General features: G+C 66.9%; 50 protein-coding genes (1 of these 50 running past the window's edge). 28 read left to right on the top strand and 22 right to left on the bottom strand.

Going from position 1 to position 57,671, the window contains the following annotated elements:
- The 3 genes in view from epmA to ligA are tightly spaced (at most 48 nt apart) and all read right to left on the bottom strand, a layout consistent with a single transcriptional unit that may run on beyond the window.
- Positions 1-695 carry the 5' portion of an EF-P lysine aminoacylase EpmA gene (gene epmA / locus VG566_RS07370; protein ID WP_014647654.1) on the bottom strand. It extends 262 nt beyond the left edge of the window, so 695 of the gene's 957 nt are visible here — the first part of the coding sequence; its start codon is at positions 693-695; its stop codon lies beyond the left edge, outside the window.
- Positions 692-1,177: a GNAT family N-acetyltransferase gene (locus tag VG566_RS07365; RefSeq protein ID WP_134966787.1), complete on the bottom strand. Its 486-nt coding sequence runs from the start codon at positions 1,175-1,177 to the stop codon at positions 692-694. Before VG566_RS07365 ends, epmA begins: the two co-directional genes overlap by 4 nt.
- Positions 1,178-1,225: 48 nt before the next feature.
- Positions 1,226-3,697, bottom strand: coding sequence for an NAD-dependent DNA ligase LigA (ligA, locus tag VG566_RS07360; protein ID WP_172412079.1), 2,472 nt, complete (start codon positions 3,695-3,697; stop codon positions 1,226-1,228).
- A 240-nt stretch (positions 3,698-3,937) separates the two neighbouring features.
- On the opposite strand from ligA, the gene VG566_RS07355 reads away from it, so the two are divergent.
- The gene (locus VG566_RS07355) at positions 3,938-5,062 is read left to right on the top strand and encodes a pyridoxal phosphate-dependent aminotransferase (protein WP_049420860.1); all 1,125 of its coding nucleotides are present in this window, start codon (positions 3,938-3,940) and stop codon (positions 5,060-5,062) included.
- A gap of 90 nt (positions 5,063-5,152) precedes the next feature.
- On the opposite strand, the gene zipA is transcribed toward VG566_RS07355, so the two are convergent.
- From zipA to VG566_RS07320, 7 genes are all read right to left on the bottom strand, one after another.
- A complete protein-coding gene (zipA, locus tag VG566_RS07350) occupies positions 5,153-5,890 on the bottom strand; it encodes a cell division protein ZipA (RefSeq protein ID WP_014647658.1) in 738 nt (245 codons plus the stop codon).
- 46 nt (positions 5,891-5,936) lie between these two features.
- A complete protein-coding gene (gene smc, locus VG566_RS07345) occupies positions 5,937-9,440 on the bottom strand; it encodes a chromosome segregation protein SMC (RefSeq protein WP_241884563.1) in 3,504 nt (1,167 codons plus the stop codon).
- Positions 9,441-9,699: 259 nt separating this feature from the next.
- Positions 9,700-10,149, bottom strand: coding sequence for a 50S ribosomal protein L9 (rplI, locus tag VG566_RS07340; protein ID WP_014647660.1), 450 nt, complete (start codon positions 10,147-10,149; stop codon positions 9,700-9,702).
- Between the two features lie 104 nt (positions 10,150-10,253).
- On the bottom strand, positions 10,254-10,484 hold the full coding sequence (gene rpsR, locus VG566_RS07335; RefSeq protein WP_002804494.1) for a 30S ribosomal protein S18: 231 nt from the start codon (positions 10,482-10,484) through the stop codon (positions 10,254-10,256).
- Positions 10,485-10,495: 11 nt separating this feature from the next.
- A complete protein-coding gene (gene rpsF, locus VG566_RS07330; protein WP_006452997.1) occupies positions 10,496-10,933 on the bottom strand; it encodes a 30S ribosomal protein S6 in 438 nt (145 codons plus the stop codon).
- Between the two features lie 185 nt (positions 10,934-11,118).
- On the bottom strand, positions 11,119-11,661 hold the full coding sequence (locus VG566_RS07325; protein ID WP_032962041.1) for a CbrC family protein: 543 nt from the start codon (positions 11,659-11,661) through the stop codon (positions 11,119-11,121).
- 94 nt (positions 11,662-11,755) lie between these two features.
- Positions 11,756-12,094: a HesB/IscA family protein gene (locus tag VG566_RS07320; protein WP_241884564.1), complete on the bottom strand. Its 339-nt coding sequence runs from the start codon at positions 12,092-12,094 to the stop codon at positions 11,756-11,758.
- A gap of 128 nt (positions 12,095-12,222) precedes the next feature.
- On the opposite strand from VG566_RS07320, the gene asnS reads away from it, so the two are divergent.
- The 12 genes from asnS to VG566_RS07260 all read left to right on the top strand — a co-directional run bounded on the left by asnS (position 12,223) and on the right by VG566_RS07260 (position 22,766).
- Complete coding sequence (gene asnS / locus VG566_RS07315) at positions 12,223-13,617, top strand: asparagine--tRNA ligase (protein WP_241884565.1); 1,395 nt, start codon at positions 12,223-12,225, stop codon at positions 13,615-13,617.
- A gap of 30 nt (positions 13,618-13,647) precedes the next feature.
- On the top strand, positions 13,648-13,947 hold the full coding sequence (locus tag VG566_RS07310; RefSeq protein WP_241884566.1) for a hypothetical protein: 300 nt from the start codon (positions 13,648-13,650) through the stop codon (positions 13,945-13,947).
- A gap of 7 nt (positions 13,948-13,954) precedes the next feature.
- Positions 13,955-14,269, top strand: coding sequence for a hypothetical protein (locus VG566_RS07305; RefSeq protein ID WP_006453002.1), 315 nt, complete (start codon positions 13,955-13,957; stop codon positions 14,267-14,269).
- Positions 14,270-14,276: 7 nt separating this feature from the next.
- Positions 14,277-14,915, top strand: a complete 639-nt coding sequence (locus VG566_RS07300; RefSeq protein ID WP_241884567.1) for an FMN-binding negative transcriptional regulator — start codon at positions 14,277-14,279, stop codon at positions 14,913-14,915.
- 72 nt (positions 14,916-14,987) lie between these two features.
- Positions 14,988-15,650 carry a carbonate dehydratase gene (gene can / locus VG566_RS07295; RefSeq protein ID WP_010480460.1) on the top strand — a complete coding sequence of 221 codons (663 nt, stop codon included), beginning with the start codon at positions 14,988-14,990 and terminating at the stop codon, positions 15,648-15,650.
- A gap of 19 nt (positions 15,651-15,669) precedes the next feature.
- Positions 15,670-16,191 carry a 3-hydroxyanthranilate 3,4-dioxygenase gene (locus VG566_RS07290; protein WP_041864228.1) on the top strand — a complete coding sequence of 174 codons (522 nt, stop codon included), beginning with the start codon at positions 15,670-15,672 and terminating at the stop codon, positions 16,189-16,191.
- Between the two features lie 205 nt (positions 16,192-16,396).
- On the top strand, positions 16,397-17,671 hold the full coding sequence (gene kynU, locus VG566_RS07285) for a kynureninase (protein WP_100450312.1): 1,275 nt from the start codon (positions 16,397-16,399) through the stop codon (positions 17,669-17,671).
- A 31-nt stretch (positions 17,672-17,702) separates the two neighbouring features.
- A complete protein-coding gene (locus VG566_RS07280) occupies positions 17,703-19,070 on the top strand; it encodes an FAD-dependent oxidoreductase (RefSeq protein WP_241884568.1) in 1,368 nt (455 codons plus the stop codon).
- Entirely contained in the window at positions 19,070-20,509 is a 1,440-nt protein-coding gene (sbcB, locus tag VG566_RS07275; protein WP_241884569.1) for an exodeoxyribonuclease I, read from the top strand. The genes VG566_RS07280 and sbcB overlap by 1 nt, the downstream gene beginning before the upstream one ends.
- On the top strand, positions 20,506-21,192 hold the full coding sequence (locus tag VG566_RS07270) for a DUF2461 domain-containing protein (RefSeq protein WP_032962055.1): 687 nt from the start codon (positions 20,506-20,508) through the stop codon (positions 21,190-21,192). The genes sbcB and VG566_RS07270 overlap by 4 nt, the downstream gene beginning before the upstream one ends.
- The gene (locus VG566_RS07265; RefSeq protein ID WP_241884570.1) at positions 21,192-22,172 is read left to right on the top strand and encodes an aldo/keto reductase; all 981 of its coding nucleotides are present in this window, start codon (positions 21,192-21,194) and stop codon (positions 22,170-22,172) included. The genes VG566_RS07270 and VG566_RS07265 overlap by 1 nt, the downstream gene beginning before the upstream one ends.
- A 42-nt stretch (positions 22,173-22,214) precedes the next feature.
- Complete coding sequence (locus VG566_RS07260) at positions 22,215-22,766, top strand: DUF2939 domain-containing protein (protein WP_014647672.1); 552 nt, start codon at positions 22,215-22,217, stop codon at positions 22,764-22,766.
- Between the two features lie 204 nt (positions 22,767-22,970).
- Here VG566_RS07260 and VG566_RS07255 read toward each other — a convergent pair whose 3' ends face one another.
- The 3 genes from VG566_RS07255 to VG566_RS07245 form a co-directional block, all read right to left on the bottom strand.
- Entirely contained in the window at positions 22,971-23,915 is a 945-nt protein-coding gene (locus tag VG566_RS07255) for a 5'-nucleotidase (RefSeq protein WP_005410242.1), read from the bottom strand.
- Positions 23,916-23,962: 47 nt separating this feature from the next.
- Positions 23,963-24,736 carry an NAD kinase gene (locus VG566_RS07250; protein WP_032962058.1) on the bottom strand — a complete coding sequence of 258 codons (774 nt, stop codon included), beginning with the start codon at positions 24,734-24,736 and terminating at the stop codon, positions 23,963-23,965.
- A gap of 281 nt (positions 24,737-25,017) precedes the next feature.
- A complete protein-coding gene (locus VG566_RS07245; RefSeq protein WP_241884884.1) occupies positions 25,018-29,994 on the bottom strand; it encodes an NAD-glutamate dehydrogenase domain-containing protein in 4,977 nt (1,658 codons plus the stop codon).
- A 250-nt stretch (positions 29,995-30,244) separates the two neighbouring features.
- Here VG566_RS07245 and VG566_RS07240 point away from each other — a divergent pair, with 250 nt between their 5' ends.
- The 3 genes from VG566_RS07240 to VG566_RS07230 are packed head-to-tail and all read left to right on the top strand — an operon-like array spanning position 30,245 to position 35,358.
- Positions 30,245-30,901, top strand: coding sequence for a TetR/AcrR family transcriptional regulator (locus tag VG566_RS07240; RefSeq protein WP_032962062.1), 657 nt, complete (start codon positions 30,245-30,247; stop codon positions 30,899-30,901).
- A complete protein-coding gene (locus VG566_RS07235) occupies positions 30,901-32,169 on the top strand; it encodes an efflux RND transporter periplasmic adaptor subunit (RefSeq protein WP_032962064.1) in 1,269 nt (422 codons plus the stop codon). The genes VG566_RS07240 and VG566_RS07235 overlap by 1 nt, the downstream gene beginning before the upstream one ends.
- A 15-nt stretch (positions 32,170-32,184) precedes the next feature.
- Positions 32,185-35,358, top strand: coding sequence for a multidrug efflux RND transporter permease subunit (locus VG566_RS07230; protein WP_046431562.1), 3,174 nt, complete (start codon positions 32,185-32,187; stop codon positions 35,356-35,358).
- A 151-nt stretch (positions 35,359-35,509) separates the two neighbouring features.
- Here the strand turns inward: VG566_RS07230 and VG566_RS07225 are convergent, their stop codons facing one another.
- Positions 35,510-35,797: a hypothetical protein gene (locus tag VG566_RS07225; protein ID WP_241884888.1), complete on the bottom strand. Its 288-nt coding sequence runs from the start codon at positions 35,795-35,797 to the stop codon at positions 35,510-35,512.
- A 130-nt stretch (positions 35,798-35,927) separates the two neighbouring features.
- On the bottom strand, positions 35,928-37,076 hold the full coding sequence (locus VG566_RS07220; protein ID WP_049442456.1) for an acyl-CoA dehydrogenase family protein: 1,149 nt from the start codon (positions 37,074-37,076) through the stop codon (positions 35,928-35,930).
- A gap of 153 nt (positions 37,077-37,229) precedes the next feature.
- Between VG566_RS07220 and VG566_RS07215 the strand changes: the two genes are divergently transcribed.
- The 4 genes from VG566_RS07215 to VG566_RS07200 all read left to right on the top strand — a co-directional run bounded on the left by VG566_RS07215 (position 37,230) and on the right by VG566_RS07200 (position 43,277).
- Positions 37,230-38,159: an ArsR/SmtB family transcription factor gene (locus VG566_RS07215; RefSeq protein ID WP_014037755.1), complete on the top strand. Its 930-nt coding sequence runs from the start codon at positions 37,230-37,232 to the stop codon at positions 38,157-38,159.
- Between the two features lie 13 nt (positions 38,160-38,172).
- Positions 38,173-39,264: a homocysteine S-methyltransferase family protein gene (locus tag VG566_RS07210; RefSeq protein WP_241884885.1), complete on the top strand. Its 1,092-nt coding sequence runs from the start codon at positions 38,173-38,175 to the stop codon at positions 39,262-39,264.
- Positions 39,265-39,321: 57 nt separating this feature from the next.
- Positions 39,322-42,006: a methionine synthase gene (metH, locus tag VG566_RS07205; protein WP_241884886.1), complete on the top strand. Its 2,685-nt coding sequence runs from the start codon at positions 39,322-39,324 to the stop codon at positions 42,004-42,006.
- A gap of 86 nt (positions 42,007-42,092) precedes the next feature.
- Entirely contained in the window at positions 42,093-43,277 is a 1,185-nt protein-coding gene (locus VG566_RS07200) for an MFS transporter (RefSeq protein ID WP_241884887.1), read from the top strand.
- Positions 43,278-43,289: 12 nt separating this feature from the next.
- Here the strand turns inward: VG566_RS07200 and VG566_RS07195 are convergent, their stop codons facing one another.
- From VG566_RS07195 to VG566_RS07170, 6 genes are all read right to left on the bottom strand, one after another.
- A complete protein-coding gene (locus tag VG566_RS07195; RefSeq protein WP_197557337.1) occupies positions 43,290-45,362 on the bottom strand; it encodes an acyltransferase family protein in 2,073 nt (690 codons plus the stop codon).
- Positions 45,363-45,410: 48 nt separating this feature from the next.
- Positions 45,411-46,091 (bottom strand): DUF2058 domain-containing protein, encoded by a 681-nt coding sequence (locus VG566_RS07190; RefSeq protein WP_049408561.1) that lies wholly within the window; start codon positions 46,089-46,091, stop codon positions 45,411-45,413.
- A 10-nt stretch (positions 46,092-46,101) separates the two neighbouring features.
- A complete protein-coding gene (locus VG566_RS07185; RefSeq protein WP_005410256.1) occupies positions 46,102-46,344 on the bottom strand; it encodes a SlyX family protein in 243 nt (80 codons plus the stop codon).
- Positions 46,337-47,686: a UDP-glucose dehydrogenase family protein gene (locus tag VG566_RS07180; RefSeq protein WP_032962083.1), complete on the bottom strand. Its 1,350-nt coding sequence runs from the start codon at positions 47,684-47,686 to the stop codon at positions 46,337-46,339. The genes VG566_RS07185 and VG566_RS07180 overlap by 8 nt, the downstream gene beginning before the upstream one ends.
- A 23-nt stretch (positions 47,687-47,709) precedes the next feature.
- Positions 47,710-48,687 carry an FKBP-type peptidyl-prolyl cis-trans isomerase N-terminal domain-containing protein gene (locus tag VG566_RS07175; RefSeq protein ID WP_032962085.1) on the bottom strand — a complete coding sequence of 326 codons (978 nt, stop codon included), beginning with the start codon at positions 48,685-48,687 and terminating at the stop codon, positions 47,710-47,712.
- Between the two features lie 96 nt (positions 48,688-48,783).
- Entirely contained in the window at positions 48,784-49,371 is a 588-nt protein-coding gene (locus VG566_RS07170) for a glutathione peroxidase (RefSeq protein ID WP_014647689.1), read from the bottom strand.
- Positions 49,372-49,736: 365 nt separating this feature from the next.
- Between VG566_RS07170 and VG566_RS07165 the strand changes: the two genes are divergently transcribed.
- The 7 genes from VG566_RS07165 (at position 49,737) to VG566_RS07135 (ending at position 54,316) form a co-directional block, all read left to right on the top strand.
- Positions 49,737-49,973 (top strand): hypothetical protein, encoded by a 237-nt coding sequence (locus VG566_RS07165; protein ID WP_049408559.1) that lies wholly within the window; start codon positions 49,737-49,739, stop codon positions 49,971-49,973.
- Between the two features lie 2 nt (positions 49,974-49,975).
- The gene (locus VG566_RS07160; RefSeq protein ID WP_005410261.1) at positions 49,976-50,335 is read left to right on the top strand and encodes a GntR family transcriptional regulator; all 360 of its coding nucleotides are present in this window, start codon (positions 49,976-49,978) and stop codon (positions 50,333-50,335) included.
- Positions 50,335-51,210, top strand: coding sequence for an ABC transporter ATP-binding protein (locus VG566_RS07155; protein WP_014647691.1), 876 nt, complete (start codon positions 50,335-50,337; stop codon positions 51,208-51,210). The genes VG566_RS07160 and VG566_RS07155 overlap by 1 nt, the downstream gene beginning before the upstream one ends.
- On the top strand, positions 51,207-52,235 hold the full coding sequence (locus VG566_RS07150; protein ID WP_046431579.1) for an ABC-2 transporter permease: 1,029 nt from the start codon (positions 51,207-51,209) through the stop codon (positions 52,233-52,235). The genes VG566_RS07155 and VG566_RS07150 overlap by 4 nt, the downstream gene beginning before the upstream one ends.
- Before the next feature lie 25 nt (positions 52,236-52,260).
- Positions 52,261-53,148: a DUF2807 domain-containing protein gene (locus VG566_RS07145; protein ID WP_049408555.1), complete on the top strand. Its 888-nt coding sequence runs from the start codon at positions 52,261-52,263 to the stop codon at positions 53,146-53,148.
- Between the two features lie 30 nt (positions 53,149-53,178).
- Positions 53,179-53,784, top strand: coding sequence for a hypothetical protein (locus tag VG566_RS07140; RefSeq protein ID WP_049408554.1), 606 nt, complete (start codon positions 53,179-53,181; stop codon positions 53,782-53,784).
- A 106-nt stretch (positions 53,785-53,890) separates the two neighbouring features.
- The gene (locus VG566_RS07135) at positions 53,891-54,316 is read left to right on the top strand and encodes a hypothetical protein (protein ID WP_014647695.1); all 426 of its coding nucleotides are present in this window, start codon (positions 53,891-53,893) and stop codon (positions 54,314-54,316) included.
- Positions 54,317-54,420: 104 nt separating this feature from the next.
- On the opposite strand, the gene VG566_RS07130 is transcribed toward VG566_RS07135, so the two are convergent.
- Entirely contained in the window at positions 54,421-55,848 is a 1,428-nt protein-coding gene (locus VG566_RS07130) for a class II fumarate hydratase (RefSeq protein ID WP_423172625.1), read from the bottom strand.
- Between the two features lie 293 nt (positions 55,849-56,141).
- On the opposite strand from VG566_RS07130, the gene purB reads away from it, so the two are divergent.
- Positions 56,142-57,509 (top strand): adenylosuccinate lyase, encoded by a 1,368-nt coding sequence (gene purB / locus VG566_RS07125; protein ID WP_014647697.1) that lies wholly within the window; start codon positions 56,142-56,144, stop codon positions 57,507-57,509.
- Positions 57,510-57,671 lie beyond the last annotated feature (162 nt).

The raw sequence follows: 57,671 nt of genomic DNA, 5'->3' as shown, positions 1-57,671 counted from the left end.
AGCTCGAAACGCTCGGCCAGCGGCGGCGTGCCCGGACGGATGCGGGCCAGCGCGGCCTGGCTGGCCGGCCAGTCATGCACCACGGTCATCACCGCGTCATCGAACTGCGGCTGGATGTGGTGGGTCATCAACAGGTCCAGCCAGTCATCACGGGTCAACCCGACCGGGTCGATGTGCACGTCGCCAAGTGCAACACGCAGCGCGGCTTCATCGGCCTCGAACGGATCCAGGCCCACGTGCTGCTGGAACAGCTCGCGGTAACTCAACACACGCAGCGTTGCACGGCGTCCGACCAGGGCCAGCGCCTGGCCGACCAACTCGGCGGTTTCCTCCATCAACCGGTGGTGGTCCCAGCCGACCCGATACCACTCCAGCATGGTGAATTCCGGGTTGTGGCGGCCGCCGGCCTCGCCGTTGCGAAACACCCGGCCCAGTTCGTAGCAGTCGCCCACACCGGCCGCCAGCAGGCGCTTGAGCGGATATTCCGGCGAAGTGCGCAGCCAGCGACGACGGCCACCGGCATCGACATGGCCGGTGAAATCGGTATGGAAGCTGTCGATGTTCGGCTCGGTGTTGCCTGCCACCGACAGGATCGGCGTTTCCACCTCCAGCACATCGCGCTCGGCGAAGAAGCGGCGCACCAGCGCATTGAGCGTGGCGCGCTGCTGCAGCGCGCGCAGCAGGGCCTCGCTCACAGGATGCCCTCCGGGCGCGGATGGTCGAGCGGCAGGGTCAGCAGATCGCGGGTGTCGTCGATGTAACCGCTGGCCAGGTACAGGCGGCGGGCCAGTTCGTTGTGGTGGTTCACCTCCAGGCGCAGGCGGCTGACACCACGCCCGCGAGCGCGCTGTTCACAGATGGCCAGCGCCTGCTTGCCGCGACCACGACCGCGCGCGCGATGACTCAGGTACAGCTCGTCCAGCAGCATGAAGTGGCCGCCCTGCTCCAGGCTGAAGCCCATCGCGATCACCGCGTAGCCGACCACCTCGCCGGCCTCGTCCAGCCACAGCAGCACTTCGCCATTGCGCGGATCGGCCAGCAGCGCGTCCACGCCGCGACGCACGCGCGCGTCATCGAAGTCGATCCTGTCTTCGGCGTAGAACTCGCGCATCAACGCGATCAACCGTTCTTCGTCGGCACGGGTGGCCAGGCGGAAATCCAGCGGGGCGGTCTGCATCGGTGTTCCTTTGTCTTTCATGCCGGGCGCCAGGCACCCGGCGGGTCATCATTCGTGTTCGGCGAGGTAGGCCAGCAGGCGGTCTTCGTCCCACACCGGCACGCCCAGCGATTGCGCCTTGTCCAGCTTGGAGCCGGCCTCGGTGCCGGCGACCACGAAGCTGGTCTTCTTCGACACGCTGCCGGAAACCTTGGCACCCAGCGCTTCCAGGCGTTCCTTGGCGGCATCGCGGGTGAGCTGGGCCAGGGTGCCGGTCAGCACCACGGTCTGCCCATCCAGCGGGCCGGCCACGATCTCGGCCAGCGCCGGCGCCTTGGCCAGGATCTGCTGCATCGCCTTCTCGGCTGCCAGCAGCATCGCGCCATGGCCATCGGCATCGAGCCAGTCGGCCAGACCGCGCGCAGTGTCGTCCGGCAGGCCGGCGTTGACGAACTGGCCATGCTCGGCATCCAGCACCGCCTGGGCACCCGGCAAGGCAGCCACCAGCTTCTCCGCACGCAGGCGGGTGATGCCGGGGATTTCCGATTCGACCAGCAGTTGCGCCAGATCCAGGCCTTCGCGCAGCTTGGCACTGGGCGCATGCACATCACTGATGCGCACCTGCCCGACCTGCAGCAGGTCGTCGATGGCCTGCTGGTTGCCCTGCTGCTCGAAGAAATGGCCGAGAGAACGCGCCACTTCGCCACCGATGTCCGGCACGCGCTTGAACAACGGCCATGGCAGGTGGCGGATCAGTTCCAGGTCACCGAACCACTGCGCCAGCGCCTTGGCCGTGCTCTCGCCGACGTGCTCGATGCCAAGCGCGAACAGCAGGCGCTCCAGCGTGGCTGCGCGACTGGCGTCGATTGCCGCGATCAGGTTGTCGGCCCATTTGGTGGCGATCTTCTTCGTGTTCCATTCGAAGCTGGCCGGCTGTGCCAGCGCCTGCGCGCGCCACGCCGGATCGTTGCCATCCAGCTTGAGCACCGCATTGAGCACCGCGCCGCTGCCTTCTGCCGGCAGGTGCAGCTTCAGCGCGGCGGCCAGTGCGGAAGGGTCCTCGGCATCCAGCACCAGCTTCAGATGCAACAGCTGGTCGCGGTTGAGCCGGTACAGATCGGCCACGCTCCTGACGATGCCGGCGTCGACCAGGGTTTCGATGTACTTGTCGCCGAGGCCGTCGATATCCATCGCACGACGCGAAGCGAAATGGGCAATGGCCTCCTTGCGCTGCGCAGGGCAGGACAGTTCGCCCGAACAGCGCCACGCGGCTGCACCTTCCTCGCGCACGATTTCCGAGCCGCACACCGGGCAGCGCGTCGGCATCTGCCAGGGCGAGGTGCCCTGTGGACGGCGGTCGAGGATGACGCTGACCACTTCCGGAATCACGTCGCCAGCACGTCGCACGATCACGCTGTCACCGACACGCACATCGAGACGCGCGATCTGATCGGCATTGTGCAACGTGGCATTGGACACGATCACGCCGGCCACAGCCACCGGTGCCAGCCGCGCGACCGGCGTGGCGGCACCGGTGCGGCCGATCTGGATCTCGATCGCCTCCACCGTGGTGCTCTGTTCCTGCGCCGGGAACTTGTGCGCGATGGCCCAGCGCGGTGCACGCGAGACAAAACCCATGGCCTGCTGGCCGGCGCGGTCATCCAGCTTGTAGACCACACCATCGATGTCGAACGGCAGGCCATCGCGACGCTCGCCGATGTCACGGTAGTAGCCGAGCAGGCCGTCGGCGCCTTGCACCACCTTGCACAACCCGCTGACCGGGAAGCCCCAGGCGCCGAGCTGGGCCAGCGTGCCCGAATGGGTGTCCGGCAGCTCGCCGCCCTGCACTTCACCGGTGCCGTAGGCGAAGAAACTCAGCCGGCGCTGCGCACTGATCTTCGGATCGAGCTGGCGCAGTGAACCCGCTGCCGCGTTGCGCGGGTTGGCCAGCACCTTGCCGCCCTGCTGGCGCGCACGTTCGTTGTAGGCCTCGAAGTCGGCGCGGGCCATGTACACCTCGCCACGCACCTCCAGCACATCCGGCCAGTCCTTGCCGTGCAGGCGCTTGGGAACATCGCCGATTTCACGCAGGTTGGCGGTCACGTCCTCGCCGGTACTGCCATCACCGCGGGTTGCGCCGAGTACGAAATGACCGTCCTCGTAGCGCAGGCTGATCGCCAGGCCATCCATCTTCGGTTCGGCCGAGAACTGCAGGCTGCGGCGGCCCAGGCGCTCATCGATGCGGCGCACGAAGTCGGCCACTTCCTCATCGCTGAAGGCATTGGACAGCGACAGCATCGGCACCGCATGGCGCACTTCGGGGAAGCGGCCGGACGGGCGTGCACCAACCTGTTGGGTCGGGCTGTCGGCACGGGCCAGTTCCGGGTGCTCGCGCTCCAACGCTTCCAGCTCGCGCACCATCCGGTCGTAGTCGACGTCGGGGATCTCCGGCGCGTCCAGCTCGTGGTAGGCGCGGTTGGCCTGGGCGATCTGCCGGCGGAGATCTTCGGCGCGTTCGGCGGGGCTGGGGCTCATCGGGATCCGGTGGTTCTGGGATGGCCGGGGATTCTACCGCGCCCGGCCGTCAAGCCCTGTAACGCCCCGCCCTTGCAGCGTCGAGCGTGCTCGACGGGCGCTCCCCGCTCCGGTGCCAACCTTCTCTCTCATTCCGGTAGGTGCCAACCTTGGTTGGCACATCTGCATGGCTCGACACCACAAAAAGCACCTTGCCGCCCGCTCACGCCGGCGCTAGCGTGCGACGGCCCCATCGGAATCCTGCCCATGACCCTGCCTGACTCCCGTAGACGCTTCCTGCAGCTGGCCGGTGCCAGCCTTGCCGTCGCCGGCAGCGGCCTGCCGCTGCGTGGCCAGGCCCAATCCGCGGCCACCGTCGGTGCGGCCCCTGCCGAAGGCGCGGTACTACTGAACTTCAACGAATGCCCCTACGGCCCCTCCCCCGCTGCCCAGCAGGCGGCGCGCGACAGCATCGCCAGCTGCGGCCGCTACCGCTTCGCCCTGGCGGCACAGGTGCGCGATGCCTTCATCGAGCAGGCCCGTATCCCGGCCGACCATGTGCGCCTCTATCCGGGCTCGAGCGAACCGTTGAACCGCGCCGCCACGTTGTGGACCGGCCCGCAGGCGGGACTGGTGGTGGCCGACCCCACCTTCGAGACCCTGGGCGAGGTCGCTGCCGCACATGGTGCACACGTGCAGAAGGTGCCGCTGCGCAATGACGGCGCACACGACCTGCGTGCGATGGTCGCAGCCGCGCATGCGCGCCCGACCGGGCTGCTGTACGTGTGCAATCCGAACAACCCGACCGGTTCGATCAGCCCACCGGATGAGCTCGCCTGGCTGCTGGCCCACAAGCCTGCCTCCACCCGCGTGCTGGTCGACGAGGCCTACCTGCAATACAGCGAGCAGCCCAGCCTGATCGCGCAGGTGGCGCAGCGCGACGATCTGATCGTGCTGCGTACCTTCTCCAAGCTGTACGGCATGGCCGGCCTGCGCCTGGGCCTGGCGGCCGCACATCCCGAGCGTCTGCGCGAGCTGGCCAGCCCCGGCGACAACCCGCTGCCGGTGCCCGCGCTGGCGGCGGCGCTGGCCAGCCTGCAGGATCCGCAGCTGATTCCGCAGCGTCGCCTGCAGAACGCCAAGGTGCGCCAGGCCACCATCGCATGGCTGGGCAAGCGTGGTTTCAGCTGCCTGCCGTCGGAAGCGAACTGCTTCGTGGTCGACGTGCAACGCGACGGCAGCACGTTCGCCAAGGCGATGGCCGACAACGGTGTGGTGATCGGGCGCAGCTGGCCGATCTGGCCGCAGCACGTGCGCGTGACCGTCGGCAGCGAGGACGAGATGGCCGCGTTCCGCCGCGCGTTTGCCAAGGTGGCCGGCGTACCGGCGTAGACCCCATCCACGCATGGCGTGGATCTACTGTTGTGGGTGCCGACCGTTGGTCGGGGTGGGTGCCGACCGTTGGTCGGCACGCCATGGCGCTCACCAGCGCGGGGTCTTGGTCAGCGGCGGCGCCTGGTGCTGGCGGTCGTAGGCGCGCAGCTCGTCACGGATGTGCGCGATGCGCTGGCGACCCAGGGCGTTGCGGCTGTCATCCAGCACCACGCCATCCAGCAGTTCGGCCATGCGCTGCACCGTCGGCAGCATCTTCTCCCAGGCATCCAGCGCGGTCAGCGGCGCCGGCAGGGTCAGGAAGAAGGCGATGGCCGGGGTTTCCATGGCACGGATGTTGGCCATGTCGAAGCTGCCTGGCTTCATGATGCTGGCCATCGAGAAGATCGGCCCGCGCTCGGGATGGCCTTCCACCAGACGGTGGAACACGTTCATGTGGCCGAACACCAGGCCGGTCTTCTCCGCCGCTACCACGATGTCTTCGCCGCGCAGCTGCTCGCCGGCCCGGGCGGCCACGAACAGCGAAACGATCTTGTCGAAATCCTGGGTGGCGCGCTTGCCGAGATCGCTGGCGCCCGGGTCGGTATCGCCCAGGCCGAGTTCGGCCTGTTCGCCTTCCGTGCCCATGCCCGGTTCGACGCGGCCATCGGCCACGACAACGCCGTCCTCGCCCAATACCGGTTCGCGGCGCTCGCCGCTGGCCGGTTCCGCGCTTTCCACGCGGCGTCCCTGGGGCTTCTTCTTCGGACGGCCAAACAGGAAGATCGCGGCGATCAACAGCAGGCCGGCGGCCAGGATGCCGATGCGCAACAGTGCCGTGTCGGACATTCGATAGGTTCTCCGGCTAGTTCATTCAGGTAACTAGGATGGCACGTCAGGCCGCGCCCGCCAATCGCGCGGCTTCTTCCAGGTCCACGCTGACCAGGCGGCTGACGCCCGGTTCGCGCATGGTCACGCCCGAGAGCTGGTGCGCGGCCTCCATCGTCGCCTTGTTGTGGCTGACGAACAGGAACTGCACCTTCTCGCTCATTTCCTTGACCATGTTGGCCAGCCGGCCGACGTTGGCTTCGTCCAGCGGCGCGTCCACCTCGTCCAGCAGGCAGAATGGCGCGGGGTTCAGCTGGAAGATGGCGAACACCAGCGCCACTGCCGTCATCGCCTTCTCGCCGCCGGACAGCAGCGAGATGCTGGACACGCGCTTGCCCGGCGGGCGCGCCATGATGGTCACACCGGTGTCGAGCAGGTCTTCACCGGTCAGCTCCAGGTAGGCGTGGCCGCCACCGAACAGGCGCGGGTACAGCGCCTGCACGCCAGCATTGACGCGGTCGAAGGTGTCCTTGAAACGGCCGCGGGTCTCGCGGTCGATCTTGCGGATGGCATCCTCGAGGGTTTCCAGCGCCGTAGTCAGGTCGGTGTGCTGCGAATCCAGGTAATCCGAGCGCTGCGAAGCCTCGCCGTACTCGTGGATGGCCGCAAGGTTGACCGGCTCCAGCCGGCGCATGCGTGCGTCGATCTGATGCACGGCCTGCTCCCAGTCGCCCAGGCGCGCATCCTCGGGGAGTGCGTTGAGCACGTCCTGCAGCACGAAGCCGGCCTTTTCCACCGCCGCCTGCAGGGTGTCCGCGCTGAGCACCAGTGCCTGCTGGTCCAGCTTGCGCTGCGAAATACGCTCGCGCTGGGCCAGCGCCTGTTCGTCACGCTGGTGACGGGTCTGCTCGTAATTGCGCAGCTCGGCGTCGATGCCGTCCAGCAGCGTCCGCGCCTCGGTCAGCACGCGATCGGCGCGCACGCGCTCTTCCAGCGCGTTCTGGTGTTCGGCCTGCAGCGCTTCGACCGGCGAATCACCTTCGTCCAGCTGCGAGTGCAGCTCGCCCAGTCGCGAATCCAACTGCCCACGCTGGGTGCCCATGCGCTCCAGCGCCTGGCTCAACGAGGCCAGCTGCGCACGCTGCGATTCCAGGGTCAGGGCCAGCGAATGCGAGCGCTCGCGCACTGCACGGGCAGCATCGCGGGCCAGGTCGCGCGCCTCGGTCAGCTGGCGGCGCTCGCCCTCCAGCCGCTGCCGGGTCGACTCCAGGTCACCCATGCTGCTGACCGCGTTCTCCAACCGCGAGCGCGCTTCGCGCGCCTGCGCGTTGTTGGCTTCAATCGTTTCCTGCAGTTGCTTCAGCTCGCCTTCGATGCGGTCGATGCGCGTGCGTGCAGCCTCTACCTTGCCCTGCTGCCCCTGCAGCTGGCCGGCCAGCTCGGACACCGCGCGGTGGGCCTGGTACAGCGCGCGCTGCGCGTCCTCGCGCTGCTGTTCGGCGGCCTGCAGTTGCTCACGGAAACCGGCCAGCTGTTCTTCCAGCTCGGCCTCGCGGTCCTGCAGCTGCTCGATCTGCTCGCGCAGCTCGTTGATCTCGCGTTCGCGCAGCAGCGCGCCCTGCTGGGCTGCACCGGAGCGCGACACGCGCAGCCAGCCCTGGCCCAGGCGCTCGCCGTTCTGGGTGATGATCGAATCGCCTTCCGGAAGGCTGGCCTGCAGGGCCTCCGCCTCGGACAGGTCCTTGGCACCATGCAGGTGCGCCAGCAGGCGACGGATCGCCGCCGGGCCACGCACGCGTGCGGCCAGCGACGTCGGTGCAGCCTTGACCTCGGCATCCGCGCTGGCGACCAGCGCAATGTGGCCGTCGCCGAGTTCGCCGAGGGCGTTGACCAGGCTGCCCGGGTCATCGACCAGCACGCCTTCGATCAGCTGGCCGAGCGCACTTTCCACCGCGTTTTCCCAACCGGCATCGACGTCCAGGCGTTCGCCGACACGTGCCGCCGAATCCAGCCCGCGCGCCTTCAGCCACGCGACGGCCGCGCCCTGCTCCTGGCCCAGCGCGGCCTGCTGCAGGGTTTCCAGCGAGGCCAGGCGACCGCGCAGGCCGTTGGCCTGCTTGCGCAGTTCGGCCAGTTCGTTCTGGCCATTGCGCTGCTGTTCCTGCACGGCCGCCACGCCCTGCTTGCGCAGCTCGACGTCTTCGCTCAGTTCATCCAGCGCGGCCTTCTGCGTGTCGTGCTGCAGGTGCAGCTGCTCGAAGGCTTCTTCCAGCGCGTCCACGTCCAGCCCGGCGCGCTCGGCGGCCAGGGCCTCGCGACGCCGGTCGGCGTCGAGGATCTGCTTGTCCAGGTAGTCCACGCGCGTGCGCTCGACATCACCGGCGCGCGACGCCTCCGAACTCTGCGAGGTGTGCTGCTCCCAGCGCTGCTGCCAACTGGCCAGCCGGTCTTCGGCCTCGCGCAGGCTTTCCTGCTTGATCTCGTTCTCTTCCTGCAGCGCTTCCAGCTGCGGGGTGGCGGCCTCCACTGCCTCGCGCAGCACCCTCAGTTTGGCCTCGTCGCCGCTGATGTGCTGGCCCAGTTCGGCCAGGGCCTGCTGGGTTTCATCGCGCGCCTTGTGCAGGCGCTGCGACAGCTCGCGCTGGTGCTGGATCTGCTGTTCCAGGCGCGCCAGCGTGCTGCCGACCTGGTAGACCGCGGCCTGCGCGGTGTTGAGCGCGTCGGCGGCCTCTTCGCGCCGCGCGCGCGAGGTCTCGATGCGGGCCTCGGCATCACGCTGGTCGGCGATCAGCTGCTGCAGCTTGGTCTCTTCCTGCGACAGGCCTTCGCGCAGCTTCGACAGGCGTCCGTCGAGACCACGGAATTCCAGCGCCTTCCACTCGGCATCCTTGACCCGGCGCTCTTCCTGCAGGGCCTGGTACTGCTCGGCCTGCCTGGCCTGGCGCTTGAGGTGTTCGAGCTGCTTGCTGATCTCGTCGCGCAGGTCGCCCAGCCGGTCCAGGTTCTCGCGGGTGTGGCGGATGCGGGTCTCGGTCTCCTTGCGGCGCTCCTTGTACTTGGAGATGCCGGCTGCCTCTTCCAGGTACACGCGCAGGTCTTCCGGGCGCGCCTCGATGATCTGGCTGATCATGCCCTGCTCGATGATCGAGTAGCTGCGCGGGCCCAGGCCGGTGCCGAGGAACAGGTCGGTGATGTCGCGACGGCGGCACTTGGTGCCGTTCAGGTAATAGTTGCTGGTGCCGTCGCGGCTGACCGTGCGCTTGACCGAGATTTCGTTGAACGAGGCGTATTCGCCGGAGATCGTGTGGTCGGAGTTGTCGAAGATCAGCTCGACGGTAGCCTGCGAGACCGGCTTGCGGGCATTGGACCCGGAGAAGATCACGTCGGTCAGCGAGTCGCCACGCAGGCGGCTGGCCGAACTCTCGCCCATGACCCAGCGCACGGCATCGATGATGTTCGACTTGCCGCAGCCATTGGGGCCCACCACGCCGGTCATGTTGGTCGGCAGGTGCAGGGTGGTCGGATCGACGAACGACTTGAAGCCGGACAGCTTGATCGTGGAAAGACGCATAGGGGTTCCGGACTGGGGCCGGCAAGCGGCCTGCGTTTACCCTCCAAGTCATTGATCCTGCTGGGATCGATGCCCGTGGAACGGGTGTGACGCCCTGAGTATACCGATGTGGCCGTGTTCTACGAATGGGCGTGGAACATTGTCCGGCCCCACCCCGTCGGCCGGACGTGGCCGCACGCCACGAAACGGAGCCATAAAACAAAACGGGCACCCTTGCGGGCGCCCGTTCTGCGGTGATGCCAGGCCTTGCGGCGTGGGATCAGGCTTCGGCGACGACGACGACCTTGACGGTGGTCTCGACGTCGGCGTGCAGGTGGATCAGCACGTCGTACTCGCCGATGTTGCGGAAGGCGCCTTCGCCCAGGATGACTTCGCTCTTGCTGACCGGCAGGCCGGCAGCGGTGAAGGCATCGGCGATTTCGCGGGCGCCGACCGAGCCGTACAGCTTGCCTTCGGTCGAAGCGTTGGCCGGGATGGTCACGCTCGCGCCGTCCAGCTTGGCCTTGCGGGCGTCAGCGTCGGCGTGGATGGCCTGGGCCTTGGCTTCGTATTCGGCGCGCTTGGCTTCGAACTCGGCCTTGTTGCTCTCGGTGGCCGGAACGGCCTTGCCCTGCGGCACGAGGAAGTTGCGGCCGTAGCCCGGCTTCACGTCGACCAGGTCGCCCAGGTTGCCGAGGTTGGTGACTTTCTGCAGGAGGATCAGCTGCATGGTATTGCTCCAGATGAGTTATTCGTTAGCGAGGCGATGCCCCGCAACAAAGGCTGTCCGAATAGCTGGCACAGCGGGGCGGCACCAGGCCGCCCCGCCGGGCATCAGACGTCGTGGTTGTCGGTGTACGGGATCAGGGCCAGGAAGCGGGCGCGCTTGACGGCGGTCGCCAGCTGGCGCTGGTACTTCGACTTGGTACCGGTGACGCGGCTCGGCACGATCTTGCCGTTCTCGGTCAGGTACTGGCGCAGGGTGTTGAGATCCTTGTAGTCGATCTCCTTCACACCTTCAGCCGTGAACTTGCAGAACTTGCGGCGACGGAAGAACTTGGACATGGGAAGGCTCCTTAGGCGGCGGAAGCGGCGTCGTCGCCGGCTTCGTTGTCAGCGGTGGTGGTGGACTCGCCTTCTTCGTCGTCACGACGACGGCGCTCACCGCGCTCCGGCTTGTCACCCTTCTCGTCCTTGCTCTTCATGATCAGCGACTGCTCGGTGTCAGCCTCGTCACGCTTGATGACCAGGTTGCGCAGCACGGCGTCGTTGAAGCGGAAGCTTTCGGTCAGTTCGTTCAGAACGGCCTGGTCGGCTTCGATGTTCATCAGCACGTAGTGGGCCTTCACCAGGTTCTGGATCGGGTACGCCAGCTGGCGGCGGCCCCAGTCTTCCAGACGGTGGATGGTGCCGTTGCCGTTCTCGACCAGCGACTTGTAGCGCTCGATCATGGCCGGGACCTGCTCGCTCTGGTCCGGGTGGACCATGAACACGATTTCGTAATGACGACTCATGTTTTTTCTACCTTTCGGATGTGGCCTTGCGGCCGGACAGCCCCCCGCCGTTGAGACCGCGGTGGGGCAAGGATTCCCGCCGGGAAGGCAGGAAGCCGCGCATTATGCGGCAAGCGGCGCCACCGGGCAACCGGGCGCAAACCGGGCAACCTGAACGGGAGCGCCGGCCCATGTCCGGCACGTGCTCATTCCAGATCGACGTGAAGACGATGCTGGCCGCATTCCAGGCATTGGAACAGGCAGCCGACCATCATCCCGTCCCGGCTCAGATGCTCCAGCACCCAGTCGGCGTCGCGCGGATTGACCGCCGCCACGTCCGGCCGGACCTGGTCGAGGATCGGCAGCAGATCGTCGCTGCCGGCGTAGCCGAGGAAGGCGCAGGGCCGTTCGCAATGGCTCAACCAGACCGATTGCTGCCAGGAGGAGTAGCCCGGGGTGCGCTCGCAGATCTCCAGCAGCAGCTCACGGGCGATGGTCGGCGGCGGATCAGCCGGATCCGGGGATACCCCCTCGATATCGCTCCAGCCGGTGAACTCGCCCTCGTAACTGGCCGCAGCCCTGCCATCGGCGATACACCAGGGGCACAGGTAATCCGGGCGCAGGCGGGTATAGAACGGTCCGCGATAGCGCAGTGCGCGCGCCTGGCCGCAGCAGTCGCAGATCCCCTCGACCTCTTCGAAGGAGAGGTCGTAGGCGTTGGGGTGATAGGTGAAAAGCGGTCGTTCCATCCGTGGGGTCCCTGCCGAGCCCAGCGTGCCGACCAAGGTCGGCGCCCACCAGAGCACGCCTGGTCAGCGCCGGGCCATGCCCGGTGGCCGGCCCTCAGGCCTTGTCGGCGTCGGTGGTGAAGCTCTCGCCGCAGCCACACTCGGCGGTGGCGTTCGGGTTGCTGAACGTGAAGGTCTCGCTCAGGCCATGCTTGCCGAAGTCGATCACGGTGCCGTCCACCAGCGCCAGGCTCTTGGCGTCGACGTAGATCTTCACGCCCTCCTGCTCGAACACCGTGTCGCCCTCGCGCTCTTCGCGGGCCAGGTCGGTCACGTGGCCCCAGCCTGAGCAGCCGGTCTTGGTCACGCCGAAACGCAGGCCCAGCGCGCCGGGGGTCTGGGCGACGAAGCGCTGCACGCGCTCGAAGGCAATGGGGGTCAGGCTGACGGTCATGGGGCTACTCCAGAGGTACGGGGACATTATAAGGAGCCGTTGCCACGAAAAATGCCTCGCAAGCAGAACGCTGCAACCGGTAAACTCCCGTGTTCACAGATCGAGTCGATCAGCAGAGGATTCAAGTCATGACGGTGGTCAGCGTTGAACATGCGCTTGCCGGGAAGATCCCGGAAGGCGGCGAAGTCACGGTACGCGGATGGGTGCGCACGGTGCGCGGTTCAGCGAATCTGGCCTTCGTGAATGTGAGCGACGGCTCCTGCTTCGCCCCGATCCAGGTCGTGGCCGGCGACAGCCTGGCCAACTTCGATGAGATCAAGCGCCTGACCAGCGGCTGCTCGGTCATCGCCACCGGCACGCTGGTGAAGTCGCAGGGCAAGGGCCAGTCGTTCGAGATCCAGGCCAGCACGCTGGACGTGGTCGGCTGGGTCGAAGACCCGCTCACCTACCCGATCCAGCCCAAGCCGATGTCGCCGGAGTTCCTGCGCGAAGTGGCGCACCTGCGTCCGCGCACCAATCTGTTCGGCGCGGTCACCCGCATCCGCAACTGCCTGGCCCAGGCCGTGCACCGCTTCTTCCACGAGAACGGCTTCAACTGGATCAGCACCCCGATCATCACCACCTCCGACGCCGAAGGCGCCGGGCAGATGTTCCGTGTGTCCACCCTGGACATGGTGAACCTGCCGCGTGACGAGAAGGGCGCGATCGATTTCAGCCGCGACTTCTTCGGCAAGGAAACCTTCCTGACCGTGTCCGGCCAGCTGAACGTCGAGGCTTACTGCCTGGCGCTGAGTAAGGTCTACACCTTCGGCCCGACCTTCCGCGCCGAGAACAGCCACACCACCCGCCACCTGGCGGAGTTCTGGATGATCGAGCCGGAAATCGCCTTCGCCGACCTGGCCGAAGACGCGCGCCTGGCCGAGGAGTTCCTGAAGTACCTGTTCCGCGCAGTGCTGAACGAACGCAGCGACGACCTGGCCTTCATTGCCGAGCGCGTGGACAAGAACGCGATCACCAAGCTGGAAGACTTCATCAACGCACCGTTCGAGCGCATCGACTACACCGACGCGGTCGGCCTGCTGCAGAAGTCCGGCAGGAAGTTCGACTTCCCGGTTGAATGGGGCCTGGACCTGCAGACCGAGCACGAGCGCTGGCTGACCGAGGAACACGTCGGCCGCCCGGTGGTGGTGACCAACTATCCGGAGCACATCAAGGCCTTCTACATGCGCCTGAACGACGACGGCAGGACCGTTGCCGCGATGGACGTGCTGGCCCCGGGCATCGGCGAGATCATCGGCGGCAGCCAGCGCGAGGAGCGCCTGGACGTGCTGGACGCGCGCATGGCCCAGTTCGGCCTGGATCGCGAGCACTACAGCTGGTACCGCGATTTCCGCCGCTATGGTTCGGTGCCGCACGCCGGCTTCGGCCTGGGCTTCGAACGCCTGGTGGTGTACGTCTGCGGGCTGTCCAACATCCGCGATGCGATCCCGTACCCGCGTGCGCCGGGCAGCGCGGACTTCTAAGCCCCACACGACCACGGAGGTACCGCCCCCATGACCCTGTTCTTCGCCCTCTGTTTCGTCGGCGTTGCAGTGGCCGGGTTCAGTGCCTTCGTGATCTTCTGGCCGCTGACCTTGGTGCACGTGCGCGACCGCCATCCGGCGCTCGCCGCGCGCTTCGGCAGCGGCGCCTTCCTCAAGCCCGATGCCCTGACCTGGCTGCTGCGACGCGACTATCGGCAGCAACCGGACCGCTCGCTGTCCGGGCTGGCGACACCGGCCTGGGTATCGCTGCTGACCCTGCTGGCCGGACTGGGCATGGCCGCCCTGCTCTGGCTGGCCTCGCTCTGGTAATACGCTCATGAATGACATCACCGCCTCGCGCGACAGCTGGTGGCTGGCCAGCCTCGGCAACACCCTCATCTGGGCGCGCCTGCGCGTTCGCCCGGCCGGCACTGCCGAAGTGCTCGACAGCGATGGCAACACGCTGAGCTACGACAGCGAAGACACCGCCCGTTCGCAGTTGTTCGACGCCGAGTTCGTCGAGTACGACGGCCTGGACGAGGAGGACGCACTGGTGCGCGGCTTCAGCCTGCACGAAGTGCAGCCGCCGCAGGCCGACAGCGACGAGGGCCTGCGTGGCCGCATGATCCAGTCACTCGGCGGGCGCGCCTGACCCCTGCATGTTCACCCCGCGCGCCTTCGCCGAGACCGACCTGCACTGGCTGGACCGCCTGCTGGCGCGCGACCCGTTCGTTACCGTGCTCACCCCCGGCAGCGATGGCCTGCCGGAGCTGACCCGGATGCCGGTGCTGTACCGGCGTGACGGCGACCAGATCGAACTGCGCGGCCACTGGGCCCGCGCCAACCCGCAGTCGCGCCACAGCGGCGCGGCCAAGGTGCTGGTCGATGGACCGCACGGTTACGTCTCCGCCAGCTGGTATCCGGACAAGGAGCCCGCCGCGCGGGTACCGACCTGGAACTACGCTGCTGCCGAGCTGCGTGGCCAGCTGCAGACCTTCGACGATGCCGGCGCGCTGGCGGAGCTGGTCGGCGCGATCAGCGACCGCTTCGAAGCCAGCGTCGGCCAGGCCTGGCAGTTCGATGCCACGCGTGCCGAACATGGCCCGGAGCTGCGCGCCATCGTCGGCTTCCGTTTCCAGGTCGAACATGTGCAGATGAAGCTCAAGCTGAGCCAGAACCATCCCGACGCGAACCAGCGCGCCGTGATCGCGGCACTGGAACAGCTGGACACCCCCTCTTCCACCGAGTTGGCGCAGTGGATGCGCTGGCACCGCGAACAGGCCGCCCGCAGCGACTGAACGCCGCAGATTCCCGCGACGACGCAGCCGGACGGCTGCGGCGCGCCCCCACCCGACGCCAGGGACCCGAACATGAAAGACATCCACAAGCTGCTGCAGAACAACCGCGACTGGGCCGACCGGATCGAGAAGGAAGACCCCGAGTTCTTCCACCAGCTGGCCAAGCAGCAGCACCCGGAATACCTGTGGATCGGCTGCTCCGATTCGCGCGTGCCGGCCAACCAGATCATCGGCATGGCCCCGGGCGAAGTGTTCGTGCACCGCAACGTCGCCAACGTGGTCGCGCACACCGACCTGAACTGTCTGAGCGTGGTGCAGTACGCGGTGGACCAGCTGAAGGTGAAGCACATCCTGATCGTTGGCCACTACGGCTGCGGCGGTGTGCATGCCTGCCTGCACAACACCCGCGTCGGCCTGGCCGACAACTGGCTGCGCCACGTCGGTGACGTGATGCAGAAGCACACTGGCATCCTCGATGCGATCGAGACCGATGAGCTCAAGCACGCGCGCCTGTGCGAACTGAACGTGATCGAGCAGGTGGCCAACCTGTGCCGCTCGACCATCGTGCAGGATGCGTGGGCCCGCGGCCAGAAGCTGATGGTGCATGGCTGGGTCTACAGCCTGAAGGACGGACGCGTGCGCGAGATGGGCATCGACGTCGGTTCGCAGGAAGAGCTGCAGCCTGCATATGAAAAGGCCCTGTCCTACATCCCGCGCAAGGGCAAGCGCGACTGAGCCCTTACGGATGACCATCATGCTCGCTTCGCCGATCAACCTGCACGCCTGGATCGAAGAGAACCGCCACCTGCTGAAGCCGCCGGTGGGCAACAAGATGATCGACAACGGCGATTTCATCGTGATGGTGGTCGGCGGGCCGAATTCGCGCACCGACTATCACTACGACGAAGGCCCCGAGTGGTTCTACCAGCTCGAAGGCGAGATGGTGCTGAAGGTGCAGGAAGACGGCGCGGTGCGCGACATCCCGATCCGCGCCGGCGAGATCTTCCTGCTGCCGGCAAAGGTTCCGCACTCGCCGCGGCGCCCGCCCGGTGGCATCGGCCTGGTGGTCGAGCGCAAGCGCCTGCCGCACGAGATGGACGGCGTGATCTGGCACTGCGAGCGCTGCAACCACAAGCTGCACGAAGAGTTCTTCCCGCTGCAGAACATCGAGACCGACCTGCCCAAGGTGTTTGCGCGCTACCACGCCAGCCTGGAGCTGCGTACCTGCAGCCAGTGCGGGCACGTGGATCCGCTGCCGGTGCCAGCGGTGGGCTGAGCCCCTCGAACGGTAGTCGCCCACCTTGGTGGGCGCTTGCTCGCTCCCGCCCTGGTAGATGCCCACCTTGGTGGGCGCTTTCTTGTACGTGCGCCAACCAAGGTTGGCGACTACCGGATCACACGGCGCTGGTGCCGGGCCGGCTGCTACCGGGCCATGCCCCAGGCGCTACACTGGCGGTCCCGTTGCAGCCTGTTGCCCGACCATGTCCGACCTGCTCAGCCGCACCCACGCCATCGCCCTGGACGCCGCCGATCCGCTGCGCCCGCTGCGCAATGAATTCCTGATTCCGCGCCATGAGGGCGGCGAGCAGACCTACTTCGTGGGCAACTCGCTGGGCCTGCAGCCGCGCGGCGCGCAGGCAGCGGTGCAGGAAGTGATGAAGCAGTGGGGCGAACTGGCGGTGGAAGGCCACTTCACCGGCCCGACGCAGTGGCTGTCCTACCACCGCCTGGTGAGCGCGCAGCTGGCCCGCGTGGTTGGCGCGCTGCCCAGCGAAGTGGTGGCGATGAACACGCTGAGCGTAAACCTGCATCTGATGATGGTCAGCTTCTACCGGCCGACCACGCAGCGCCCGGTGATCCTGATGGAAGCCGGCGCGTTCCCGACCGATCGCCACGCAGTGGAAGCCCAGATCCGCTTCCATGGCTTCGACCCGGCCGAGTGCCTGGTGGAAGTGCAGCCAGACGAAGCCAACGGCACGATTTCACTGAACGCCATCGAGCGCGCCATGACCGAACACGGCCCGCGCCTGGCGCTGGTGCTGTGGCCTGGCGTGCAGTACCGCACCGGCCAGGCCTTCGACCTCGATGCGATCACCCGCGCCGCCCGCCTGCAGGGCGCACGCATCGGCTTCGACCTGGCGCACTCGGTCGGCAACCTGCCGCTGCGCCTGCATGACGTGGCCCCCGATTTCGCCGTGTGGTGCCATTACAAGTACCTCAACAGCGGCCCGGGCGCAGTGGCTGGCGCCTTCGTGCACGAGCGCCACCACCGCGATACCACCCTGCCGCGCTTTGCTGGCTGGTGGGGCCATGAGGAAGCCACCCGCTTCCAGATGGCGCCGCAGTTCACCCCGGCCATCGGCGCCGAGGGTTGGCAGCTGAGCAATCCACCGATCCTCGGCCTGGCACCGCTGCGCGCCTCGCTGGACCTGTTCGAACGTGCCGGCATGGAGGCGCTGCGCAGCAAATCGCTGGCGCTCACCGGGATGCTCGAAGCACTGGTACGTGCGCGCCTGCCGCAGGTGCTGGACATCATCACCCCGGCCGATCCGCAGCGCCGCGGCTGCCAGTTGTCGCTGCGCGTGATCGGTGGCCGCGAGCGTGGCCGCGCACTGTTCGAGCACCTGCGCGGCATCGGTGTGCTCGGCGACTGGCGCGAACCCGACGTGATCCGCATCTCGCCCACCCCGCTCTACAACCGCTACCTGGACGTGCACCACTTCGTCGAGGAAGTGGAAGCCTGGGCCGGCCTTTGAGCCGGTCCCTCCCCTGCTGCTGGACAGTTCGTTGATCGCACATGCTTCCCGCTCGTTGAGCATTATCGGTGCCGGCCTGGCCGGGTCCCTGCTGGCCATCCTGCTGTCGCGGCAAGGCTGGCGCATCACCCTGTACGAACGCCGCGGTGATCCGCGCGTGGCTGATTACGAGAGTGGCCGCTCGATCAACCTGGCATTGGCCGAGCGTGGGCGCAATGCGCTGCGCCAGGCGGGTGTGGAGGACGAAGTGATGGCACGCGCGGTGATGATGCGCGGCCGCATGGTGCACCCCCGCGACGGCGAACCGCAGCTGCAGCGCTATGGCCGTGACGACAGCGAAGTGATCTGGTCGATCCACCGCAGCGATCTGAACACCACGTTGCTGGAACTGGCCGAGCAGGCCGGCGCCACCGTGCACTTCCATCGGCGCCTGCACACCGTTGATTTCGACGCCGGTTATGCGCGTTTCATCGATGACCGCGACGACAGCCCGCACGACATCCGCTTCGACACCCTGATCGGTGCCGACGGCGCCGGTTCGGCCCTGCGCGCGGCGATGAACCGCTGTGCCCCGCTGGGCGAGGACATCGCCTTCCTCGACCACTCCTACAAGGAGCTGGAGATCCCGCCGGCCGCCGACGGCAGCTTCCGCATCGAGCGCAATGCGCTGCACATCTGGCCACGCGGCCATTACATGTGCATCGCCCTGCCCAACCACGAAGGCACCTTCACCGTCACCCTGTTCCTGCCCAACCAGGGCGATCCCAGCTTCGCCACGGTCAACACCGGCGCGCAGGCCGAGGCGCTGTTCGCACGGGAGTTCGCCGACACCCTGCCGCTGATCCCGAACCTGCGCGCGGACTGGGAACAGCACCCGCCGGGGCTGCTCGGCACGCTCACCCTGGAGCGCTGGCACCAGCACGGTCGCGCCCTACTGATCGGCGATGCCGCGCATGCGATGGTGCCGTTCCACGGCCAGGGCATGAACTGCGCGTTCGAGGACTGCGTTGCGCTGGCCCGGCACCTGATGGAAGCGGATGATCTGGAAGGCGCGTTCGCCGCGTTCGAAGCCGAGCGCAAGCCGAATGCACGTGCCATCCAGCAGATGGCGCTGGAGAACTACCTGGAGATGCGCGACCGTGTCGCCGATCCTGCGTTCCTGCTGCAGCGCGAACTGGAGCAGGAACTGCAGCGGCGCTGGCCGACCCGCTTCGTGCCGCACTACACGATGGTCACCTTCCTGCACACACCTTACGCCGAGGCGCTGCGCCGCACCGAACTGCAACGCGACATGCTGGTGGCCGCCACCATCGGTCATGATTCACTGGACAACATCGACTGGGCCGCGCTGGAAGCGCAGATCCACGCGCAGCTGCCGGTCCTGGAGGGCGCGCACTGATGGCCGACAGCTTCCTGTTCTACGACCTGGAAACCTTCGGCCAGGACCCGCGGCGCACGCGCATATCGCAGTACGCCGCGATCCGTACCGATGCCGACCTCAACGAGATCGATACGCCGGTCAGCTTCTTCGTGCGCCCGGCCGATGACCTGCTGCCCTCACCGATGGCCACCCTGGTTACCGGCATCACCCCGCAGCAGGCCTTGGCCGAGGGCATCAGCGAGGCCGAGGCCTTCGACCGCATCAACGAACAGCTGTCGCGCCCCGGCACCTGCGCGCTGGGCTACAACACGCTGCGCTTCGACGATGAATTCGTCCGCTACGGGCTGTTCCGCAATTTCCACGACCCGTACGAGCGCGAGTGGCGCAACGGCAATTCGCGCTGGGACCTGCTGGACATGCTGCGCCTGATGCGCGCGATGCGCCCGGACGGCATCCAGTGGCCGCTGCGCGAGGACGGCGCCACCTCGTTCAAGCTCGAGCACCTGGCCGAGGCCAACAACGTGCGCGAGGGCGATGCGCACGAAGCGCTGTCCGACGTACGTGCCACCATCGGCATGGCACGCCTGTTCAAGCAGTCGCAGCCGCGCCTGTGGGAGTACGCGCTGAAGCTGCGTGACAAGCGCTTCGTCGGCGGCCTGCTGGACGTGGCCGCGATGAAGCCGGTACTGCACATTTCCATGCGCTACCCGGCCAGTCGCCTGTGCGCGGCGCCAGTACTGCCGCTGGCCGTGCACCCGACCATCAACAACCGGGTGATCGTGTTCGACCTGGACGGTGACATCGACGACCTGCTGGCACTGCCGGCCGAGGTGATCGCACAGCGCCTTTACCTGCGCGCCAGCGAGCTGCCCGAAGGCGTGGCGCGGGTGCCGCTGAAGGAAGTGCATCTGAACAAGGTGCCAGCGCTGATCGCCTGGAACCACCTGCGCGCCGATGACCACGCGCGCCTCGGCCTGGACGTGGCCGCGATCGAGGCCAAGGTGGAACGGCTGCGCGCGTTCGCCCCGCAGCTGGCCGAGAAGGCGCGCCAGGTCTACAACCAACCCCGCGTCGCCACCGTGGCCGACGTCGATGCCTCGCTGTACGACGGTTTCCTCGGCAACGGCGACAAACCGCTGCTTGCGCTGGCACGCACCACCGCGCCCGAGCAGCTGGCCGCGCTGGAAGGCCGTTTCCGCGACCCGCGCCTGCCGGAGCTGCTGTTCCGCTACCGCGCGCGCAACCATCCCGGCAGCCTCGCGCCGGCGGAACGCCAGCGCTGGCAGGATTACCGCCGCCAGCGCCTGCTCGGCGACGGCGGGCTGGGCGAACTCAACCTGCCCCAGTACCAGCAGCAGCTCGATGCACTGGCCGCCGAAGCGCCCGACGACGCGCGGCGCCAGGCCCTGCTGCAATCGCTGCGCGACTGGGGCCAGCACCTGCAGGAGACGCTGTGAGCACCTACTTCTCGGACGCCAGTTTCAGGTTCCTGCGCAGCCTGGCGCGGCACAACGACAAGGCCTGGTTCAACGACCACCGCCAGCAGTATGAAGACCACGTACGGCAGCCGTTCCTGCGCCTGCTGGGCGACCTGCAACCGGCCCTGGCCGAGGTCAGCGAACACTTCCGTGCCGATACGCGCGGCGTCGGCGGCTCGCTGTTCCGCATCCACCGCGACGCGCGCTTCTCCAACGACAAGTCACCGTACAAGACCTGGCAGGGCGCGCGCCTGTTCCATGAGCGCCGCCGTGAAGTAGCCGCGCCTTCGTTCTACGTGCACCTGCAGCCGGGCGAGAGCTTCGTCGGTGCCGGCCTGTGGCATCCGGAACCGGAAACCCAGCGCCGCGTGCGCCACTTCATCCTCGACAACCCGGGCAGCTGGAAGGCCGCCGCGCACGCACCGGGCCTGCGCAAGCGCTTTGATTTCGAGGAGAGCGAAAAGCTGGTGCGTCCGCCGCGTGGCTTCCCCGCCGACTTCGAGTTCATCGACGACCTCAAGCACCGCAACTGGGTGATGTGGCGCTCGCTGGACGACGCCACCATGACCGGTCCGCGCCTGCTGTCCACGCTGGGCAAGGATCTGGCCGCGCTCGGCCCGTTCGTCGACTACCTGTGCGCGGCGCTGGACCTGGAATTCTGATGCCATTGGCACAGCAACGCCGCACGCTGGGCCGCACCGGCCTGGCGGTGTCGCCGGTGGGCCTGGGCTGTTCCGGCTTCTGGGGGCATCGCCGATTCCCGGAACAATCGGCCGCGAACGTGGTCGAGCATGCACTGGCACAGGGCGTGAACCTGTTGGACACCGGCCACAACTACTCCGGTTTCCACGCCGAGCCGCGGCTGGGCCGCATCCTGCGCCCGTTGCTGAAACAATACCCGCGCGACGCGCTGGTGATTTCCAGCAAAGGCGGCACGCTGACCGGCCAGGCCGGCGTCAGCGGCGCCGAGCAACGCAATTTCTCGCCGGCAGCCATCATCGCCAGCTGCGAGGCTTCGCTGCGCAATCTCGGCCTGGATCACCTGGACATCTACCAGTTGCATGGCGCCAGCGAGCACGACATCAACGACGACCTGCTGGCCGCGCTGCAGCGCCTGCGCGACCGCGGGTTGATCCGGCACACCGGCATCAACACCCACTCGGCCTCGACCCTGCGCTGGATGATCGCCCATCCCGACGCCTTCGATGTGGTGCTGCTGGACTACAACGCCCTGCAGCAGGACCGCGAACCGCTGATCGACCAGTTGCAGGCGGTGGGCATCGGCGTGCTGGCCGGGACCGTGCTGGCGCAGGGCCACCTGCTGCCCGCGCGCCCGCGCCTGCCACGGCTGGCCGATGGCTGGTACCTGGCGCGCGCCTGGCTGAAGCCCAGCAGCCGGCAGCTGATGCGCAGTGCCCGCCAGATGCGCCGGGCAGTGGCCGCGATCCGCAGCCAACGCCCGGCCCAGACCGCCTTCGCCTATGCGCTGGGCCATCCCGGCGTGGCCAGCGGCATCCTTGGCACCACCCGTACCCGCAGCCTCGACGAGGTGCTGGCGACGCGGCTGGAAGCGCTGACCCCGGCCGAACGGCAACAGCTGGTCGATGCCTTCGGTGACGGCCGTGGCTCGCCCAGTCATTGAGTCTTCACCCGGCACTGCCGCCATTGCGGCAGTCTGGTCAACATGAAGAAACTCACCGCACTCATTGTGCTGCTGGTCCTGGCCGTCGCCGCCTGGTGGTTCGGCGGCCCCTACATGACCGTCAATGGCCTGTCCAAGGCCATCGAGCAGCGCGACACCGCCCGCCTGGAGCGTTACGTCGACTTCCCGCGCGTGCGCAGCAGCCTGCGTGCGCAGCTCAACGACTACCTGGTGCGCCAGGCCGGCCCCGACGTGGCATCCAGCCCGTTCGGCGCCCTGCTCTATGGGCTGGGCGACCAGCTTGGCGGTGCCGCAGTGGAGACCATGGTGACCCCGACCGGGATCGGCGCGATGCTGCAGGGCCACGTGCTGTGGAAGCGTGGCCGCAATGAACTGCAGGGCGGCGATGCCTTCGGTGCGACCGAACCGGCGCGGCCGCTGAAGCATGCCGAGCATCATTTCGAAGCACTGGACCGATTCGTGATCGACGTCGATCGCGGCCCCGGCCAGCCACCGTTGAAGGTGGTGCTGGAGCCGCAGGGCCTGCGCTGGAAGGTGGTGGACCTGCAGCTGGGAATGTCGGGCAGCCCTTGATCGGACCCGTGGCCTGACGGCAGCGCCAACCAAGGTTGGCAACTACCGGGGCATGTGGCTCTGGTAGATGCCCACCTTGGTGGGCATGTCGCTGTGGTAGATGCCCACCTTGGTGGGCATGTGGCTGTGGTAGATGCCCACCTTGGTGGGCATGGGTCCTAGGCAGTGCAAACCAACGGTTGGCACCTACCGGTCGAGTCCGCCCTACCCCTCGTTGGCGACGCCGTGCGGCACGTGGCCGGCGGCCACATGCTCGCGGGCGCTGTCGATGTTGTGCTGCGAATCGTCGAAGAAGATGTCGGCACCGAAGGCCTGCAGGAACGGGCCCTTGTGACGGCCGCCCAGGAACAGTGCCTCGTCCAGGCGCACGCCCCACTCGCGCAGGGTGCGGATCACCCGCTCATGCGCCGGTGCCGAACGCGCGGTGACGAGCGCGGTACGGATCGGCGCGCTCTCGCCGGCCGGGAACACTTCCTGCAGCGTATGCAGGGCCGACAGGAAGCCACGGAAGGGTCCGCCGCTGAGCGGCTCGCGGGCGCGCTCGCGCTCGTGGCGGCCAAACGCTTCCACGCCCTGCTCGCGCGAGATGCGCTCGCTCTCGTCACCGAAGATCACCGCGTCACCATCGAAGGCGATGCGCAGCTGGCCGGCCGGGCGACCAGTATCGATCTGGTCGGCGGCTGCCGCAGCGGTCTCGCCCGGCGGCTTGGGCAGGATGGTTGCCGCCGCGATGCCATGACGCAGCGCGCTGCGCACCGATTCGGGGTTGGCCGACAGGAACAGGTCGGTACCGAACGGCTTCACGTACGGCCAGGTCGGCTCGCCGGCGGTGAAGGTCGCGCGGATGATGCCCAGCCCATAGTGCTGGATCGAATTGAAGATGCGCAGGCCGGTATCGGCCGAGTTGCGCGACAGCAGGATCACCTCGACCCGCGGGTTCTCCGGGCTGGCGCCCTGGTTCAGCGCCAGCAGCTTGCGCACCACCGGGAAGGCCACGCCGGGGCCGAGGATATCGTCCTCGTGCTGGCGCTGGAATTCGGCGTAGGCCGCCACGCCATCACTTTCGAACAGCGCATGGCTTTCCTCGAGGTCGAACAGCGCGCGCGAGGTCACCGCGACGGTCAGCAAACGGGGGGAGTTGTCGCCCATCGGTGGGGGTCCTTCAAGCGGTCGGCGGGGCCGGCCGCCCATTGTCCTCAAAAAACGAACTGTTCGCTCAGGATCCGGTCTTCCAGGTTGTGCTCCGGGTCGAACAGCAGGGTCACGCGGCGGTCCTTCGACTCGCGGATGGTCACCTCGACCACGTCGCGGGTCTCGTGCGAATCCGCCGTGACGCTGACCGGGCGCTTGTACGGATCGAGCACGCGGAAGCGCACCTCGGTATCGGCCTTGAGGATCGCCCCGCGCCAGCGACGCGGCCGGTACGGGGCCAACGGCGTCAGCGCGATGGTGTGCGAGCCCAGCGGCAATACCGGGCCATGCGCGGAATAGTTGTAGGCGGTGCTGCCCGCCGGGGTGGCCACCAGCACGCCGTCACCGATCAGCTCGGCCACGCGTTCCTGGCCGTTGAGGTCGATGCCGATATGCGCGGCCTGCCGGGTCTGGCGCAGCAGCGAGACATCGTTGTAGGCCAGCGAACCGGTACTGGTGCCCGACTCGGTCAGCGCCACCATTTCCAGCGGGCGCAGGTTGGCCGGTTCGGCACGCGCAATGCGGGCCTGCACGTCGTCGTCGCCACGGTACTGGTTCATCAGGAAGCCGACGGTGCCCAGCTTCATGCCGAACACCGGCTTGCCCAGGTGCCCATGCCGGTGCAGGGTCTGCAGCATGAAGCCGTCGCCCCCCAGCGGACACAGCACGTCGGCCTGCTCCGGCGCGTGATCGCCATAACGCGAGACCATCGCGGCGCGGGCCATCTGTGCAGGTTCGGTGGCGCTGGCCAGGAAAGCGATGCGGGGGGTGTCGCTCATCGGTGGATCCGGGTGGGTGTGCCAGCAAGAGCATACCCGGTAGTGCCGGCCGCTGGCCGGCAGCTGCACCCGATTGTGGTCCGTGCGGTTGCCGGCCAGCGCCCGGCACTACCCGGCAATGCAGAACGGCCCCGCTTTCGCGGGGCCGTTCCTCCAACTGCTGCAGATCAGGAGCCCCCCTGAGTCAGGGGGGCGCGCCAACGGCGCGGGGGTCTGGGAGCATGGTTGGCATGGGGCCCACGGTTTGCAGAGCAAACCGTGGGGCGTCAGCGCGAATGCGCTTACGCACCATGCGCAGCGAGCTGACCCAGGCGCTGCACCGCGACCGAAACGGTCGGGTAGTCCAGGGTCTTCTGCTCGGCCAGTTCGGCCAGCATCGCCAGGGTGAAGCGCAGGCTGCTGTCGTCGCGACCCATCCAGGCCGCCACCTTTGCTTCAGCACTGCTGCCCTTGGTACCCAGCACCTGGCCCGCCAGGTTGCGGTGGTTGGCGGCCAGCTCGTCACGCAGCACGCCACGTGCCACCGCGTGCCAACGGCCATTGACCTCCAGCGCATCGACCTGCTCGAACAGCCACGGCAGCTGCAGGGCATCGCCCAGGCGGAAGTGGACCTTGGACACGTCCACCGGCTTCAGCTTGCGGGTACGGGCCAGTTCGATGATGTCGAACGCCGGCTCCAGGAAGTGCAGTTCGGCCAGCTGCTGCGCCAGCGCGGACGGCAGGCCCTTTTCCTTCCACTCGGCCACCAGGGCTTCGTAGGTCGGACGCTGCGAATCCGGCAGCACACCCGAGGCAACGCGGATATCGTTGAACGGGCCCTGGTAGCGGTTGACCGCTTCGGTGATGCCGGGCATCGCGCCGGGGCGCGACAGCAGCCAGCGCACGAACGAGCGCTGCAGCTTCCAGATCACTTCCAGGGCGTCGATCTGCACCGACTCCGGCACCTTGCCGTCGAGGGCATCGATCTGCGCCCACAGCGCGCGTGCATCCAGCGTTTCACGGCTGATGGTGTAGGCCTTGGCAACCTCGGCGATGGAACGGCCGGTGTCTTCCTGCATGCGCATCAGGAAAGTAGCGCCCATGCGGTTGATGGTCTGGTTGGTCACGGCCGTGGCGATGATTTCGCGCTTCAGGCGGTGACGCTCCATTGCGTCGGCGTACTTCTTCTGCAGCGGGGTCGGGAAGTAGCGCTGCAGTTCCTTGGACAGGTACGGATCTTCCGGGATGTCCGAATCCAGCAGCTGGGCGAATGCCACCAGCTTGGAGTAGGACAGCAGCACCGACAGTTCCGGACGGGTCAGGCCCTGGCCGCGCGCCTTGCGCTGCGACAGCTCGGCATCGGACGGCAGGAACTCGATCTGGCGATCAAGCAGGCCCTGCTGTTCCAGGGTACGGATGAAGTGCTGCTTGGAACCCAGGCGCTTGACCGCCATCCGCTCCATCAGGCTCAGCGCCTGGTTCTGGCGGTAGTTGTCGTTGAGCACCAGCTCGGCGACTTCATCGGTCATCGAGGCCAGCAGCTTGTTGCGCTGCTCGACGGTCAGCTTCTTGGCCCGCACCACATCGTTGAGCAGGATCTTGATGTTGACTTCATGGTCGGAGGTGTCGACACCGGCCGAGTTGTCGATGAAGTCGGTGTTGAGCAGCACGCCGGCCTGCGCGGCTTCGATGCGGCCCAGCTGGGTCATGCCCAGGTTGCCGCCCTCGCCCACGACCTTGCAGCGCAGCTCGCCACCGTTCACGCGCAGCGCGTTGTTGGCACGGTCGCCGACATCGCTGTGCTGCTCGCTGGCGGCCTTGACGTAGGTACCGATGCCGCCGTTCCACAGCAGGTCGACCGGTGCCTTCAGGATCGCGCTCATCAGTTCGTTGGGCGACAGCGCCTTGACGTTCTCGTCCAGGCCCAGCGCTTCACGCACCTGCGGGGTGATCTCGATCGACTTCAGGCTGCGCGGGTACACGCCGCCGCCCTTGCTGATCAGCTTGGCATCGTAGTCCGCCCAGCTCGAACGCGGCACCGTGAACAGGCGCTCACGTTCGACGAACGTGGTGGCCGCATCCGGGTTCGGGTCCAGGAAGATGTGGCGGTGATCGAACGCAGCCACCAGGCGGATGTGGCGCGACAGCAGCATGCCGTTGCCGAACACGTCGCCGGACATGTCGCCGACGCCGACCGCAGTGAAGTCCTGGCTCTGGCTGTCACGGCCCAGCGCACGGAAGTGGCGCTTGACCGACTCCCACGCACCGCGTGCGGTGATGCCCATGCCCTTGTGGTCATAACCGACCGAACCACCGGAGGCGAACGCATCGCCCATCCAGAAGCCGTGCGCGATGGCCAGGCCGTTGGCGATGTCGGAGAAGGTCGCAGTGCCCTTGTCGGCGGCCACCACCAGGTACGGATCGTCCATGTCGTGGCGCACGACATCCACCGGCGGCACGATCTTGTTGTTGACGATGTTGTCGGTGATGTCCAGCAGGCCCTGGATGAACAGCTTGTAGCAGGCCACGCCGTTGGCGAAGATCGCATCACGGTCGCCGTTCACCGGCGGGGTCTTGGCGAAGAAGCCGCCCTTCGCGCCGACCGGCACGATGACGGTGTTCTTGACCATCTGTGCCTTGACCAGGCCCAGCACTTCGGTACGGAAGTCTTCGCGACGGTCCGACCAGCGCAGGCCACCACGGGCGACCGCGCCGAAGCGCAGGTGGGTACCTTCCACGCGCGGGCCGTAGACGAAGATCTCGCGGTACGGGCGCGGCTTCGGCAGGTCCGGCACCAGCGCCGAATCGAACTTGAAGCTGATGACATGGCCGTGCTGGCCGTTGGCATCGGTCTGGTAGTAGCTGGTACGCAGGGTCGCGTCGATCACGCCCATGAACGAGCGCAGGATGCGGTCCTCGTCCAGGCTGGACACGCGGTCCATCAGCTTCAGCAGCGCATCGCGCGCGGCCTGCATCTGCGCGTCGCGGTCACCCTTGCGGGCGTCGACCACGGTCTTGAGCACCTTCAGGGTGGCATCGTCACCGGCAGCCAGCACGTCGAAGTGGGCCTTCAGCTGGGCCTGGCCGGCGGCGATGTCGTCCTTGCTTTCGTGGCCGGTGGCCGGATCGAAGCGGGCTTCGAACAGCTCGACCAGCAGGCGGGCCAGCAGCGGGTAGCGCGCGAAGGTGCCTTCCACGTAGGCCTGGGAGAACGGCACGCCGGTCTGCAGCAGGTACTTGCAGTAGCCGCGCAGCATGGCGACCTGGCGCCAGTGCAGGCCGGCAGCCAGCACCAGGCGGTTGAAGCCGTCGTTCTCGGCATCGCCGTGCCAGACGCGGGCGAAGGTCTCGCCGAAGGCTTCATCGACACTGGCGGCATCGATCGCGCCGGCGGTCGACTCGACCTCGAAGTCCTGCACGTACACCGGGGCGTTGTCAACCGACAGGCGGTACGGACGCTCGGCGATCACGCGCAGGCCCATGTTTTCCATCATCGGCAGCGCGTCCGACAGCGGAATGTCGTCCAGCTGGCGATACAGCTTCAGGCGCAGGCCATCACCGCTTTCGCGCGGCACGGCCTGCAGGCTCAGGCGCAGGTCGTCCGGGCCGGTCAGGGCGTCGAGCTGGCTGACATCGTTGGCGGCAACCGCGGTGCTGTTGTCTTCGATGTAGCCGGCCGGCAGCGCCTTGCCGATACGGGCGGCGATGCGCAGGCCTTCGGTCTCGCCGTGGCGGGCCACCAGCGCTTCGCGCAGGTCGTCCTGCCAGTTGCGCAGCACCTGGGCCAGCTTCTGCTCCAGTTCGGCGGTATCGACGTCGAGCATCTCACCCGGCTTCGGGCGCACGATCAGGTGCACCTGGGCCAGCGGCGATTCGCCCAGCACCACCGAGCTGTCGACGTACTCGCCGTGCAGCGCGTCCTTCAGCATCGCTTCGATGCGCAGGCGCACGTCGGTGTTGAAGCGCTCACGCGGCAGGTAGACCAGCGCGGAGATGAAACGGCTGTACTTGTCGCGGCGCAGGAACAGGCGGCTGCGCACGCGCTCCTGCAGGCCCAGCACGCCCATCGCGGTGCGGAACAGTTCGTCCTCGCTGGACTGGAACAGTTCTTCGCGCGGCAGGGTTTCCAGGATGTGGCGCAGGGCCTTGCCACTGTGGCTGGCCGGGGCCAGGCCCGACTGCTTCATCACGTGCTCGTGGCGCTGGCGCACCAGCGGGATTTCCCACGGGCGGCGGTTGTAGGCGCTGGAGGTGAACAGGCCGAGGAAGCGCTGCTCGCCGATGATCTTGCCCTTGGCGTCGAATTCCAGCACGCCGATGTAATCCATGTAGCCAGCGCGATGCACGCGCGAACGGGCATTGGTCTTGGTCAGGATCAGCGCATCCTTCAGACCGGACGTGGTGTTCAGGCCCTGCGCGGCCAGGGTCTTGACCGGACGGGCGGCGGACTTGTCCTTGCCGCGCATCAGGCCCAGGCCGGTATCGTTCAGCGGCGCCAGCACCTCTTCCTTGCCCTGCTTCTCGACGCGGTATTCGCGGTAGCCGAAGAAGGTGAAGTGGTTGTCGGCGGCCCAGCGCAGGAACTCCTGTGCTTCCTTGCGCGAGGCTGCGTCGACCGGCAGCTGGCGGCTGCCCAGGTCGTCGGCCAGTGCCAGCGCCTTGTCCTTCATCGGCTGCCAGTCACGCACGATCGCACGCACTTCATCCAGCGCCTTGTTGATGGCCTGCTCGATGGCCGCCATGGCTTCGGCCGGTTGGCGGTCGATTTCCAGCAGCATCACCGACTCGGCATCACCCTCGCCGACCTTGACCAGCTTGCCGGCCTTGTCGCGGGTGAAGCGCAGCACCGGGTGGCCCAGCACGTGGACACCCACGCCCTGTTCGGCCAGCGACATGGTGACGGTGTCGACCAGGAACGGCATGTCGTCGTTGACGATCTGCAGCACGGTGTGCGGCGATTCCCAACCGTTGGCCTTCGCGGTCGGATTGAACACGCGGACGTTGGCCTTGCCGGCCTTGCGGGCACGGGCGAATTCCAGCGTCTCAGCCGCGAGAGCGGCCCACTCTTCAGCGCTGTGGTGCGGGAACTCGTCCGACTCCATGCGCTTGTAGAAGTCAGTGGCAAAGGCCACTGCTTCGGCCTGTGCGGCCGCGGGGTAGCGCTTGCGCAAGGCCGTGTACACCGGCTCCAGGGAGAAACCAGCGGTCACTGCGACCTCCGACTCTGCTGGTTTCGTCTTGTTCTTCACGGTCTTGGCTGCGGTTTTTTGCGGTTTCATGGCAGAGCGATGCGCTTGCTCAGTTGGGAAAATGAAATTGTAGCCCTACCGCACGAAAAGGCCTTGCTGCAGGACGGAATAAGCAGATTCGGGTTTGCTGCGGTTTAGACGCCTATTCAGTTCGCTGCGGTATGGAGCTGGCGTCTGCTTCAGCACTGCCGACAGGATCGGCAAAGCGTGTTACCGGAAGACACACGCGGCGACGCCGATTCGATTCCACAATCCTGAACTGGACGGTATAGTCCACCGCGTGAACCCGGCCTACCTCCCCGTTGCCCTCGACGCGCGCGATGAGCGCGTGTTCGATGCCGTGCGCAGACTGCTGGCCGAGCAGGGCATGCAGATGAGCATGGACGCGGTGGCCCAGCATGCCGGCTGCTCCAAGCAGACCCTGTACTCGCGCTACGGCAGCAAGCAGGAACTGCTGCGCCGGGTGATGCAGCGCCACGTCGGCCACGCCACCGGGGCCATGCTGCGTGCACTCCGCGGTGACGACCTGCGTGCCAGCCTTCTCCAGTTCGCCACCGACTTCCTGGAGCATTTCAACCAACCGCATGTAGGACAGGCCTGCCGGCTGATTGCAGCCGAGGCAGCCCAGTTTCCCGAAGAGGCGCGTACGCTGTACCGGCACGGTGCCGGCGCGCTGACGCTTCATCTTGCTGAATGGATTGAAACCGTTTGCATGCAAGGCCAGCTCCGGCATGACGACCCGCACTTCATGGCCGAACTGCTGCTGAGCATGATCGCCGGTCAGGATTTCGACAAACAGCGCTTCCATACCCCCCATCGTGATGACGCGCTCCTGCGTCGGCGCTGGGCAGAGTTCTCCGTCGACAGCTTCCTGCGCGCGTTCGCGCCACAGCCGTCGACGGCCCCGTCTACAAACCAACCCCGGAGTTCCTCCTGATGACCGCCCCACTCCGCACCCTTGCCTTGACGTGCGCCGTTGCTGTCGCGCTGGCTGCCTGCAAGAAGCCGGAACAGCAGACGCCCCCGCCGCCGGAGGTGGGCGTGATCGACGCCAAGCCGCAGACCCTGCCGCTGCAGCGCGAGCTGGTCGGCCGCCTGTCGCCGTTCCGCAGCGCCGACGTCCGCGCACGCGTACCCGGCGTGCTGCTCAAGCGCGTTTACCAGGAAGGCTCGCAGGTCAAGCAGGGCCAGACCCTGTTCCTGATCGACCCGGCGCCGTTGCGTGCCTCGCTCAACGCCTCCGAGGCCCAGCTCGCTTCGGCCCGCGCCACCTACGCCAATGCCAAGGTCGCCGCCGATCGCGCGCGCTCGCTGGCGCCGCAGCAGTTCGTCTCCAAGTCCGACCTGGACAACGCCGAATCGGCCGAGCGCACCGCCCTGGCCGCCGTCAAGCAGGCCGAAGCGGCAGTGACCTCTTCGCGGATCAACCTGGGCTACGCCGAAGTGACCGCGCCGATCAGTGGCGTGGCCAACAAGCAGCAGGTCACCGAGGGCGCGCTGGTCGGCCAGGGCGATGTGACCCTGCTGACCACCGTTGACCAGCTCGACCCGCTGTATGTGAACTTCTCGCTGAGCGTGGATGAGCTGACCCAGCTGCGCGCGCAGCAGGCCAAGGGCTCGCTGGCGCTGTCCGGCGACGGCAAGGCCACGGTCAACGTCAAGCTGGCCGACGGCAGCACCTATGGTGAGCCGGGCACGCTGGACTTCTCCTCGACCACGGTCGACCCGGCCACCGGTGCGGTGTCGCTGCGTGCGCTGCTGCCGAACCCGCAGCAGATCCTGCTGCCGGGCGCCTTCGTCAGCTTCCAGGCCAACCTGGGCGAGCGCAACAATGCCTACCTGGTGCCGCAGCAGGCGCTGCTGCGTGACACCACCGGCGGCTACGTGATGGTGGTCGGTGCCGACGGCAAGGTGGTGCGCAAGAACGTGAAGACCGATGGCGCGCAGAACGGCAACTGGCTGGTCAGCGACGGTCTGGCCGCCGGTGACAAGGTGATCGTGGCCGGCGTGCAGAAGGTCAAGGAAGGTGCACCGGCGGTGGCCAAGCCGTGGACCCCGGGGCAGGACGCCAACGGCAAGCCTGCCGCAGGCGGCGCCGCTCCGGCGGGCGCAGCACCGGCGGCAGGCAAGGCACCGGCCGACGCGGCCAAGCCGGAACAGGCCGATGCGGCCAAGCCGGCCGCCACCGATTCGAACAAGCAGTAACGGGAACCTTCCGTCATGCCTAAATTTTTCATCGAACATCCAGTCTTCGCCTGGGTGGTTGCGATCCTGATCTCGCTCAGCGGCGTGATCGCGATCCTCAACCTGGGCGTGGAGTCCTATCCCAACATCGCCCCGCCGCAGGTCACCGTCTCGGCGACCTACCCGGGCGCCAGCGCGGACACCACCGAGAAATCGGTCACCCAGGTGATCGAGCAGCAGCTGACCGGTATCGATCACCTGCTGTACTTCAGCTCCTCGTCGGCCTCCAACGGCCGCGCGCAGATCACCCTGACCTTCGAGACCGGTACCGATCCGGACATCGCCCAGGTGCAGGTGCAGAACAAGGTGTCGCTGGCCACGCCACGACTGCCTTCGGAAGTGACCCAGCAGGGCGTGGTGGTGGCCAAGGCCAATGCCGGCTTCCTGATGGTGGTGGCGCTGCAGTCCGATACCCCGACCATCAACCGTGACGCCCTGAACGACATCGTCGGCTCGCGCGTGCTCGACCAGGTCTCGCGTATCCCCGGCGTCGGCAGCACCCAGCAGTTCGGTTCCGAGTACGCCATGAACATCTGGCTGAACCCGGAGAAGATGCAGGGCTATGGCCTGTCGGCCAGCCAGGTACTGGCCGCGGTACGTGCGCAGAACGTGCAGTTCGCCGCCGGTGCGCTGGGTTCGGACCCGTCGCCGGAAGGCCAGCACTTCACCGCCACGGTCTCGGCCGAAGGCCGCTTCAGCTCGCCGCAGGAATTCGAGAACATCATCCTGCGCGCCAACGCCGATGGCTCGCGCGTGCTGCTCAAGGACATCGCCCGCGTCGCCTTCGGTGCCAACAACTACGGCTTCGACACCCAGTACAACGGCAAGCCGACCGGCGCCTTCGCCATCCAGCTGCTGCCGGGCGCCAACGCCCTGAACGTGGCCGAAGCGGTGCGCGCCAAGATGGACGAGCTGCAGCCCAGTTTCCCGTCCGGGGTGACCTGGTTCTCGCCGTACGACAGCACCACCTTCGTCAAGATCTCGATCCAGGAAGTGGTCAAGACCCTGTTTGAAGCGGTCCTGCTGGTGTTCCTGGTGATGCTGATCTTCCTGCAGAACTTCCGCGCCACACTGATCCCGACCCTGGTCATCCCCGTCGCCCTGCTCGGTACCTTCCTGGGCATGTGGATGATCGGCTTCACGATCAACCAGCTGACCCTGTTCGCGATGGTGCTGGCGATCGGCATCGTGGTCGACGATGCGATCGTGGTGATCGAGAACGTCGAACGCATCATGAGCGAGGAAGGCCTGGCGCCGAAGCCGGCCACGCAGAAGGCAATGACCCAGATCACCGGCGCGGTGGTGGCGATCACCGTCGTGCTGGCGGCGGTGTTCATCCCGTCCGCCCTGCAGGGCGGCGCCGCCGGTGAGATCTACAAGCAGTTCGCCCTGACCATCGCCATCTCGATGGCGTTCTCGGCGTTCCTGGCACTGGGCTTCACCCCGGCGCTGTGCGCGACCTTCCTCAAGCCGACGCACAACGACAACCCGAACATCGTCTACCGCACCTTCAACAAGTACTACGACAAGATCAGCCACACCTACGTGGGCCACATCACCTCGGCGGTGCGCCATGCGCCGCGCTGGATGATCCTGTTCGTGGTGCTGACCGCGCTGTGCGGCTTCCTGTTCACCCGCATGCCGGGCAGCTTCCTGCCGGAAGAAGACCAGGGCTATGCGCTGGCGATCGTGCAGCTGCCGCCGGGCTCGACCAAGGGCCAGACCAACGAAGTGTTCGCGCAGATGCGTGGCATCCTGGAAAAGCAGGATGGCTATGAAGGCATGCTGCAGGTGGCCGGCTTCAGCTTCGTCGGTTCCGGCGAGAACGTGGGCATGGGCTTCATCCGCCTGAAGCCGTGGGAGGAACGCAAGTTCACCGCGCCCGAGTTCATCCAGAACATGAACGGCGCGTTCTACGGCATCAAGGAAGCGCAGATCTTCGTGGTCAACCTGCCCACCGTGCAGGGCCTCGGCCAGTTCGGCGGCTTCGACATGTGGCTGCAGGACCGCAGTGGTGCCGGCTACGAACAGCTGACCCAGGCGCGCAACATCCTGCTGGGCAAGGCCGCGCAGAAGCCCGAAGCGCTGGTCGGCGTGCGTCCGAACGGGCTGGAGAACGCCCCGCAGCTGCAGCTGCACGTGGACCGCGTGCAGGCGCAGTCGATGGGCATGTCGGTGTCGGACGTGTACAGCACCATCCAGCTGATGCTGGCCCCGGTCTATGTCAACGACTTCTTCTACGAAGGCCGCATCAAGCGCGTGACCATGCAGGCCGATGGCCCGTACCGCACCGGCCAGGAGTCGCTGAAGAGCTTCTACAGCCCCTCCACCCTGACCCAGAACGCCGATGGCACCAACGCGATGATCCCGCTCAACACGGTGGTCAAGTCCGAATGGGTGTCGGCACCGCCGTCGCTGAGCCGCTACAACGGCTACTCGGCGATCAACATCGTCGGCTCGCAGGCACCGGGCACCAGCTCGGGCGAAGCGATGCAGACCATGGAGAGCATCGTCAACGACGACCTGCCGGCCGGCTTCGGCTACGACTGGTCCGGCATGTCCTACCAGGAAATCCTGGCCGGCAATGCCGCCACGCTGCTGCTGGTGCTGTCCATCGTGGTGGTGTTCCTGTGCCTGGCCGCCCTGTATGAAAGCTGGTCGATCCCGGTGGCAGTGCTGCTGGTGGTGCCGCTGGGCGTGCTGGGCGCACTGGGCCTGTCGATGCTGCGCGGCCTGCCCAACGATCTGTTCTTCAAGATCGGCCTGATCACCGTGATCGGCCTGGCCGCGAAGAACGCGATCCTGATCGTGGAGTTCGCGGTGGAGCAGCGCGCAGCCGGCAAGAACCTGCGCGATGCCACCATCGAAGCGGCCCGCCTGCGCTTCCGCCCGATCCTGATGACCTCGTTCGCGTTCATCATGGGCGTGATCCCGATGGCGATCTCCACCGGCGCCGGCGCCAACTCCCGCCACGCCATCGGTACCGGCGTGATCGGCGGCATGCTGTTCGCCACCCTGCTCGGCCTGCTGATGATCCCGGTGTTCTTCGTGGTCGTGCGCCGCATGCTGGGCGACAAGCTGGATGAACCGTCCAAGGAGTTCATGGAACGCCAGCGCGACGCGGATGCTGCACACCGCCCGGATCGTTGATCCGGCAGTGCGCTGAAACGAAAAGGCCCCGGAGCGATCCGGGGCCTTTTTCTTGCCGCCTTTGAATTCATGCCAACCAAGGTTGGCATCTACCAGGGCAACGGCATGCCCGGTAGCCGCCAACCTTGGTGGGCTCCGTTCGAGTCACGTCTCAGCGCAACAGCGCGACCACCACGCACACTGCCACGATTACCAGTGCAGCCCACTGCATCGGCACGAAAAAGAAATGATGGGGCGCCACTTCGCCCTTCTGCCGGGGTGCCCGGTTGAGCCACAGGCCCAGCAGCACGTTCACCGCCGCGCCAATGCTGGCACCCAGCAATACCTGCGAGAGTGGGATGTTGCCCCTGGGGCCTGCGTGCGGGAAGAAATACGCCAGCAGCAGGATCGCTGCGATCGGCGTGACCAGTGTCAGGATTCCCCAACCACGATAGATCATCTGTGCAGACCGTATGGAAACGGCCTGCATTGGAACAGATCCGGCATCGTTCGGCCAAGAGCACAGCGCATCCACGCGTGGCGCGGATCGACTGGCAGCGCCGCCATTGCAGCGGCGCGGCCGTTGCGTCTCAGCGCAGCCCGGTTTCGTTGCGGGCGATCACCAGGCGCTGGATTTCCGAGGTGCCTTCATAGATCTCGGTGATCTTGGCATCACGGAAGTAACGCTCCAGCGGCATCTCCTTCGAGTACCCCATGCCGCCGTGGATCTGCACCGCCTGGTGGGTGATCCACATCGCCGCTTCCGAGGCGGTGAGCTTGGCGATGGCGGCTTCGTTGCTGAAGCGCTTGCCCTGGCCCTTCACCCAAGCCGCGCGCAACGTCAGCAGCAGCGCTGCATCCAGCTTGCACTTCATGTCGGCAATCTTGGCCTGGGTCATCTGGAAGGTGCCGATGGCGGCACCGAAGGCCTTGCGCTCCTTCACGTACTCCAGGGTCGCTTCATAGGCGGCACGGGCGATGCCGATGGCCTGCGAGGCGATACCGATGCGGCCGGCATCGAGCACGCTCATGGCGATCTTGAAGCCCTCGCCTTCCTGGCCCAGCACGTCCTCGGCCTGCGCCACGTAATCATTGAACTCGATCTCGCAGGTGGCCGAGGCGCGGATGCCCAGCTTGGGCTCGGTCTTGCCACGACCGAAACCGGCCTTGTCGGTATCGATGAGGAAGGCGGTGATGCCGCGCGCGCCCTTGTCCGGCTCGCTCATCGCGAACAGCACGATGTACTTGGCCACCGGGCCGGAGGTGATCCAGCTCTTCTTGCCGTTGATGACGAAGGTGCCGTCGGCCTGTTTCACCGCGCGGCAGCGCATGGCAGTGGCATCGGAACCGGACTGCGGCTCGGTCAGCGCGAACGCGCCGATGGCGGTGCCTTCGGCGATGGCACGCACGTAGGTCTGCTTCTGCTGCTCGGTACCGTGGGTGAGGATGCCGTTGCAGAACAGCGAGTTGTTGACCGACATGATGGTCGAGTGAGCGGCGTCGGCGGCGGCGACCTCCACCATCGCCAGCACGTACGCAACCGGGTCCATGCCCGCACCGCCGTACTCGGTCGGCACTTCGATGCCCATCAGGCCGTTCTCGCCCAGCAGGCGGATGTTGTCCAGCGGGAACTCGCCGGTGCGGTCATGGTGCTCCGCGCTGGGGGCGATCTTTTCCTGCGCGATGCGCCGCGCCACGTCCTGCAGCATCAACTGCTCTTCGGTAAAGCTGAAATCCACAACACCCTCCCGGGTACATGAAGTTATGGGCCGCATACGGCGCGCCCAGGTGCTCCGATTGTACCGGGGGCCGGCTGTTTCCGTACGCTGGCGACTTGACCGCGGCAGGCCCTTTCGGCGAATATATCTCTATATCGCGATAGGTAGATATTTATGGATCTGGAAGACTGGTCGACCCGCCTGAAGGTGTTCGCCGATGCCACCCGCGTGCGCCTGCTGGCGCTGCTGGAGCAGGAGGAACTGACCGTGGCCGAACTGTCGGCAATCACCCGGCTGGCGCAGCCGCGCGTGTCCACCCACCTGGCGCGCCTGAAGGAAGCCGGCCTGGTCCGCGACCGCCGTGCCGGCGTGTCGGCCTACTACCGTTTCGACGAAGCCCAGCTGGACCCGGCGCAGCGTGCATTGTGGCATGCCTTGAGCAACGGAAGCGACGACCCGTTGCTGCGCCAGGATGCCGAGCGCGTGGCTGCAGTGCTGGCCCATCGCGCCTCTGACCAGAACTGGGCCGACAGCGTGGCCGGCGACATGGAGCGCCACTACTCTCCGGGCCGTACCTGGGAGGCGCTTGCGCGCACCGCCTTGCCGTTGCTGGAGACCGGCGACGTGCTGGACATCGCCTCCGGTGACGGCGTGCTGGCCGAACTGGTCGCCCCCCACGCCAAGCGCTACATCTGCATCGATACCAGCGCGCGCGTGGTCGCCGCTGCCAGCGAGCGCCTGCGCCGGCTGCCCAATGTGGAAGTCCGCGAGGGTGACATGCATGCCCTGCCGTTCAAGGACGGCAGCTTCGACCTGGTGGTGCTGATGCACGCGCTGACCTATGCCAGCAAGCCGGCGCAGGCCGTAACCGAAGCCGCACGCGTGCTGCGCCCGGGCGGCCGCCTGCTGCTGTGCAGCCTGGCCCGTCACGAGCACAAGGCAGCGGTGGAGGCCTATGGCCACGTCAACCTCGGCTTCAGCGACAAGGAGCTGCGCAAGTTCGTCGACAAGGCCGGCCTGCAGGTGTCCAGCCTGGAAACGGTCACCCGCGAGAAGCGTCCGCCGCACTTCGAAGTGATTTCGCTGATCGCCAACAAGCCCTGAGCCCGAGACCACCATGCCCGACCTGCCCTGGTTGCATCCTGACCGTGCCAACGCCCTGCTCGACGCCCTGCGCGAGCGGATCCTGATCATCGACGGCGCGATGGGCACGATGATCCAGCGCCATGGCCTGCAGGAAGACGACTACCGCGGCGAGCGATTCGCCGGTGGCTATGACCATGCGCACGGTCCCGGCTGCGACCACGGCACATCTGAAGGCCATGACCTGAAGGGCAACAACGACCTGCTGCTGCTGACCCGGCCGCAGGTCATCGCCGACATCCATACCGCATACCTGGACGCCGGGGCGGATCTGGTCGAGACCAACACCTTCAACGCCACTTCGGTCAGCCAGGCCGACTACCACCTCGAACACCTGGTGTACGAGCTGAACAAGGCCGGCGCCGCCGTTGCACGCGCCTGCTGCGATGCGGTGGCTGCGGCCACGCCGGGCAAGCCGCGCTTCGTGATCGGGGTGATCGGTCCCACCAGCCGCACCGCTTCGATCAGTCCCGACGTCAACGATCCGGGCTTCCGCAACACCAGCTTCGACGAGTTGCGCGACACCTATCGCGAAGCCATCGAGGGCCTGATCGATGGCGGCGCCGACACCCTGATGGTCGAGACCATCTTCGACACGCTCAATGCCAAGGCCGCGCTGTATGCGCTGGAGGAGGCCTTCGACGCGCGTGGTGCACGCCTGCCGGTGATGATCTCCGGCACCATCACCGACGCCTCCGGGCGCACCCTGTCCGGGCAGACCGCCGAGGCCTTCCATGCGTCACTGGCGCATGCGCGCCCGCTGTCGATCGGCTTGAACTGCGCGTTGGGCGCCGAGGCGATGCGCCCGCACGTGGAAACCCTCTCGCAGGTCGCCGACTGTTACGTCAGCGCGCACCCCAACGCGGGCCTGCCCAACGCCTTCGGCGAGTACGACGAAACGCCTGAAGAGATGGCCACCACCCTGCGCGGCTTCGCCGAGGATGGCCTGTTGAACCTGGTCGGCGGCTGCTGCGGCTCCACCCCCGACCACATCCGTGCGATCGCCCGGGCCGTTGCCGGGCTGCCGCCGCGCGCCCTGCCCGGTGTCCAGGAGCAGGCCGCATGAATGTCGCCGCCACCGTTCCACACTTCCCGCCCTCCTGCTGTTGAGCCGACGCCTGCCATGACGCCTGTCCGCCCTACCCGCCTGTCCGGCCTGGAACCCCTGGTCATCACTCCGGACCTGCTGTTCATCAACGTCGGCGAACGCACCAACGTCACCGGCAGTGCGCAGTTCCGCAAGCTCATCAAGGAAGGCCGCTACGAAGAAGCGGTGGACGTGGCCCGCCAGCAGGTCGCCAGCGGCGCGCAGATCCTCGACGTCAACATGGACGAGGGCCTGATCGATTCGGAAGCGGCGATGACCCGCTACCTCAACCTGATCATGTCCGAGCCGGACATCGCCCGCATCCCGGTCATGGTCGACTCCTCCAAGTGGAGCGTGATCGAGGCCGGGCTGAAGTGCCTGCAGGGCAAGAGCGTGGTCAATTCGATCTCGCTGAAGGAAGGCGAGGCGCTGTTCCGCGAACACGCGCGCAAGGTCCTGCGCTATGGCGCCGCCGCGGTGGTCATGGCCTTCGATGAAAGTGGGCAGGCCGATACCTGCGCGCGCAAGGTCGAGATCTGCACCCGCGCCTACCGCATCCTGGTCGACGAGATCGGCTTCCCGCCGCAGGACATCATCTTCGACCCGAACATCTTCGCCGTCGCCACCGGCATCGAAGAGCACGACAACTATGCGGTGGACTTCATCGAAGCCACCCGCATCATCAAGCAGACCCTGCCGCACTGCCACGTCTCCGGCGGCGTCTCCAACGTCTCGTTCTCGTTCCGCGGCAACGAAACGGTGCGCCAGGCCATCCACTCGGTGTTCCTCTACCACGCCATCGCCGCCGGCATGGACATGGGCATCGTCAACGCCGGCGCCATGCCGATCTACGACGAGCTGGAGCCTGAGCTGCGCGAGCGCGTCGAGGACGTGATCCTCAACCGCCGCAGCGATGCCACCGAGCGCCTGCTGGAGATCGCCGAGCGCTACAAGGGCAGCAAGGGCGCGGCGAAGACCGAGGACCTGGCCTGGCGCGGGAAGCCGGTGGCGCAGCGCCTGGCACATGCGCTGGTGCACGGCCTGGATGCCTTTGTCGAGGAAGACACCGAGCTGGCCCGGCAGGCCTCCAGCCGCCCGCTGGACGTGATCGAGGGCCCGCTGATGGACGGCATGAACATCGTGGGCGACCTGTTCGGTGCCGGCAAGATGTTCCTGCCGCAGGTGGTGAAATCCGCACGCGTGATGAAGAAGGCGGTGGCCTACCTGCTGCCGTACATCGAGGCGGAGAAGGCACGCAGCGGTGATACCGCCAAGAGCAATGGCAAGATCATCATGGCCACGGTGAAGGGCGATGTGCATGACATCGGCAAGAACATCGTCGGCGTGGTCCTGGCCTGCAACAACTTCGAGGTGGTCGACCTGGGCGTGATGGTGCCGGCGCAGAAGATCCTCGATGCCGCCCGCGAGCACAACGCCGACCTGGTCGGCCTGTCCGGACTGATCACCCCGTCGCTGGAGGAGATGAGCCACGTCGCCCGCGAGATGGAGCGCCAGGGCTTCGACCTGCCGCTGCTGATCGGCGGCGCCACCACCTCGCGCGCGCACACCGCGCTGAAGATCGACCCGCACTACAAAGCGCCTACGGTGTGGGTGAAGGACGCCTCGCGCGCGGTGGGCGTGGCCCAGTCGCTGATCTCACGCGACCTGCGCGAAGCCTTCGTCGCGGCCAACGAGGCCGACTATGCCGAGATCCGCGCCCGCCACCGCAACCGTGGCGACGCCAAGCGCCTGGTGACGCTGGAACATGCGCGCGCGCAGAAATTCCAGGGCGGCTGGGACAGCTACACGCCACCGGCACCGGAACAACCCGGCCTGCACGTGTTCGATGACTACCCGCTGGACGAACTGGTCGACTACATCGACTGGACACCGTTCTTCCAGGCCTGGGAGCTGGCCGGCAAGTTCCCGGCCATCCTCACCGACGAGATCGTCGGCACCCAGGCCAGCGAGCTGTACCGCGATGCGCGCGCGATGCTCGAGCGCATCGTCGGCGAGAAGTGGCTGACGGCCAAGGCCGTGTTCGGCCTGTGGCCGGCCAACAGCATCGGCGACGACGTCCGCGTGCAGCACCCGAAGGGCGAAACCACCCTGCACTTCCTGCGCCAGCAGGTAGACAAGCCTGCCGAGCGCCCGGACTTCTGCCTGGCCGATTTCATCGCGCCCCTCGACAGTGGCAAGCAGGACTGGATCGGCGCGTTCGCAGTCACTGCCGGTATCGGCATCGACGCGCACGTCGCGCGCTTCGAGGCCGAGCATGACGACTACAACGCGATCCTGCTGAAAGCACTGGCCGACCGCCTCGCCGAGGCGCTGGCCGAGCGCCTGCACCAGCGCGTGCGTACCGAATTCTGGGGCCATGAGCGCGCCGAGGCGCTGGACAACGACGCCCTGATCGACGAGCAGTACCGCGGCATCCGGCCGGCGCCTGGCTATCCGGCCTGCCCGGAACACAGCGAGAAACGGCGCCTGTTCGACCTGCTGCAGGCCGAAGCAAACGCCGGCATGGAACTGACCGAGAGCTTCGCGATGCTGCCCACGGCCGCTGTCTCGGGCTACTACTTCAGCCATCCGCAGAGCCAGTACTTCGTGGTCGGCCGGCTCAGCCGCGAACAGGTCAGCGATTACGCCCGCCGCAAGGGCGTGGACCGCGCCCAGGCCGAACGCTGGCTGGCCTCCGCCCTCGACTACGACCCCGAATGACACAAAAAGGGGACGGAGGGGATTAAGTCGCTTATGCACAAACGACTTAATTCCCTCCGTCCCCTTTTTTGCCTCATCATTCCGCGATGACCGTTCCCGTTGCACGCCTCTCCAGCTTCTACCTGTTCTACTACGCGGCGCTGGGCGCGTTCACGCCGTACTGGAGCCTGTTCCTGAGCGCGCGCGGCATGAGCGTGACGGCCATCAGCGTGATGATGGGCCTGTGGTACGCCACCCGCGTGATCGCGCCCAGCACCTGGACCTCGCTGGCGGCCGCATCGCCACGACCGATCCGCCTGCTGCGCGCGGGCTGCGTGCTGACCCTGCTCAGCTTCGCGGTATTCCTGCTGCCGCTGCCACAGCCGTGGATGTACCCGGCGATGGTGGTGTTCTGCTTCTTCTACAACGCGGTGATGCCGCAGTTCGAGTCGATCACCCTCACCCATCTGGGCAACGACAGCCATCGCTACGGGTTGATCCGGGTCTGGGGCTCGCTCGGCTTCATCGCCGTCGTGACCCTGTTCGGCTGGCTGATCGAAGATGACGGCACGGCCAACCACGCCGGGCTGCTGCCGTGGATGATGCTGCCACTGTTCGCGCTGCTGGTCGCCTCGGCCTTCAGCAACCACTACGCGCGCGGCGTCGGCAAGACCGGCGGCGACGCCAGCGGCTTCTGGCAGATCGTGCGCCGACCGCCGGTGCTGGCGTTCTTCCTGGCCGCCTTCATGGAGCAACTGTCTTTCGGCCCGTACTACACGTTCTTTTCGGTCTACATGGACCATCACGGCTACCGCACCTCCACCCTGGGCCTGTTGTGGACCATCGGTGTGGTCTTCGAAGTGGGCGTGTTCTTCACCATCGGCCGCTTCTTCCGCCGCTATGACGCCAGCTGGATGCTGTTGATCGCGCTGGTCAGTTCCTGCCTGCGCTGGGCCGTGACCGCACTGTTCCCGGAAAACCTGCCGGTGATGCTGCTGGCGCAGAGCGCGCACGCGCTGGGCTTTGCGGCGTTCTTCGCAGCAGCGATGCAGATGCTGGCGACCTACTTCCCCGGTCGCCTCAATGGGCATGGCCAGGGGCTGCTGTACGGATTCTCGTCCGGTGTCGGCGGTGTGCTCGGCGCACTCGTTGCCGGCCAACTGTGGAAGATCGACGATGGTCGCACCGCGTTCCTGGCCGGCAGCGGCTTCGCCCTGATTGGTGCCCTGCTCTGTTTCTTCGCACTGAGCCTGCCGCTCATACGTGCGCGACGGAACAGCCACGCGCGCTGACCCCTGCCCGGCTCAGCGCTGCAACAGAACCTGTTGCAGCGAGGGCAGCAGCACCCGATTGCCATGCGCACTGAGATGATCGCCATCGAAGAACAGCGGCCGCCCATCGCGCTGGGCTGGACATAACGCGTCGTCGCACAGCACCGGCATCGGGTCCCACAGCACGCCACCTGGCAGTCCATCGACCACCTGCTGCAGGCTGCCCAGCATGGGTGCCCGCAACGTTTCCATCGCGACGCGCGTGCTGTCCAGGCCGTTGCGGCAGACCTCGTTGCGGGCATTGAAGCGGTCCGAGCAGCGATAAGGAGGCGCTGGCAGCACTGGCTTGGGCGCCTCCAGCACGATGCGCACGCCACGCTCGGCCAGGGGTCTCCACTGCGCGACCGCCTCGGCCACTTCGGCGTCGCGTCCTGCCGCGGCCTCTGCCGTCAGTTCGCCCGCCAGCTGCGCCTGCGCATCGAACAGCACGAACTGATCGGAAAGGCGTGGCACGCGCAACGACACCAGCACCACGGCATCCCCCGGCTGCGCACGCCGCGCGATATCGGCGAACACCGCGGCGTCGAAATCAGCGCAACCGGCACCGGCACCGCGCCACTTCTGCAGGCTCACCTGCGGGCATCCGCCGCGGCCATAGAGGGAGACCGCCGAGCCGGTTTCCAGGGCCAGTCGCTGCAGCAGTTCGATGTAGGCCATCGCATGCGAATCACCAGCAACGAACACCCGCTTCGGCGCGCCAACCGGTAGCGGGCGGTCGCAGTCTCCACGCGCAAAGGTGCGCGCACTACCGCCTTCGAAACGATGCTTGGCGACCACCAGTGCGCACTCGGGATAGTCACCGGCCACGCTCTTGCCATTGGGGTACCAATCGGCCGGATGCCGGCTGACCGTACTCAACGACAGCCGCGGCGCCTGCAGGTAGAGCACTGTCTGGATGCCGGCGGCGCACAGCAGTACGACCGCGCCGGCCAGCACCCAACGCCCGGGACGCAGGCGCTGCGCCAACGTGCCGCGGAACGGCTGTTCCACCCAGCGCCACGACAGCCATGACAGCAGCAGCACCAACGCCATCGCGGCGGTCATCTGCAAGGGTGTCTGCAAGCCCACGGTCCAGCGCATCAGCACGAACACCGGCCAGTGCCACAGGTACAGCGAGTACGACAGCTGGCCGATACGGCGCATCGGGGCGCTGGCCAACAGGCGCGCCACCCATGCCTGCGGATGATGATGCAGCGCCCACAGCAGGCCCGCGGTGGCGAAGGCCGGCAGCACGCCGTCAGGCCACGGTGACCGCCCGGCACGCGCGGACCACAACGCCCACCCCAGCAGGCCCAGCGCCACCATGGCCAGCAGGGAGAACACCGGCGCGGCGCGCTTCAGTGCCTGGCCGGTTGCCGGGTCCAGCGATTCGCGCACATGCAGCAGCTGGAACAGCAGCACGCCCACCCCCAGTTGCCAGAGGCGGGTGCTGGTGGCATAGAACGCCCACGATGGCGGCGCCTCGCGCAGACCCAGCACCGCCGCATGCAGCAGCGACGCCATGCTGACCAGGCCGAACAGGCCCAGGCTGATCCAGCGCCCGCGTGCACCGCGCGCCCAAGCCAGGAACAGCAGCGGGAACAGCAGGTAGAACTGCTCTTCCACGCCCAGCGACCAGGTATGGGTGTAGGGATTGAATTCGGCCCTGGGCGCGAAATAGTCGTTGCCGATCGCTGCCAGCACCCAGTTGCTGAAGCCGAAGAACGCCATCAGTCCGGTCCTGTCACTGGCTTCGCTGAGCCAGGACTCGGGAATGAACAGCACGCTTGCCACGGCAGTCAGCAACAGGCAAGTCAACAGCGCCGGCGCGATGCGACGGATGCGGCGCGCATAGAAGCGCAGCATCGACTGCCCCAGCGACAGCGGCGGCAGCCGGTGTACCGACGCGCTGACCACGAAACCGGAGATGACGAAGAACACATCCACGCCGGTGAACCCGCCTGGCAACCAGGCCGGGTCCAGGTGAAACACGATGACGGCCAGCACAGCGATCGCGCGCAGGCCGTCAATGTGCGGCACGTAGCCACGGCTTGGATCAGCGGTCATCCCTTCCCCCACGGCCGCGACGGCAGCGCGCCCGCGGCGGTCACGCGTTTACCAGACCAGGTCGTCCGGCACCTGGTACTGCGGGTCCGCGTACGGATCTTCCTCGGCCGGCGCATTCGGATCGACCTTCAGCGCCACCGATGCGGCGAACACCGCCTCGCACTGCGCCAGCACCTCGGCGGTCACCAGCAGGTAGCGGCCATTGAGCTGGACCACACCCAGCTCACCGGCGTTGAGCGCGGTCAGCTGTTCGGCGGTTACATAGATGCGCTTGATCTTGCCGCCGTAGGGGAAGTGGCGGGCAATGTCCGCCGCTTCGGCATTCAGGCCCTTGTCCTTCAGCAGTTCTTCCAGCTTGGCCTTGGCCTCGCGGCGCACACGCGCCTCTTCCTGCTTCAGGCGCTCGGTTTCGATGCGCTCTTCCTTTTCCTTCTGCGCGCGGATGGCGTAGGCCTTGGCCAGGTCCATCTCTTCTGCGCTGCGCGGCTTGCGCGGGCCCTGCTGGCCCGGGCCACGCGACTGGCCGGGCTTGCCCGGGCCGCCATGGCCAGGACCACGACGCTGGCCGGGCTTGTGCTCGCCCTTGCCAGCGCCCTGCGGCTTTCCATTGCCGTTGCCACCCTTGCCCTGCGGGCGGCCGTCACGGCGGGGGCCATCATTCTTGCGCTCTGGCTTGGGCGCAGGCTTGAAGCCCAGGCCCATCAGCTGGTCGCGGAGGGTATCGCTCATAGGATTCGGATCAGTAGTGCGGCGGCGGCGGTTCGCTCGCCGGATCGGAAGAATTCAGCGCGTTGCGGACCTTGCCCAGATCTTCCAGCAGCACACGCAGCACGTCGGCGTTGCGCATGCCCTGCATGCGGGCATCGGCCAGCGCATCGCTCAGTTCGGCCAGCGCCTGTTCCTGGAAGGACACGCGCATTTCCAGTTCGACCAGGCGCGCTTCCAGCGCCTGCTCGCGTTCGGTTGGCAGCAGATCAGACATGCAGCGAGCGCCCCCGGCCAATGCCGTAATACGCCAGGCCCGCTGCTTCCACGTCCGCCGGCTCGTACAGGTTGCGGCCGTCGAACACCACCGCGTCCTTCAACTGCTCGCGCAGCGTCTGGAAATCGGGGCTGCGGAACTGCTTCCACTCGGTCACCACGACCAGTGCATCGGCGCCCTGCAGCGCCTCGTTGGCATTGCTGCAGAACACCAGGTCATCGCGTTCACCGAAGATGCGCTGCGCCTCATGCATCGCTTCCGGATCGTAGGCACGCACCGTCGCACCGCCTTCCCACAGTTGCGCCAGCAGGCGTCGGCTGGAGGCTTCGCGCATGTCGTCGGTGTTTGGCTTGAACGCCAGGCCCCACACGGCAAAGGTCTTGCCACGCACGCCTTCGTCCTCGCCCTTGTCGTAATGGCGCTGGACCAGGGCGAACAGATGGCCCTTCTGCGCATCGTTGACCGCTTCCACGGCGTTCAGCAGTTTAGGCTCCAGGCCGGCCTGCTGCGCGGTGCGGGCCAGCGCCTGCACATCCTTGGGGAAGCACGAGCCACCATAGCCGGCGCCCGGGTAGATGAAATGCCAGCCGATGCGCGGATCCGAGCCGATGCCCTGGCGGACCTGCTCCACATCGGCGCCGACACGTTCGGCGATGTTGGCGATTTCGTTCATGAACGAGATCTTGGTCGCCAGCATCGCGTTGGCGGCGTACTTGGTCAGCTCGGCCGAGCGCACGTCCATTTCCACCACGCGGTCGTGGTTGCGGTTGAACGGTGCATACAGGCGCCGCATCACCGCCACCGACTCGGCGCTGGTCGCACCGATGATGATGCGATCCGGACGCATGCAGTCGGCAACGGCGTCGCCTTCCTTCAGGAATTCCGGGTTGGACACCACGTCGAAGGCGATGTCGGCGCCACGTGCCGCCAGCTCTGCGGCAATGGCGGCACGGACCTTGTCGGCGGTGCCCACCGGCACCGTCGACTTGTTGACCACCACGGTCGGCACGCTCATGTGCTGGCCGATGGTGCGGGCCACGGCCAGCACGTACTGCAGATCAGCGCTGCCATCCTCGTCCGGCGGCGTGCCGACAGCGATGAACACGACCTGGCCGTGGCCGATCGCGGCTGCGGCATCGGTGGTGAACGTCAGCCGCGACGCGGCGTGATTGGCCTTCACCATCGGTTCCAGGCCCGGCTCATAGATCGGGATGATGCCCTGGTTGAGGCCATCGACCTTGGCCTGGTCGATATCGACGCAGACCACCTGGTGGCCGACATCGGCCAGGCAGGTACCGGTCACCAGCCCTACGTAACCGGTACCGAAAATCGCAACGCGCATGTCCGTGCTGGCTCCGTGGTCGCTTACGGCAGGACGCCCAGCAGCTCGACGTCGAACGTCAGAGTCGCGTTCGGGCCGATCGGGCCACCCGGGGTGCCGTTCTCACCGTAGGCGAGCTCGCCCGGGATCCAGAAGCGGTACTTCGAACCGACCGGCATCAGCGCGACGCCTTCGGTCCAGCCCTTGATCACCTGGTCCAGGCCGAACTCGGCCGGCTGACGACCATAGGAGCTGTCGAACACGGTGCCGTTGAGCAGCTTGCCTTCGTAGTTCACGCGCACCTTGCTGCTCGGCAGCGGACGCTCGCCGCTGCCCGGGCGGATGACCTGGTACTGCAGGCCCGACGGGGTGGTTACCACGCCCGGCTGGGTCTTGTTCTTGGCCAGGAACGCATTGCCTTCCTCGCGGTTGGTCTGCGCGGCAGCGGCGGCCTTGGCCTGCATTTCGGCCTGCTTGCTGCCCATGAACGCCTGGATGGTGGCGGTCGCGTCAGCTTCCGTCATCTTCGGCTGACCCTTGCTCAGGCCGGTGCTGATCGCGTCAAACAGCGAGGCGACATCGATGTCGTCCTTCAGCTGTGCCAGCGACGGGCCGACCGAGTAGGAACCGATCATCTGCGACACCTTGACGCGGTCGACCTTCGGCGGCTGCGAACCCGGCGCCATGCCCGGCACCTGCTGCCCGCTGCGGGCCATCACGACCTGGCGCAGTGCGGCATCGGTGGCCTTGGCCTGTTCCTGGGTGATCTGCGGCTGCAGGCCTTCGAACGAACGTTCCACGGCGGTGCGCAGCGCGGCCACATCGATCTCATCGGCGATCGGGGTGAACGACTTGGCGACGTCCAGGCCGATGGCGTAGCCGAGCTTCTGCTTGGGGGAATTCAAGGTTGCGGTCTCCTTGGCGGCTGCGGGGGCAGCCGGTTGTTGCGACAGAGCGACACCCGAAGTGCCCATCGCCAGAATCAGAACCGACGCCGCGGCGCCGCGCATTCCCATCTTCATTCGCTGCATTCCTGGAAGTGTCTGGGCGCCGACGTCGGCGCGAAAAGAAGCATTGTCGCACGCATGCCGTCGATGTCGAGGCATCCGTGCCGGATATCAATGCGTAGGAGCGACGGCCAGCGCCTTGTCGATGGCGGCGGTCAGCTGTGGATCGTCCGGCGTCACCTTGCTGGCGAACTGGGCGATGACCTTGCCATCGCGGCCGACCAGATATTTGTGGAAGTTCCAGCCCGGCGCCACGCCGGTGGCTGCGGTCAACCGCTGGTACAGCGGCGTGGCCTCCGCACCGACGACGTGCACCTTCTCGAACATCGGGAACTTGACGCCATAGGTAAGCGTGCAGAAATCCTGGATCTGCTTCTCGTCACCCGGTTCCTGGCCCTTGAAATCGTTGGACGGGAAACCCAGCACGGCAAAGCCGCGGCCGGCATAACGCTTCTGCAGCGCCTCCAGGCCTTCGTACTGGGGGGTATAGCCGCACTTGCTTGCGGTATTGACCACCAGCAGCACCTGCCCGTGGTAGCGCTGCTGCAGGTTGACCTGCTGCTTGCTGGCCAGCGGGCGATAGTCCAGGTCCAGCAGATCGGCCGCCAGCACATGGGCGGAACCGGCCAGGCCGGCCACCAGCAGGGTCAACAGGGACAGGCCGCGCAGTCGGCGCGGGACAACGGTCGGCAGGGGCATCGAGAGCAGTCCGCGGTAGCCATTCACAGGGCCGGCCGATAGCGGCCGGGAATCGGCCGAACTATAGCACCGGGCTCCGTTGCCCCTTGTTGCGGCGGGTGCCGGCGGCTTTGCGTGGCGTGGCCTTTCCCGGGAGGACCCACCCTCAACGGCGCAGGGATGACATAGCATGGACAACGCTGAATGGAAGGCAGGGCGTGATCGCCCCGCGCGACAATTCCATTTCCCTTTTCAATCAAGGGGATAAGGGGATATTTCAGCGGCTTGACCACCCCTGCCATCAGTTGGGCACGGCAAGGGGTTACACGTAGGCGTGCCGGTGTTATAGTTGCATACAACACCAGTCACCTGAGACAGGGGGAGCCATGAACGCCCGGATCCGTCGCAACCTCACCGCACCCGCGGCCGCTGCCGTTTCGACCCTGATCGTGCTGGCCTGGCTGGCCATGCCAACCGCCCCCGCCTCCGCCGACAGTGCGCAGGATGCATCCGTTTCGCCGGCCGGGAACGCCGATTCCTCCCCCCCTCCCCCGCGTCGGCTGCACAGCTCCCTGTCCATGCCGTATTTCTCGTTCGCACAGCCGCTGACCCCACGGAGCTGAATATGAGCGACATCCAGTGGAGCGACGGCGCTCCCATCTACCGTCAGTTGAAGGAGCGCGTGATCGCCATGATGCTCGACGGAATCCTCAAGCCGGGCGATGCCCTGCCTTCGGTGCGCCAGGTGGCCGCCGACTACCAGCTCAACCCCATCACCGTTTCGCGCGCTTACCAGGAACTGGCCGATGAAGGCCTGGTCGAGAAGCGCCGCGGCCTGGGCATGTTCATGACCGAGCAGGCGGCCACGCAGCTGCGCAGCAGCGAGCGCGAGCGCTTTCTCAATGAAGAATGGCCGGCGGTGCTGGAGCGCATCCAGCGCCTGGGCCTGAGCCTCGACGAATTGCTGCCCCAGGGGAAAGTCTGATGAATAGCACTGCAAGTGAACCGGTCATCACCGCCCGAGGCCTGCGCAAGGCCTACAAGACCACCGTGGCCCTCGACAATGCCAGCTTCAGCATTCCGAGCGGGCGCATCGTCGGCCTGATCGGGCCCAACGGCGCCGGCAAGACCACCGCGCTGAAGGCCATCCTCGGCCTGACCTCGGTGGAAGGTGAGTTGAGCGTGCTCGGCCGCGACCCGCGGCAGCACCGCGACGCGCTGATGAACGACATCTGCTTCATTGCCGACGTCGCCGTGCTGCCGCGCTGGCTGAAGGTCCGTGAAGCGATCGATTTCGTCGCCGGTGTCCATCCGCGCTTCGACCGTGCCCGCTGCGAGCGTTTCCTGGCCAACACCAAGCTGCAGCCGAAGCAGCGCGTGCGCGAACTGTCCAAGGGCATGATCGTGCAGCTGCACCTGGCGCTGGTGATGGCCATCGATGCGCGCATCCTGGTGCTGGACGAGCCCACCCTGGGCCTGGACATCCTGTACCGCAAGGAGTTCTACCAGCGCCTGCTGGAAGATTATTTCGACGAACAGAAGACCATCATCGTCACCACCCACCAGGTGGAGGAGATCGAGCACATCCTCAGCGACGTCATGTTCATCCGTGATGGTCGCATCGTGCTCGATGCAGAAATGGACGATGTCGGCCAGCGCTACACCGAGCTTCTGGTCAACGCCGACCAGCTGGAGACCGCGCGTGCGCTGAAGCCGATCGACGAGCGCAGCCTGACGTTCGGCAAGACCGTAATGCTGTTCGACGGTGTGCCGCGCACCCAGCTCTCCACCCTTGGCGAGACCCGCAGCCCGGGCCTGGCCGATCTGTTCGTCGCCATCATGAAGGGGACCTACGCATGACTGCCGTCAACCACCCCGTCAGCCCGATGGGCACCCTGCGCTGGCTGCTCAAGCGCGAGTACTGGGAGAACCGTGGCGGTTTCCTGTATGCGCCGCTGATCGCCGGCCTGATCTCGCTGGTGATGAGCACCGTCGGCATCGCCTTCGGCCTGTTTGCACTGAACCGTGCAGCACGCAACGGCGCACTGCATGTCGACGGCGAGAGCGTGAACATCAACGGCCTGGACCTGGCCCTGCTGACCCGCGACATCAGCGCCAAGGACCTGGCCGACCTCGGCAACGGCCTCGACCTGACCCTGGTGCTCAGCTCGGCCTGGCCGTTCCTGGTGCTGGCCTTCGTGGTGTTCTTCTACTGCCTGGGCGCCCTGTACGACGACCGTCGCGACCGCAGCATCCTGTTCTGGAAGTCGCTGCCGCTGTCGGACACCCAGACCGTGCTGTCCAAGGTGATCAGCGCACTGGTCGTGGCCCCGCTGATCGCGGTGATCGCCGGCATCATCACCATGTTCGGCTTCATGCTGGTGATCAGCATCGTCGCGCTGATGCACGGTGGCAGCCCGATGACCCTGATCTGGGGCCCGGCCAGCCCGTTGACCCTGGCCGCCGGTCACCTGGCCTGGATTCCGGTCTACGCCCTGTGGGCCCTGCCCACCGCCGGCTGGCTGCTGCTGTGCTCGGCCTGGGCCCGCACCAAACCGTTCCTGTGGGCGGTGATGCTGCCGCTGTTCGCCGGCGTCATTGTCAGCACCACCAAGGTGATGCCGTTGATCGGCCTGACCACCGGCTGGTTCTGGCAGAACATCGTTGGCCGCCTGCTGCTGGGTGGCGTGCCGGGCACCGACCTGGTGTATCGCCTCAGCGCCGAGGAAGGCACGCGTCGCGATCTCGAATCGGTGGTCAGCCTGATGTCCCCGGCCTCGCAGCTGAAGTCGCTGGCGATGCCGGAACTATGGATCGGTGCCGCCGTCGGTGTCGTGTTCATCGTCCTCGCCATCCGCCTGCGCAAGCGCGCCGGCGAGATCTGATTCCATCCACCCGGAGGCACCACCCATGCGTTCCCTGCTCGCCTGTTCTGCGTTGTTGCTGTTGCCTCTGTCGGCGCTGGCCGCCGATGCTCCGAACTGCAAGTTCACCGCCGCCCGCACGCTGAAGCTGGATGTGTCCGGCGCCAAGGCGGTGGTGCTGGAGGTGAACCAGCATGACCTGAAGGTCGTCGCCAGCAAGGGAGGTGGCCAGCTCGATGGCCGCGCCTGCGCCTCCAGCCAGGAATGGCTGGACCAGCTGGTACTGGAGCAGCGCAGGGAAGGCGACAAGCTGGTCGTCAGCCTGCGCCGCGACGGCCGCCACAGCGGCATCAGCCTGGGCAACAGCTATGCCTGGCTGGACATCCGTGGCAGCGTGCCCGACAACCTGCCCCTGCAGCTCAAGGTCGGCTCCGGCGATGCCAGCATGGACAACGCCCAGTCGCTGAGCGTGGACGTCGGCTCGGGCGACGCGATCGTTCGCGGCACCCGCGGCAGCATCCACGCAGCGGTGGGTTCGGGTGACCTGGACATCGACGGTGGCGGCTCGCTGAACCTGCTGTCGCTCGGCTCCGGCGACGTCAAGGCGCGCAACATCGGCGGCGATGCGGTCACCGGCACCGTCGGCTCCGGTGACCTGAAGATCAGCGATGTCCGCGGCAACGCCCGGCTGGACACGGTCGGTTCCGGCGACATCGGGTTCAAGCGCGTGCAAGGCAACGTCGAGGTCGGCGTGGTCGGCTCGGGCGATGTCGATCTGTCCGACATCGGCGGCAACGTGCACGTGCGCAGCCATGGTTCGGGCGACATCCAGGTCGACGGCGTGCGCGGCAGCCTGACCGTCGACCACAGCGGCAGCGGCGATGTCGGCCACCGCAACGTCGGCGGCACGGTCACCCTGCCCCGCAACAAGTAACCGCCACCGGACCAATTCGAGGGAGTTGCCATGAACCTGCTGCGCCTGCTGCCTGCCACCCTGCTGTGCCTGCCGCTGATCGCCTGCGGCGGCACTTCTTCCACGCCCGACAAGACCGTCGGCAAAAGCGTCGCCGAAGCCACCAGCGGCGTCGGCCAGACCGTCAAGGAGGCCATGGTTGATGCCCGCAAGGACATCACCCAGGGCAACATCAACATCTCCGCCGACAAGCAGCCGCGTGCGGAGATCACGCCGGATGGCCACCTGCTGATCGACGGCAAGGACGTGCCGGCCAACGAGGCCCAGCGCCAGCGGTTGCTGGAGTACCGCGGCCACGTCGTCGCCATTGCGATGGACGGCATGGATGTCGGCCTGGCCGGCGCCAAGCTCGGCGCCAGCGCCGCCGGAGAGGCACTGAAGGGCATCTTCAGCGGCGACAGCGAAGGCATCGAGAAGCGGATCAATGCCGAGGCGGAGAAGATCGAAGCCCAGGCCAAGCGCATCTGCAACCGCTTGCCGGCGATGCTGGCCAGCCAGCAGGCACTGGCGCGCGAGCTGCCGGCGTTCAAGCCCTACGCAACGATGGACCAGAGTGACGTCGACGACTGCGGCAAGGACACCGTGGTCAAGCGCTAGGCCTGTGACAGATCAGCGCACCCGGCCGGCAGCGGCGCCCCGCTGCCGGCCGTCGTGCGCCGGCCGGCTTACAATGGCGGCCCCGGAGGCCCCCGAACCGAATGCCATGAAGAAGTTGTTCCTGCTGCTGGCCGCCCTGCTCTGCCTGGGCCTGGTCGGCTGTGACAAGGATTACCGCAACCACCGCGCCGAGCGCGGCAAACCAAAGATCTCCGTCAGCGAAGGCATGGTCACTGTGCGTCGCCCGCCGGCGCCGAACATCATCATCCTCGGCGATGGTTCGATGAAGGTGGACGAGATCCAGATTCCGCTGGACGAGGCACAGAAGCAGATGCTGCAGACCATGTTCGGCAAGCTGCAGGTGCTGCGCCAGAACACCCTGGTCGCCGCCCCGGCCGATCCCAACATGCAGCCGGTGAAGATCCAGCCGCCGGAAGGCATGGAAGTGATCCCGGCCGACCTGGTCCAGCGCATCCCCGAGTTCAAGGACTACACCGACACCTTCGGCAACATCGTCGCCGACCGTCGCTGAAAAAACGCCGCCCCTGGGCGGCGTTTCCTCTTGTAGAACCGAGCCCATGCTCGGCCCAGGTCCAGGAAGCAGCCGAGCATGGGCTCGGCCCTACGACCGGCAGATCAACCGCCGCCGCCACCGTCCCCCGCGTGGATGCCACCGGCAGTCAGTGCGGCCGGGTCCAGCAGGCGGCGCAGCTCGGCTTCATCCAGGCCGCTGTCCTCCAGCGCGACATCCAGCACCGGACGCTGCTCCTTGTAGGCACGCTTGGCAATCGCCGCCGCCTTCTCGTAGCCGATGATCGGGTTCAGCGCGGTGACCAGGATCGGGTTGCGCGCCAATGCTTCGGCAACGCGATCCTCACGCACCTTCAGCCCGGCAATCGCGCTGTCGGCCAGCAGGCGCGACACATTGGCCAGCAGGCCAATGCCATCCAGCAGGTTCACCGCGATCAGCGGCAGGGTGACATTGAGCTGGAAGTTGCCGGTCTGCCCGGCCACGGTGATCGCGGTGTGGTGGCCGATCACCTGCGCGCAGGCCATCACCGTCGCTTCCGGAATCACCGGGTTGACCTTGCCCGGCATGATCGAGCTGCCCGGCTGCAGCGCCGGCAGTTCGATCTCGCCCAGCCCGGCCAGCGGACCGGCGTTCATCCAGCGAAGATCGTTGGCGATCTTGATCAGCGCCACCGCCAGTGCATTGAGCTGGCCCGACAGTTCCACCGCGTCATCCTGCGCGGCCAGGCCCTCGAACTTGTTCTCGGCGCTGTCGAACTTGAACCCGGTCTGCTGCTTCAACGCCTTGGCCACCTGCGCGCCGAAGCGCGGGTCGGCATTGATGCCGGTACCGATGGCGGTGCCGCCCAGCGGCAGCCGGCGCACACGCTTGAGGCTGTCTTCGATGCGTTCCTGTGCCGAGGCCAGCTGTGCCGACCATGCGCCGAACTCCTGCTCGAAGGTCAGCGGCATCGCATCCATCAGGTGCGTGCGGCCGGTCTTGACCACCTTGCGCAGGCTGCGGCCCTTCTTGTCGAGGGTCTTGCGCAGGTGCACCAGCGCCGGCAGCAGTTGCTCATGTGCCGCCAGTACCGCCGATACGCGCAACGCGGTCGGGATCACGTCATTGGAGCTCTGCCCCTGGTTGACGTGGTCATTGGGGTGCACCGCGGTCTTGCCCGCCTTGCCGGCACGGTTGGCCAGGGTGGCGATGACCTCGTTGGCATTCATGTTCGAGGACGTGCCAGAACCGGTCTGGTAGACGTCGATCGGGAACTGCGCGTCCCAGGTGCCGGCGGCCACTTCGGCGGCAGCGGTCTGGATGGCCTTGGCCACGCTCTTGGGCAGATGGCCCAGCTCGGCGTTGACGCCGGCGGCAGCGCCCTTGACCAGGCCCAGGGCACGGATGAAACCGCGCGGCATGCGCTGGCCCGACACCGGGAAATTCTGCACGGCACGCTGGGTCTGCGCGCCCCACAGGGCGTCGGCAGGCACCTGCAGCTCGCCCATGCTGTCGTGTTCGATTCTGAAACCCTTGCTTGCAGCTCTGCTCATTGCATCAACTCCGCACTACTTCAGTTGGGGAAAGGGAAGCGGCGGCTGGCAGGGTGTCGCTTCCCGGGCTGGCGGCTGCGCCAACGATACTCCCTTGCCCGCAGCGTGGGATGACGAGGACGGGCCAGATCGTTCCGTCCGCAGGGCCGTTGTGCGTGCGCAAGGGTAGTGCCGGCCGCTGGCCGGCAAGCCATGGCGGCGTGGGCCGGGCGTGGTTGCCGGCCAGCGGCCGGCACTACCTGACCGGCACGTCGTAGAATATCGGCCCCGCCGCTCGTCCCAGCCCTGCCGACATGTCCGATTCCGCCCTGCTCGCCCTGTCCCCGCTCGATGGCCGCTATGCCGGCAAGGTCGACGCCCTGCGCCCGATCTTCTCCGAGTACGGCCTGATCAAGGCCCGCATCACGGTCGAGGTGGAATGGCTGCTGGCCCTGGCCGCCGAGCCGGGCATCGTCGAACTGGCCCCGTTCTCCGACGCTGCCATCGCCCGCCTGCGCGCGCTGGCCGCCAGCTTCAGCCCGGCCCAGGCCGCGCGCGTGAAGGAGATCGAGCGCACCACCAACCATGACGTCAAGGCGGTGGAGTACTTCATCAAGGAACAGCTGAAGGACGACGCCGAGCTGGCGCCGGCGCTGGAATTCGTGCATTTCGCCTGCACCAGCGAAGACATCAACAACCTCAGCTACGGCCTGATGCTGGAACAGGCGCGCCGCGAGGTGCTGTTGCCGACCCTGGACGGCATCGCCAGCACCCTGCGCACCCTGGCCCACGCCGAGGCTGGCCAGCCGATGCTGTCGCGCACCCACGGCCAGACCGCCTCGCCGACCACCCTGGGCAAGGAACTGGCCAACGTGGTCGCGCGCCTTGAGCGCCAGCGCCGGCAGATTGCCGCGGTCGAACTGACCGGCAAGATCAACGGCGCGGTGGGCAACTACAACGCCCACATCGCCAGCTACCCAGACGTGGACTGGCCAGCCTTCGCCGAGCGCTTCGTGACCGGCCTGGGCCTGGTGTTCAACCCGTACACCACGCAGATCGAGCCGCACGACAACATCGCCGAGATCGGCGATGCCGCACGCCGTGCCAACATCATCCTGATCGACCTGGCCCGTGACATCTGGGGTTACGTATCGCTGGGCTACTTCAAGCAGCGCCTGAAGGAAGGCGAAGTCGGCTCGTCGACGATGCCGCACAAGGTCAACCCGATCGACTTCGAGAATGCGGAAGGCAACTTCGGCATCGCCAACGCGCTGTTCGAGCACTTCAGCGCGAAGCTGCCGATCAGCCGCTGGCAGCGTGACCTGACCGATTCCACCGTGCTGCGTGCGCTGGGCACCGCATTCGGCCACAGCCAGGTGGCACTGGATTCGCTGGCCAAGGGCCTGGGCAAGCTGGAAGTGAACCCGCAGCGCCTGGACGCCGATCTGGACGCGGCCTGGGAAGTGCTGGCCGAGGCCGTGCAGACGGTGATGCGCCGCCACGGCCTGCCGAACCCGTACGAGCAGCTGAAGGCGCTGACCCGCGGCCAGGGCATCACCGCCGAGTCGATGCGTGCGTTCGTGCAGGGGCTGGAGCTGCCGGCGGATGCGAAGCAGCGCCTGCTGGAGATGACCCCGGGCAGCTACACCGGCCTGGCTGAGTCGCTGGCGAAGAAGATTTAAGGGGTTTCCTTTGCGGCGGCGGCCGCGGGCGCTGCCTGCGGCAGGCAACGGCAACGGCGACAGCAACATCAACGTCCAGAGCGGCTCTGGATTGCTGCTAGCTGGGCGGGGCGGGGGGGGCCCGCGGGACACGCCGTGAACCCGTCCCTGGGGGCTCGCTGG

Source organism: Stenotrophomonas sp. CASM114 (assembly GCF_049384325.1).
Taxonomy (GTDB): domain Bacteria; phylum Pseudomonadota; class Gammaproteobacteria; order Xanthomonadales; family Xanthomonadaceae; genus Stenotrophomonas; species Stenotrophomonas muris.
Note: the sequence above shows the minus strand (reverse complement) of the source record. Positions and strands in the feature narration are given on the sequence as shown.

Bases quoted from the DNA above. Each gene is read 5' to 3' on its own strand.
- VG566_RS07365 (WP_134966787.1), bottom strand. From the start codon at position 1,177: ATGCAGACCGCCCCGCTGGATTTCCGCCTGGCCACCCGTGCCGACGAA.
- VG566_RS07355 (WP_049420860.1), top strand. From the start codon at position 3,938: ATGACCCTGCCTGACTCCCGTAGACGCTTCCTGCAGCTGGCCGGTGCC.
- zipA (WP_014647658.1), bottom strand. From the start codon at position 5,890: ATGTCCGACACGGCACTGTTGCGCATCGGCATCCTGGCCGCCGGCCTG.
- smc (WP_241884563.1), bottom strand. From the start codon at position 9,440: ATGCGTCTTTCCACGATCAAGCTGTCCGGCTTCAAGTCGTTCGTCGAT.
- rplI (WP_014647660.1), bottom strand. From the start codon at position 10,149: ATGCAGCTGATCCTCCTGCAGAAAGTCACCAACCTCGGCAACCTGGGC.
- rpsR (WP_002804494.1), bottom strand. From the start codon at position 10,484: ATGTCCAAGTTCTTCCGTCGCCGCAAGTTCTGCAAGTTCACGGCTGAA.
- rpsF (WP_006452997.1), bottom strand. From the start codon at position 10,933: ATGAGTCGTCATTACGAAATCGTGTTCATGGTCCACCCGGACCAGAGC.
- VG566_RS07325 (WP_032962041.1), bottom strand. From the start codon at position 11,661: ATGGAACGACCGCTTTTCACCTATCACCCCAACGCCTACGACCTCTCC.
- VG566_RS07320 (WP_241884564.1), bottom strand. From the start codon at position 12,094: ATGACCGTCAGCCTGACCCCCATTGCCTTCGAGCGCGTGCAGCGCTTC.
- asnS (WP_241884565.1), top strand. From the start codon at position 12,223: ATGACGGTGGTCAGCGTTGAACATGCGCTTGCCGGGAAGATCCCGGAA.
- VG566_RS07310 (WP_241884566.1), top strand. From the start codon at position 13,648: ATGACCCTGTTCTTCGCCCTCTGTTTCGTCGGCGTTGCAGTGGCCGGG.
- VG566_RS07305 (WP_006453002.1), top strand. From the start codon at position 13,955: ATGAATGACATCACCGCCTCGCGCGACAGCTGGTGGCTGGCCAGCCTC.
- VG566_RS07300 (WP_241884567.1), top strand. From the start codon at position 14,277: ATGTTCACCCCGCGCGCCTTCGCCGAGACCGACCTGCACTGGCTGGAC.
- can (WP_010480460.1), top strand. From the start codon at position 14,988: ATGAAAGACATCCACAAGCTGCTGCAGAACAACCGCGACTGGGCCGAC.
- VG566_RS07290 (WP_041864228.1), top strand. From the start codon at position 15,670: ATGCTCGCTTCGCCGATCAACCTGCACGCCTGGATCGAAGAGAACCGC.
- kynU (WP_100450312.1), top strand. From the start codon at position 16,397: ATGTCCGACCTGCTCAGCCGCACCCACGCCATCGCCCTGGACGCCGCC.
- sbcB (WP_241884569.1), top strand. From the start codon at position 19,070: ATGGCCGACAGCTTCCTGTTCTACGACCTGGAAACCTTCGGCCAGGAC.
- VG566_RS07265 (WP_241884570.1), top strand. From the start codon at position 21,192: ATGCCATTGGCACAGCAACGCCGCACGCTGGGCCGCACCGGCCTGGCG.
- VG566_RS07260 (WP_014647672.1), top strand. From the start codon at position 22,215: ATGAAGAAACTCACCGCACTCATTGTGCTGCTGGTCCTGGCCGTCGCC.
- VG566_RS07255 (WP_005410242.1), bottom strand. From the start codon at position 23,915: ATGGGCGACAACTCCCCCCGTTTGCTGACCGTCGCGGTGACCTCGCGC.
- VG566_RS07250 (WP_032962058.1), bottom strand. From the start codon at position 24,736: ATGAGCGACACCCCCCGCATCGCTTTCCTGGCCAGCGCCACCGAACCT.
- VG566_RS07245 (WP_241884884.1), bottom strand. From the start codon at position 29,994: ATGAAACCGCAAAAAACCGCAGCCAAGACCGTGAAGAACAAGACGAAA.
- VG566_RS07235 (WP_032962064.1), top strand. From the start codon at position 30,901: ATGACCGCCCCACTCCGCACCCTTGCCTTGACGTGCGCCGTTGCTGTC.
- VG566_RS07230 (WP_046431562.1), top strand. From the start codon at position 32,185: ATGCCTAAATTTTTCATCGAACATCCAGTCTTCGCCTGGGTGGTTGCG.
- VG566_RS07225 (WP_241884888.1), bottom strand. From the start codon at position 35,797: ATGATCTATCGTGGTTGGGGAATCCTGACACTGGTCACGCCGATCGCA.
- VG566_RS07215 (WP_014037755.1), top strand. From the start codon at position 37,230: ATGGATCTGGAAGACTGGTCGACCCGCCTGAAGGTGTTCGCCGATGCC.
- VG566_RS07210 (WP_241884885.1), top strand. From the start codon at position 38,173: ATGCCCGACCTGCCCTGGTTGCATCCTGACCGTGCCAACGCCCTGCTC.
- metH (WP_241884886.1), top strand. From the start codon at position 39,322: ATGACGCCTGTCCGCCCTACCCGCCTGTCCGGCCTGGAACCCCTGGTC.
- VG566_RS07200 (WP_241884887.1), top strand. From the start codon at position 42,093: ATGACCGTTCCCGTTGCACGCCTCTCCAGCTTCTACCTGTTCTACTAC.
- VG566_RS07195 (WP_197557337.1), bottom strand. From the start codon at position 45,362: ATGACCGCTGATCCAAGCCGTGGCTACGTGCCGCACATTGACGGCCTG.
- VG566_RS07190 (WP_049408561.1), bottom strand. From the start codon at position 46,091: ATGAGCGATACCCTCCGCGACCAGCTGATGGGCCTGGGCTTCAAGCCT.
- VG566_RS07185 (WP_005410256.1), bottom strand. From the start codon at position 46,344: ATGTCTGATCTGCTGCCAACCGAACGCGAGCAGGCGCTGGAAGCGCGC.
- VG566_RS07180 (WP_032962083.1), bottom strand. From the start codon at position 47,686: ATGCGCGTTGCGATTTTCGGTACCGGTTACGTAGGGCTGGTGACCGGT.
- VG566_RS07175 (WP_032962085.1), bottom strand. From the start codon at position 48,687: ATGAAGATGGGAATGCGCGGCGCCGCGGCGTCGGTTCTGATTCTGGCG.
- VG566_RS07170 (WP_014647689.1), bottom strand. From the start codon at position 49,371: ATGCCCCTGCCGACCGTTGTCCCGCGCCGACTGCGCGGCCTGTCCCTG.
- VG566_RS07165 (WP_049408559.1), top strand. From the start codon at position 49,737: ATGAACGCCCGGATCCGTCGCAACCTCACCGCACCCGCGGCCGCTGCC.
- VG566_RS07160 (WP_005410261.1), top strand. From the start codon at position 49,976: ATGAGCGACATCCAGTGGAGCGACGGCGCTCCCATCTACCGTCAGTTG.
- VG566_RS07155 (WP_014647691.1), top strand. From the start codon at position 50,335: ATGAATAGCACTGCAAGTGAACCGGTCATCACCGCCCGAGGCCTGCGC.
- VG566_RS07150 (WP_046431579.1), top strand. From the start codon at position 51,207: ATGACTGCCGTCAACCACCCCGTCAGCCCGATGGGCACCCTGCGCTGG.
- VG566_RS07145 (WP_049408555.1), top strand. From the start codon at position 52,261: ATGCGTTCCCTGCTCGCCTGTTCTGCGTTGTTGCTGTTGCCTCTGTCG.
- VG566_RS07140 (WP_049408554.1), top strand. From the start codon at position 53,179: ATGAACCTGCTGCGCCTGCTGCCTGCCACCCTGCTGTGCCTGCCGCTG.
- VG566_RS07135 (WP_014647695.1), top strand. From the start codon at position 53,891: ATGAAGAAGTTGTTCCTGCTGCTGGCCGCCCTGCTCTGCCTGGGCCTG.
- VG566_RS07130 (WP_423172625.1), bottom strand. From the start codon at position 55,848: ATGAGCAGAGCTGCAAGCAAGGGTTTCAGAATCGAACACGACAGCATG.
- purB (WP_014647697.1), top strand. From the start codon at position 56,142: ATGTCCGATTCCGCCCTGCTCGCCCTGTCCCCGCTCGATGGCCGCTAT.